Genomic DNA, 57671 nt, shown 5'->3' with positions numbered 1-57671 from the left:
TAAACATGCTTTGTTAAGATGTTTGCCTATGTTTTAACACATAATAGCGTGTATAAAAATTTAATCCAAAACCGACAACAGCACAGAGTGCTGCTGCAAAGAACACGGAAGGATATCCCCAGGCAAGGGCAACCAGTCCAAACACTGGGGCATATATGGCGTAAGCAATATCTTGGCATGCCGAAAAAACGCCCATGGCTGTGCCTCGAATCTGAGCTGGCGCCCCCTTAATCAGTTCAACACCCAGCGCAGGGTAAATCAGTGAACATCCTGCACCTGTAATCACCGCACCCAATAATGCCAATTCAACACGCGGCGCGATATAAATACAGAATAGACCAATGGCTTCAATTGCTAGAGAATACTTAACGAGTGTAAAACCTGAGATTTTGTCTGTTAAATGCCCACAGAAAACCCGAACCATTACAAAGGCCAAACCAAACATTGTTAATGCATAGCCAGCAAAGTTCCAGTGCTGCTGTTTAAAATACAGCGCAACGAAAGTTCCAATACAGGCAAATCCAACCCCTTGAAGCGCCAAAATCATTCCAAAGCGCCATACATAATGTATGACTTGCTTGAGTGGAGGATATTCTCCTTGATGCGGCTGGGTGGCTTGAATACCTCGGTCAATGAGTAAAGATAAAACAGGCAACACTATAATCAATAAAGCAACGCTATAAAAACCGAATGTTTCATACAGCCATAAGCCTAATGGTGCACCCGCAGCCAATGCACCAAACATCGCCATACCTGTAAATGACAATAATTTTCCTGCACGTGGCTGTCCAACTAAACCCAGTCCCCAAGTTAGATGCCCACTAATTAAAAGGCTTTCAGCATAGCCATGAATGAGGCGTCCGATGAGTAATAAACAATATTTAAATAAAAGAGAAACAGGTAAAAAGAACACCAGCAAATACATCAGACCCGCAAAAAAGAGTGCCACCATGCCTTGTAATGTTGCACGCTTGGCACTGACTCGGTCAGAGAGCCGTCCAGCATAAGGGCGGGTTAAAACTGTCGCAACGAATTGTGTACCTACCGCAATGCCAACCCAGAAATTATTGAGTTGTAAATGGTCATGTACATACAGTGGAATAACCGCAAGGGGTGCAGATATGGTGAGATAAGATAAAAATAGCGCGATCACCAGTGGATAGAGAGTATTGCTGTAGCGAACATCCAACGCAGTATTGGTTAAAGATGGTTTAGGCTGTGTCATACAGTTTCCTCAGAGAAATGGATACCGATCAGACACAAGCACCCATTCTCAGTCTAAATGATTGAGAAAGAATGCGTTGGCTAACGTAAACGCTTACGATGATCCGATTTTATGCCAAGAATATATGTTGATCAAATTATATTGTCAAAAATTCACGTCACATGCTGAAAATTAAAGATCAAAAATTACTGGATATCACCAATCATCATCACCGTATGGCCGAGTAAATAACCCGCAGTCACCAGCAGTGCAATCCAGATAAAAGCCCCAATCACGTTATAAATCGAAAAAACGGTATAATTCATCCCGCTTGATCCTGCTGCAAAAGGAGCAAAAGATCGTGCAAAGGGAACAAAACGTGCAATCAGAATGGTGATGGCACCATGACGACGAAAATAATCATGGGTTTTTAATAAATATTCATGTTTGATAAAGCGGGACTTTACTTCAAAAATACGAACACCCATGCGGCGCCCAATATGATAATTGACGATATAGCCTAGTGTTGCAGCAATAAACAGCAAAAAAATGATAAAACCCAGATTCATGATGGCAGTAGTCGAGCACAGCGCTCCCACCGCAAGCAAGAGACTATCACCAGGTAAAAAAAACATAAATATAAAAGCAGTTTCAGCAAAAATAATCAAAAATAAAATGGCATAGATCCAAAGTCCGTATTCTTGGATCAAAATAGGTAAGTAATGTTCAAAACCCACTAAAAAATTAAAAAATTCCATTAACGATCTACCTTCATCTCGTTTTTACCTCTTCGTTAATGCATAAACTAAAGATATGACTCACCAAGATAGACAACATCTTAACTAAAATGATGTCAAGGAATTAATAGCTTTCTGGTACTGCACTTAAAAATTCACGGCGCGCTTCTTTATCGGTTTTAAAGTCGCCAATGAACGATACAGTACGTGTAGTTGATTCTTGTTTGCCTACACCGCGCATCATCATGCACATATGTGCTGAATCAATCATGACTGCCACACCACGCGCTTTGGTTACTTCTTCAACTGCTTGTGCAATTTGCTGAGTCAGATTTTCCTGAATTTGCAAACGTCGCGCAAACATTTCTGTAATACGTGCAAACTTTGATAAGCCTAAAACTTGACCTTCTGGAAGATAAGCAATATGTACACGTCCATAAAATGGAAGTAAATGATGTTCACATAAAGAATAAAATTCAATATTTTTAACGAGAACCATTTCATGGTTGTCTGAAGGGAAGACTGCATTATTCGTCACTTCTTCCAGACTTTTTCCATAGCCAGAGGTTAAAAACGAAAATGCCTTGGCAGCGCGAATAGGCGTATCTTTTAGCCCCGGACGGTTTAAATCCTCGCCCACTGCGGTCAGGATATTTGCGTAAGATTGCTGCATTGACATAAGACGTTTGGACTTAACTCGATTAAATAAGGTCGGCATTGTACCAGAAACATTGTCTGATGTTCATAGGCTGTCGAGCTATATTTACAACCCTCTGGGCGAATTAAATAAAAACTGAATAATTTTCATCTTTAAAAAAGTGCTTTTGGCTATTTTTTGCAAGCTTTGTGGCTCGTTTTACAGTGTACTTTATGCTACATCTGTTAAGTATAAATTGAAGTCGCTGATCTTTATTGCTTATACATTAAAATTCAGGAGAGGAATTGCTAAGCTATATCCAATCTTAAATAATGATTATTCAAAGTCAAATAGATCAACAGGATAGCACTTTGATGGCACTAAATTTGCAAAAATACTCTTTAGTAGAGTTATGAAGTTAAGCTTAAGGATAGAACATGTCACAACGCCCAGTCACTTTCTTTTTCCGTGGGAAAACCCAGCAGGTAGCGGGTGTCGCGCCAGTGATGACGGTTTTGCAGTTTTTGCGTGAGCATGGTGGCCTAGATCAGGTTCGTCAAACAGGAACCAAAGAAGGATGTGCAGAAGGCGATTGCGGTGCATGTACAGTGGTGATCGGTGAGTTAGTCAATGATCAGCTACAGCTCCGCAGTGTTAATGCATGTATTCAATTTTTACCTACACTTGACGGTAAAGCACTTTTTACTGTTGAGGACTTAAAAACATTAACCTTGAGCTCTGAGTCTGTATTACACCCTGTACAGCAGGCGATGGTTGAACACCACGGTTCACAGTGTGGTTTTTGTACACCTGGTTTTATTATGTCGCTATGGTCGATGTATGAAAATGAATCACATGCACCCGATAAAGCCAAGGTCAGTGATTATTTGTCTGGTAATTTATGTCGCTGTACAGGTTATCGCCCGATTCTGGATGCTGCGCAAAAGGCTTTTGATTATCCAAAAGTCATGTTGGAGCGACAAAACATCATTGAGGCGCTCAAGCAGATTCAGGCTTTACCAAGCTTGCAACTTGAATATCAAGGACAACAGTTTTTTGCACCCAAAACCGTGCAGGAGTTTGCAGCTTTGCGTCAACAGTATCCACAAGCACGTATTGTTGCTGGCAGCACCGATGTAGGGCTTTGGGTGACCAAGCTTGGGCGTGATCTAGGCGACATGCTATATATTGGTCAAGTACAAGAATTAAAAAGCATCGATATTGACCAGAATATGCTACATATTGGTGCAAATGTAAGCTTAAGTGATGCGCTGTCTAAAATATCAGACATTTATCCAGATTTTGAAGAGTTACAACGCCGTTTCGCCTCGATGCCAATCAAAAACGCAGGCACGTTGGGTGGCAATATTGCCAATGGTTCTCCTATTGGGGATTCGATGCCAGCATTAATAACACTAGATACAATATTACGTTTACGCAGTGGTGAACAGCGTCGAGACATTGCATTGGCGGATTATTATCTGGATTATCAAAAGACTGCTTTACAGGCAGGCGAGTTTGTCGAAGCAATTCTGATTCCTATTCATTCATCCAAAACATTTAAATTTGCCACATATAAAATCTCAAAACGTTTTGAGCAAGATATTTCGGCGGTCTGTGCGGCCTTTAGTTGTGAGTTGGATGAAAATAAGGTCGTGCAATCTATCAACATTGCGTTTGGGGGAATGGCGGCAATTCCGAAACGTGCGGTACAGGCAGAAGCGGTGCTATTAGGGAAAGTGATGTCTGCCGAATTAATTCAGCATGCACAAGTGGCTTTAGCACAGGACTTTCAACCTTTAAGTGATGGTCGGGCAAGCAGTGCGTACCGTTTGCAAGTCGCACAAAACTGTTTGCAACGTTTTTATCTTGAAAAGATTGAAGATACACCGATGACCCGTGTTGATGATTTGATTGCTTTGGTGGAGGTGTAACATGAATCAGTCCGTAGAACATTTAAACATTCAAAAAAAATCGGCGAAAGCTGGGGACTCGATTCCACACGAAAGCGCACATCTACATGTGACGGGTCAAGCCACTTATATCGATGACTTACCAGAACTTGAAAATACACTGCATCTGGCAGTGGGTTTCTCGCAATGTGCAAAGGGTAAAATTGTCCAATTTGATTTAGATGCAGTGCGTCAGGCAGAAGGTGTTTATGCTGTTTATACTGCAGCAGATATAGCAGTCAAAAATAATTGGGGCCCAATTGTCAATGACGATCCAATTTTTGCTGATGGCGAAGTTGAGTTTTATGGTCAGGCACTGTTTGTGGTGGCAGCTAAAACCTATCAGCAGGCAAGACGTGCAGTACGACTGGCCAAAATCGAATATGAAGCAGAAACCCCCATTTTAAGTATTCAAGATGCGATTGAGCAGCAATCTTGGGTCTTGCCACCTGTCGATTTTAGTCATGGCGAAGTGGAACAAGCCTTTCAAACCGCATCGCATCAGTTAAGTGGTTCAATTGAGCTCGGCGGGCAAGAGCATTTTTATCTGGAAGGCCAGATTTCTTATGCGGTGCCACAAGAAGATCAGACACTGAAGGTTTATTGTTCAACCCAACATCCAACCGAGATGCAATTACTTATCTGCCATGCATTGGGCTACCACATGCATCAGGTCAGTGTTGAAGCACGTCGTATGGGCGGTGGATTTGGTGGGAAAGAATCGCAATCGGCACAATGGGCGTGTATTGCTTCGCTCGCCGCACAACTTTCGGGGCATCCATGTAAACTGCGTCTGGATCGTGATGATGATATGAGTTCGACGGGTAAGCGACATGGCTTTGCGTATGAATGGTCAGTTGCATTTGATGAATTGGGTGTATTACAGGGATTAAAAGTGCAATTGGCATCCAATTGTGGTTTTTCTGCAGATTTATCAGGCCCTGTCAATGAACGTGCTATTTGTCATATTGGTAATGCGTATTATCTAAATGCGGTTCAGTTGCGCAATTTACGCTGTAAGACCAATACCGTATCGAATACAGCGTATCGAGGATTTGGCGGCCCTCAAGGCATGTTTGTCATTGAGAATATTTTGGATGATATTGCCCGTTATTTAAAGTGTGATCCTGTTTTGGTGCGTCAGCGTAATTTTTTTGCAGAAAAGCCAGGCAATGGTCGTGATCATATGCATTATGGTGCTGAAGTTCGAGATAATGTTGCGCCCAAAATTGTAGACGAATTACTGGCGACAAGTCATTACCACGCACGTCGAGCCTCAATTGCGCAATTTAATCAGCACAATGCAATCATTAAACGTGGTATTGCTTTAACACCACTCATGTTTGGGATCTCTTTTAATGCTGTTCATTACAATCAGGCTGGTGCGCTGGTCTATGTGTATATGGATGGCACGGTCGCAATCACGCATGGTGGTACAGAGATGGGTCAAGGGCTTTATACCAAAGTTCGTCAGGTTGCCGCACATGAATTAGGACTACCGATTGATCGGGTACGTTTAATTGCCACCGATACCTCTCGTGTTCCGAATACTTCCGCCACAGCCGCTTCGAGTGGTGCAGATTTAAACGGGAAGGCGGTACAAAATGCGTGTATTAAGATTCGTGAACGTTTAGCCAAACTTGCGGCTGAAATTAGCCAAAGTGATGCAGACCAGATTCACTTTGAAAATAGTACGGTGACTACAAATAATGGACAATCATGGAGTTTTAATGATTTGGTCAATCGTGCCTATATGGCGCGGGTACAATTGTGGGATAGCGGTTTTTATAAGACCCCTGAAATTCACTATGATCAAGTCAACCATTTAGGTCGTCCATTTTTTTACTATGCATATGGCGCTGCGGTCAGTGAAGTTGCAATTGATACTTTGACGGGGGAAATGAAAGTCTTACGTACCGATATTCTTCATGATGTCGGACGTTCGATTAACCCTGCGATAGACATTGGGCAGATTGAAGGTGGGTTTATTCAAGGCATGGGATGGTTAACCACTGAAGAACTGTATTGGCAACCGCAAGGGCCGCATGCTGGGCGATTATTTACGCATGCACCATCGACCTATAAGATTCCGACCAGTGCCGATATTCCGCATGTCTTTAATGTCAAATTATTTGATAACCAGAATGCTGCTGATACCATTTATCGTTCCAAAGCTGTGGGTGAGCCGCCGTTTATGTTAGGGCTATCGGTATTCTCTGCGATTCGCCAAGCGGTTCAGGCGGCAATTCCTGAGGATGCACCGCTTGAGTTAAATGCACCTGCAACAGCAGAAGAAATCCTGCGCGCGATTGCGATTGGTCGTGGGCAGGCACTTGCAGATCAGCCACAGCCAAGATTACGCTAGTTGGAAAGGTAATCATGCATCAACATTTACAATGGTGGCAAGATCTAGTGCTTTGGCATTCAGATCAGTCATCCATGATTTTAGTGACTGTGGTTCGTGCTGATGGTTCAACGCCAAGAGAAGTCGGTGCAACGATGCTGTTACGTTTTGACCTACAGCAAAAGTGGCAACAGTCCGATACCATTGGCGGTGGGCATCTTGAGTTTCAAGCCATTGAGATTGCACAAGCCATGCTGATTGGGCGAGAGCAACGCACAGGTTTTGTCGAGCGTTTTAATTTAAGTGCACGACTGGGGCAATGTTGTGGTGGTGTGATGTGGCTGCTTTTTGAAAAAATACAGCCCATTGCTCAAAATACGATATCCGATGAATTTCAACTTACAGCGTGTTATCAAGCGTGGCAAACAGGGCAATCTGTTTTGCGCCATATTTCAATTGATGCGGCTTCTACGTGGCAGGTAGGAGCTCATTCAGCTGTAAGTATGGCCCTAGAATTTGATCAAACAGACACACATTGGCATTGGACACAACTGATCCAGCCTTATGCAATGTCTGTCATGATTTTTGGTGCAGGTCATGTCGGGGAAGCAATTGTGCGCTGTTTGCTGCCCATCGGGGTACAAATCACATGGGTGGATAACCGAGATGATATTTTTCCATTAGATTTAATGGATCAGGTACATTGTATTAGTACCGATGTACCCGAGGCAGAAATAACACATTTCGAGCGAACTGGTGCAATTCTAATTTTAACCCATGATCATCAACTGGATTTACAATTGTGCTTTGAAGCATTGAAGCCGACACAACAGCCATTTGCTTATGTGGGTATGATTGGCTCCAAAAGTAAACGTGCGATTTTTGAAAAAAGAATGCAGGCAAGGGGCTATGACCATAGACAATTGCAGCGACTGATTTGTCCAATTGGAATTGAGGGTATTCACTCCAAACAACCTGCAATTATTGCGGTTTCGGTGGTTGCTGAACTGCTTCAAATATTTGATAACAAAAAATGATTCAAGTGAATCATTTTTTTTGTTCATATTTTGGATTTTTTTCAGCACGTTTGAGTAACACTAAAACTGCACCAGTACCACCCTGATTTTCAGGTGCACTCACAAATGCCAGCACATCACGATGCTGACGTAACCAACCATTCACGTAAGTTTTTAAAATGGCTTCTGGGCCTTTGCCATGCACAATTTTAATCACATTTTGATTCTCAGTTTTTGCCATTTGAATGATTTGTAGTACTGCCGAGCGTGCTTGTTCTACCGTACAGCCATGTAAATCGACAGCTTCAAACCAGCGTAATTTACCTGCTTTTAAGTCTTCAAACACTTTGTGTTGTAGTGTCGCGATGCGGTAGCTTAAGCTTGCCTGACTGGCAACAGGATTTAAAATCGCTTGCGTATCTGAAATTTCGGTCATTTCAGTTTCGGCACTGCCTTCTGCCGCCGCACGCTTTGCCAGTATCTGAGCATCGACTTTTTTATTACGGCTTGGTCTAATATCGGCGATATTGCCATGATCAATTGGTTTTACACCTTGTAGTGCTTTACTCAATAGTTGGCTGTCATCTTCTGGTTCGGCTTGAGGGCCATTGTAAATGGGTTGTTTATTGGCAGTCTGTTTGTTGGCAGACTTTTCCTGACCGTTCGAGATTTGTTTTTTGAACTGTTTTAGCAAATCGTGTTGGGCTTTGGAGAGGGAGGTGTCGTGTTTGCTCATAATAGAATCATGGTGTAGCTTATGGCTGTATGTAAACATTATATTATGAAATACTAAATATATGAAAAACAAAGCACATAAAATGGATGATGCTGAAAAATTTTGCTTTAAATTAAAGCTTGAAGTTGGATTGCTTACTACTAAAGAGATTCAAGATTGGGCGAATGCAGAAGTATTAAAAAATAATCAAGATGAATTCACTTTAGACATTTGCTTTATGAAATCGGAAGAAGATGTTCGAGAATACTTTAATCAATTAAGCTATGTTGATTTGAATCTGAATAGGCAAAAAATTGCTGTAACTATTTTAAAAGACTATCTGTTAGAAAAGTATCCTCAGAATTTAAATACAGATATACGGCAGTATTTAAGTGATATTAACTTTATAACAAGGCACATTATTGATGATGAACTACTTTTATTACTAAATATTTATGAAGCTCAAATTGACTTGGCTTATACCAGAACTATACAGATGACTGTTAAGGAAGCATTCGATGTGTATTTATATTATTTAACTGAATGGTTAGAGAAGAAACAACAATAGCAAATGTTCAATTTGCTATTGCTTTAACAAAATTTGTTTAAACCAGCTTAGGCACACCAAATAATTCAGTAAATGCCTGATCTGGTCGAGGCTGCTTCATAAAACTTTCACCCACCAAGAATGAATGAATGTCATGTTCTTGCATTAATTGCACATCTTGAGGAGTTGCGATACCACTTTCAGTGACCAATAAACGTGATGGATCAAGCAGCTTCTTCAAACGCAAGCTGGTATTTAAATCGACATCAAAGGTTTTAAGATTACGATTATTTACACCCAATAAGCACTGTTCTGAAAGTTTGAGTGCGCGTTCTAATTCTTGTTCGTCATGCACTTCAACCAAAACGTCAAGATCATATTCAAATGCAGTTTTTGACATCTCTTCGAGTTGCTGATCAGACAAACAAGCGACAATCAATAAAATACAGTCTGCCTGTAAAGCACGTGCTTCGACAACATTGTATGGATCAATTAAAAAATCTTTACGTAGGGCAGGCAAAGAACAATGTTGCCGAGCAATGGCAATGTTTTCATCAGCACCTTGGAAAAAATCGACATCTGTTAATACAGAAAGACAAGCTGCACCTGCTTGCTCGTATTGTTGAGCAATTTCAGCAGGATTAAAATCAGCCCGAATCACACCTTTAGAAGGTGAGGCTTTTTTTATTTCGGCAATTACACCAGGGCGTTTGCTGCGTAATGATTGGGCAAAACCACGTACAGGGGGCGCTTCCTTTACCCATTGTTCCACATCTTTTAGGTTGCGCTGCTTTAAACGATCTGCCAGTTCTTCATGTTTACGATCAACGATTTTACCCAGAATAGTATTTTGAATCTGAATCATTTGGATAACCTCAGTTGTTTGCGTATTCTTTAAGCGCTTTAGTAAATTCAGACAAAATACTCATTTTTTCGAGTGCTTGTCCGCCGTAAATAATATCATGTGCCAACGCCACACCTTGTTTATAGCTGGTAGCTAAGCCTGATACATAAATACCCGCGCCTGCATTTAAGGCAATCATATTGGCTGCTTTTTCACCGATGTCCGATTTTTTGCGGCCCAAAGCATCTTTGATCAATTTTAGACTGGCATTGGAATCTTCGACAATTAAACCGCTTAACGTTTGAGACGGAATATTCACATCTTCTGGATTAAGCACCCATTCAGTCACTTCACCGTTTTTGAGTTCCGCAATATAAGTTTGCGAGGCAAGACTAATTTCATCCAAACCATCTTTGGAATGCACAACCATCACATGCTCAGCACCAAGTTGTTTCATGACTTCTGCAATTGGTCGACAAAGTTCATCTGAAAATACGCCAATCACAAAGCGCTTTACCCCAGCCGGATTCGTAAGCGGGCCAAGTAAATTAAAAATACTACGAATCCCGAGTTCACGACGAGGGCCCACTGCATATTTCATGGCTTTGTGATGGTTGGGAGCAAATAAGAAACCGACACCCATCTCGCGAATGCAACGTTCCGTCTGTTGCATATCCAGATCCAGATTAATCCCTGCCTGTTCAAGCAGATCTGATGATCCAGATTTGCTAGAAACGCCACGATTACCGTGCTTAGCAATGGTTGCACCTGCAGCAGCAATTACAAAGCTGGATGCCGTAGAGACGTTAAACAGGTTTTGACCATCGCCACCTGTCCCTACAATATCGACTAGATATTGAATATCACTGACATCGATTTTAATCGCCAGCTCACGCATAACCCGTGCGGCTGCGGTAATTTCATCGATACTTTCACCCTTCATGCGCAAACCCATCATTAACGCACCAATTTGTGCTTCAGTGGCTTCGCCTTGCATGATGCTACGCATCACATCTTCCATTTGCGCTTGGGTCAGATGAATATTTTTGGTGATATGGTTTAATGCTTGTTGAATATTCATTTATGCATAAATCTCTAAAAAATTCTTGAAGATTTGGTGTCCATGCTGGCTCAAAATCGATTCTGGATGAAACTGCACACCCTCTACAGGTAATGTCTTATGTTTAACGCCCATGATTTCTTCGATTGAACCATCATTTTGGTTGGTCCAGCAGGTCACTTCCAGACACTCAGGTAAACTTTCCTGTTCAATCACTAAGGAGTGATAACGTGTTGCTGAAAAAGGGGAAGGCAAATTGCTAAAAATCCCTTTATCCGTATGATACATATCCGATAAACGACCATGCATCACGGTTTTGGCTCGAATAATATTGCCCCCAAAAGCCTGTCCAATTGCCTGATGTCCTAAACAAACACCAAGTAATGGGATTCTGCCTGCAAAATGATGAATTGCAGGAATAGAAATTCCAGCTTCAGTTGGAGAACAAGGGCCGGGACCGACCACCAAATACTTCGGCTGCCATCGTTCAATGTCCTCAAGAGTGACTTGGTCATTGCGAACAACTTTAACGTCTTGATTTAACTCGCCAAAATACTGGACGATGTTATACGTAAAGGAGTCGTAATTGTCGATCATGAGAAGCATTTTAATTGCAACCTATTGAAAATTAGTTAGATATTTAATTAGCTTGCTTGGAATGTCCATTTGGCAATCCATTTTAAGATTTTAATTCAAAATAAAGCCGCTAATTAAGTGGATATATTATCACTATTTTTTATACATTTGACTATGAGTTCGGGCTAACTATCATGATAGCCCACTTATGAGGTTTAAATTTTTACTGAATAAACTATCGAATTTCAACAGGCGTAGCCACTCGACTAAATTCTTTTTTAAACCTGGCGTAGGGGTTATCCTGAATCGAATAACATACTTTTGCATGCTCGTAGGCATCTCGATACGCATAAAGCCGTCCTTCAACGCATAGTACTTTACTGCGTATAGAATACTGAATAATAGGCGGTTTTATTTTTTTATCTTGATGTTCATCGATATAACCCGAGATTGTATCACTGAGTGGAAATACCACACCTGATTGAGTATCAATAGCTACAAAACGCATATCTTGTGGTGTACCCACGTTCAACAAAATTTTGCTCGAGTCAAAATTATTTTTTCTAGAGGCAAGTGCTTGCCTGTATTTGGAAAGATTTTCTTTGGTACAGAAATTAAAATCGTCATAGTCGAATTGGCATTCTGCGATCATTTCATGGGTTGTTTCTGCAAAACTGATACTGCTGAATGAACATATCAAGGAGATATACAGTCGCTTGTTCATTACTATTTTACCTTTATACACGTGATACCAACGGTAATTCTAAATATGATTTAACTTTAAAAAGATCTCAATCTTAATTTGGGTCAGTATCAGGTCATGTCCATTATTAGATATATTAGATGGATAAATGAATATAACCATCATCAACTTTCACCCAAGTGAGTTGCGCTACGCCATAAAGTAGTGCAATACGTCCATTAAATATGAGTCATAAACGATAGTATTTCATCAATACGACTTATTTTTATGAAATCATGAACAGAGATTGTAGATAAGCTGCTGTTTTGGCGGTTTAAAAATAATCAAATAGTATTCGATTTAACGCTAAATACTGATCTCAAGCTTAATTCAGATGTGAAAATTTAAATTCAGAAATGCACTGCATTAATACAATTATAAAAATATGCACCAATATGATGCTTTTTGTGTGGGTGAGTAAGGGGCCGTATTAAAAATGATTGAATATGGTGCAATTCAAATTGCAAACAGTATAATGGTTTTCAGATACACTTCATTATTGGTCTAATCTACTTTAGATTTCAATCTATTAGGTGTGCTTGGTAAAGTTGGTACGAGATTTGCTTTATAACTGCCAACGACTAACACGCACTTCACAAGTGCAATAATACTTCATTGGAGCAAAATGAGCATGGCGAACAAGGTCCTTAAACTCATACAAGAAAGTGGCGCAAAATGGGTCGATTTTCGCTTTACGGATACAAAAGGGAAAGAGCAGCACGTCACTTACCCAGCTGATTCGATTGATGAAGATACATTTGAAGACGGTAAAATGTTTGACGGTTCTTCAATTGCGGGCTGGAAAGGTATCGAAGCATCTGACATGATTTTACGTCCAGATGCAGAAACTGGTTTTATCGACCCGTTCTTTGCTGAGCCAACAGTTGTTGTTACTTGTGACGTAATCGAGCCATCTACTGGCCAAGGTTATGAGCGTGACCCACGTTCGATTGCTCGTCGTGCAGAAGAGTATTTAAAATCTACAGGTATCGGTGATACTGCATTCTTTGGTCCAGAACCAGAATTCTTCGTTTTTGACGAAGTAAAATGGGAAATTGATATGTCTGGCGCGCGTCATACGTTGATCGCCGAAGAAGCTGCATGGTCTACAGGTAAAGATTACGAGTCTGGTAACTCTGGTCACCGTCCACGTGTTAAAGGCGGTTATTTCCCAGTTCCTCCAGTTGATTCTTCGCATGATATGCGTGCTGAGATGTGTAACAAAATCGAAGAAATCATGGGGCCTGGTCGTGTAGAAGTACACCACCACGAAGTTGCATCTTGCCAGTTAGAAATTGGTGTAAGCTTCAACACTATGGTTCGTAAAGCAGACGAAGTACAACAGTTTAAATATGCTGTTCACAACGTTGCGCATCAATATGCAAAAACTGCAACTTTTATGCCTAAACCAATGGTAGGTGATAACGGTTCTGGTATGCACGTTCACATGTCGATCTCTAAAGACGGCAAGAACCTGTTTGCTGGTGATGAATATGCAGGCCTTTCAGAAATGGCATTGTACTTCATTGGTGGTGTTATCAAGCACGCGCGTGCCTTGAATGCAATCACAAACCCATCTACAAACTCTTATAAGCGTTTGGTTCCACACTTCGAAGCACCAATCATGCTTGCTTACTCAGCGCGTAACCGTTCTGCTTCTATCCGTATTCCTTACGTTTCTAGCCCGAAAGGCAAGCGTATTGAAGCGCGTTTCCCAGATCCAATGATGAACCCGTACTTAGGTTTCGCTGCATTGTTGATGGCGGGTATTGATGGTATTCAAAACAAGATCCATCCAGGTGAAGCTGCCGACAAGAACTTGTACGATCTTCCTCCTGAAGAAGAAGCAAAAATCCCAACAGTTGCACACAGCCTAGATATGGCGCTTGAAGCTCTTCAAGCTGACCATGAATTCTTGTTAAAAGGCGGTGTGTTCACCAAAGAAATGCTTGATGCTTACATCGAACTTAAAACTGAAGAAGTACGCCGTTTAAATACGACGACTCACCCAGTTGAATTTGATATGTATTACAGCTTGTAATTTGCTGTAAATACAAAACCCACGATTTATCGTGGGTTTTTTTATGGCTAAAACAAATTTAAAACAAGAAACAATTAAACTTGAAGAAATTTAAGATAACTTCTTTTCAATATTATGATAGACCAATCCACCCCAAACAATCCCAGCAACAAAACAAAGGCTAATATACATGCCTATTAAAGTCGCAGGTGGAAGGGAGGAATCAAGAAAAATATAGCGATGGATGAGGGTGAGAAAGGTGAAACCGCTGCCCCAAAAAATACCACCATAGAGCAGAATGAATTTTGATTTATCGTTCATCATGTATAACCATATAGGTTTTAATCATTAAACGCCGAATATCATAACCGAAATTCTGGAGTTTGAGTATGTTTTATTAAAGATACATCAACAAAACAATTATTCATGTCAGATTTGAGTTCAGTCATCAATAATTTCGGTTACACTAAATCTTCTGAATAGATCGGATCCTTTATGCAGAAAATTCAATCAAATCAAATACAGGAACAAGATTTGACGCCTGAATTAAAAAAATGGTTGTATGCATCTGGATCATTGACTCAGCAATTGACTGATTTGGCGGATGGCTTATTTACAGTTGAACCGATTCAGGAAAAGTATCAGCGTATGAGTTTTATGGATAGCCGCTGGATGCGTATGCCAGCGTATCATGTGGCCTGGGTGAGAGAAAGTTTGTTATATGGGTGTGAGCAACAGCCATGGGTAAAAGCAAAGAGTATTTTCCCTGTTTTAAGTCTGCAAAAAAAGGCCCGTATCTTTAAACACATTGGTAAAAAACCCATTGGCCGATTTCTGTTTCAGCGCACGACTCCGTTGTGTGAACGGCGTGTGATACGTTTAGAAGAAGGCTGGACCAGACAAAGTTGTTATACGTGGCATGGGTGTAAATTTATCGTGCAGGAAACTTTTCTAGCTTCGTTTGAGCAATATATTCAACATCATTCTCACTCTATATAGGAATAGTTATGTCGACAGTGCAGCCGATATCATGGCGAGAGCGCCTGCAGGCTTATTATTATTTATGCCGATTTGATAAACCTATTGGAACGGAGCTGGTGTTTTGGCCGACGATGTGGGCACTCTGGATTGCAAGTGATGGATATCCAGACCTGAAAATGTTTGTCGTAATGACTTTGGGTGTACTGTTTATGCGGGCAGCAGGCTGTGCGATTAATGATTTTGCAGATCGTAAAGTAGATGGGCATGTTGCACGCACCAAACAGCGCCCGCTTGCAACAGGAATTATTCGTCCAATTGAAGCTATCTGGGTGTTTTTAGCATTGGTTGCTGCAAGTGCGGCTCTGTTGCTATTTTTGCCTATAGAGACATTTTATTGGTCATTTGGTGCATTGTTTTTGGCATTTATTTACCCTTTTATGAAACGTTATACCCACTTACCTCAGGTATTTTTGGGTGCGGCTTTTTCATGGGCTATTCCAATGGCATATACCGCTACAGGACAAGCACCTGATTTGACATGTTGGCTTTTATATTTTGGTAATCTTGCATGGACCGTGGCTTACGATACACAATATGCAATCACAGACCGTGAATATGATTTAAAAATAGGGGTTAAATCAACTGCCATATTATTTAACCGATTTGACATTCCAATTATTAGTACATTGCAGTTAAGCAGTCTGTTATTAATAGGAATGGCATTGTATATCGAAAATTTATTGTTTCCATGGGGAATAATTGGTTTGGTTGTGGTTGCAGTTGACTTTATTTATCAATGGACCAAAACAAAAAACCGAGATCCACAATTATGCTTCTGGGCATTTAGGCATAACCGTTGGGTTGGATTGATTATATTTTTAGCAATTCTTGCTGCATTTAGGTTTTAGATAAATTGAACGAACAATGCCTATTACAACGTAATAGGCATCTTTAATATGATTAAATTAAAATGATCGCTGTTAATCCACCAATAATTCGAGTCTACTCACTATCGATAAGCCAACTGACCAAACAAATAGACCATAATAATTAAAGTAAAAACTGTTGACGAAACTAAAGCAAATTCTAATGTTTTCATATCCCCACCCAATTTTATATTTTTATATTTTGAATACTTTTTATACATTAAATTTAAGTACAATTCAATCTTTCAAAACTTAGAAAAATTCACAATGACATGAAAAAAATTCACAATTAAAAAAGCTCTGACAACGCGTTACGGTAATCAGAGCCACATTTTATCCTTGAAATGCCTTACCAATTGAGGAGCAGCATTTGTTCTACAGTGAAAGCCACAGAAAAAAATTATGCTTTTAAATGATCCTCAAATTCTTCACCAAGCTGCACAGCAAGCGTATTGCCAGATAAATCACAGGTGACTAAACCATATTCTTTTTTAAAACTAAATGTGAACCCTTTACCATCAGCCAAATTTTTTACTGAATAGCCAAGTTTTTCTAACCAGATACGAAATGCAATCAAATTTTTTGCTTTAACGACTTTTTTCACTTGAGAATTCCTTCTAATGTAACGCCTATGCTTAAATTAATAAGGGTTATGCTTTATTTTTTAAAGGGGAAAACTGTGTATTTATTTTTCTTTTGAAATATTTTTTTAAATTTATGATGATAAAATAAACAAAAAGCCGTTATCCTTTTTTTATAAAATTTGAATAGTTAAAAACTATTATATTAAGTATTTGAAAAATATGATCTTTAAAATTTATCTAAACAACATCTTTTAGTTTAAGAAACAACTTAGTACATATTTTTTTTATAAAAATAGATGTAAATAAATATGTACTAAGCAAAATATTAAAAAACTAAAAATTAGAACTGGTCTTTTAATGTTCTAATTTTTGCAAACTCTTCTACACTTTCAGTTCGAAGAAACGGATTGGTTGCAAGTTCAAGTGCAATTGTGGATGGTAGGGTAATTTGGTGGCGTGATCTAAGCGATTGAACTTCCTTTAAGCGTTCCTTTAAGGCAAGATTGTCAGGTTCTACTGTAACCGCAAATTCTGCATTGGCTAAGGTATATTCGTGGGTGCAATATACTTTGGTGGTTGTAGGCAATGCGGCCAGACGATTTAATGAGTGATACATCTGTTCAAAACTGCCTTCAAACACACGGCCACATCCCATCGCAAATAATGTGTCTCCACAAAATAAACTGCCTGTTTCTTCAATAAAATAAACAACGTGTCCTAATGTATGACCAGGTGTTGCTAATACTTCAACATTTAGGTGATTAAACTTAAAGTGATTTTCATGTTGAAGAGGGTGAGTAATCAAGGGAATTTTAGACAGTTCTTCTCGTGGTCCATAAACAGGAATATGACTACCATCAATGAGATCAGGTACGCCACCGATATGATCTTTATGCCAATGCGTTAACCAGATTTGTGCAATTTTTACCTGATGTTTTTCACAATACTGTTGTACCAGTGAAGATTCAGTCGGATCAACGACTATAATTTCTTGAGTATGACTATCTTTTAAAATCCAGATATAGTTTTTAAGACTATTTTTGACATCAATATAATCAATCTGATAGCGCATCATTTTTTTCCTGAACTGATTAATAATCGCATATGGTATTTATTAAAGCATTTATTGTTTGTTCGGCACAAATTGGAATAAAAATAAATCATTTCTACAAAAGAAAGCCCTCAATATTGAGGGCTTTAAAATTCTAGCGGAGTTTGGAAAGCCAATTGCCCAGCATCTGAATAAACTGCACCAGTAGTAACAGGATAATCACGGTAAGAATAACAACACTGGTATCAAAGCGCTGATACCCATAAGAAATAGCAAGGTCGCCAATACCGCCTGCACCTACAGCACCAGCCATCGCAGTTGCACCAATGAGGCTAATAGTTGCGGTTGTCAGGTTAAGGATGAGCGAGCTTCGTGACTCGGGCAATATAAACTTAAAAATGATCTGAAAAGGTGAGGCACCCATAGCTTGTGCAGATTCAATAATGCCTTCATTGACTTCTAATAGCGAGGTTTCAATCAAACGCCCCATATATGGACCGATATAAATCGTTAATGGGACAATCGCAGCCCAAGTTCCAATAGAACTACCCACCAAAAATTTGGTTAATGGAATTACCGCAATCAATAGAATAATAAAGGGTAATGAGCGTAACGCATTTACAATGGGGTTGAGCAGATGATAAATAAAGCGATTCGGTAGAATTCCTGCGGGACGGGTCACCAATAAAACAATCCCTTGAATAAAACCCCAGATTCCACCAAACAGTAGAGAAAAGAACACCATGTGAAAGGTTTCTTGCAAGGCTGTAACAAACTGATCAATCGAAAGTGAACTGTTCCAGAAGGGTTGTGTCAATTCTGTGAGCCATTGAACAATCATGTCTCTCATACTTGTTCTCCACTTTGATTAACACTCACACCATGTCGCTCTAAAAATTCGATCGCTTGTTGAATGAGTGTGTCATCACCAAGGAGTTGTACAAACATTTGACCAATTACAGTGCCATCAATTTCGGTCATGTTGGCAAAAAGGATATTTAAACTGATATCAAACTGTTTGATCATGGACTGAATAACAGGCTCTTGAGCAGATTTGCCTAAAAACTGGAGTCGATAAATACTGTGATGATGCTGATGTTCTAATTTACTTAAAATATTAACAGGTAAATGTTGCTGTAATACGGTCTGGATAAAGGTTTTGGTGGTTGGGTGCTGTGGATTACTAAAGATTTCCACGGTTGGCCCAGTTTCAATTACATGCCCAGATTCCATCACGGCAACATGATCACAAATGGATTCAATCACATCCATTTCATGAGTGACCATCACAATCGTAATGCCTTGCTCTTTATTAATTTTTTTAAGCAATGCCAAAACAGATTTGGTCGTTTGTGGATCTAACGCAGATGTGGCTTCATCACAGAGTAAGATTTTGGGATGATTGGCGAGTGCGCGCGCAATACCGACACGCTGTTTCTGGCCACCAGAAAGTTCATCGGGAAAGGCATCTTTTTTATGTGTCAGATCGATGAAGTCGAGTAGTTCCATCAAACGTTTTTCACGTTCAATTTTGCTATAACCTAATAACTTAAGCGGCATTTCAATATTTGCAGCCACTGTCTTGGTTTGCAATAAATTGAAGTGCTGGAAGATCATGCCAATATTTGCACGTTCCTGACGTAATGACTGTGCATTGAGGGCTGTAAAGTCTTTTTGATTAATTATGATTTGCCCGTGGGTAGGGCGTTCGAGTAGATTAATCAAACGGATTAAGGTGCTTTTACCTGCACCACTATAGCCAATAATACCAAAGATGCTACCTGCTGGAATATCCAGATTAATCTGGTCCAGTGCATGAATGGTTTGGCCTTTCAGCTGATAGTGTTTTGAAATATTTTTAAATTGAATCATGTCGTCAGAAACTATACATAAAAGAAAAAACAGGCAAGTTGACCTTGCCTGTTTCATTTATAGCATTATATTACTATTTTGCTTCGGTAAGGTAGCTAATCGGTTTATTTACGTCGATTTTCGTACCACCAAATTTTTCATCAATGAACTTCTTCACCGCTTCTGTATGATAGAGTGAACCAAGTTTTTGCAATGTAGCATCGTTTTCACGACCTGCCGCAGTCACAAGTAAATTGACATACAGTTTGGTAGATTGATCTACTGGCTCATAGAAAACAGCATCTTTGAGTACATTGAGTCCACCTTCCATCGCAAGCGTGTTCCCCAATACAATGGCGTCAACATCGCTTTTTACGCGTACCGCAGTTGCCATTGGTATGGTTTTAAGCTGGATCTGCTTAGGATTCTCAACGACATCGTTGGTCGTCCCCTGAATTGGATTAAAATCTGCTTTTAATTTAATTAAGCCAGCAGTTTGTAACAATGACAATGCACGAGCTTCATTGGCTGCATCGTTTGGAATTGCAATAGTTGCTTTATTTGGAAATTGATCAATTTTTTTGTATTTATCAGAATAAACACCCATTGGTTCGATATAAGTGGTTGAAACAGCAGCCACTTTATCTTTACTTTCTGTGTTGTAAGCCACCATATAGTTATATGACTGGAATGCATTGACATCCACTTCTTTATTTGCAGTTGCCTTGTTCATGGCAACATAATCTGTAAAGTTTTTGACTTCAAGATCAATACCAGCCTGTTTGGTTTCAGGCAAGCTTGCAATATATTTCCATACATCGGTATCGGAACCTGTAGAAGCCAATACGATTTTGTGAGTCTGATCTGTGCTCGCTTTCGTGTCCTGTTCAGGCGCTTTTTTACTACAACCAGCAGCAAGCAACACACTTGTCGTTAAAACAACGCTCAATACTTTTTTCATCAGGTTAGATCCTAGTTACAGCGTTTAAATATCAGCCAAGTATCATACTGTTAATACATGATGATGTGTAATTTTAGACACATCCCAAATCAGCTTTCAACGCAATAAAGTAAGTTAGTCTTAAAAGTAGGCGAGTATAGAGTTTTTTGAATAGATGTCAAAACAATAAAAACAAAAAACAATATGAGTTTTTTCGAAATACTTTTTTAGAACCGGACTATGGATAAATAGTAATTTAAATGAAGAAACGCGCAAAGATGCGCGTTTCTTCATAATCAGAATGTGGTTAAGCTTGTTCGCGTGCAATCGCACGGTAACCAATATCGCTACGATATTGCATGCCTGTAAAGGTCACTTGTCCACATACTTCAAGCGCATTAATTTGAGCTTCAAGTACTGTATCCCCCAATGCTGTTACGCAAAGTACACGACCACCTGCGGTGATGATATGACCATCTTCTGTGGTTGCTGTGCCAGCATGAAAGATTTTGGTATCTTCAGGCGACTGTCCTAAACCAGAGATGACATCGCCTTTACGTACCGTTTCAGGATAGCCTTCTGCAGCCAATACGATTCCAATTGACTTGCGGGAATCCCACTCGGCTTCACTTGGAAGCTGACCTTCAAGGCCTGCTTGTACCAGATCAACCAAAGATGACTTCAAACGCATCATGATCGGTTGAGTTTCTGGATCACCGAAGCGACAGTTAAACTCAATCACACGCGGTTGACCGCTTTCATCAATCATAAGACCCGCATACAAAAAGCCTGTATAGACGTGACCATCTTGAGCCATGCCATCGACTGTAGGACGCATGATTTCATTCATCACGCGTTCAAATACGTCTGCTGTTACCACAGGAGCAGGGGAATATGCACCCATACCGCCCGTATTTGGACCTTGGTCAGCTTCAAAGATACGTTTATGATCTTGCGAAGTTGCCATTGGTAAGATGTTTTGACCGTCAATCATGCAAATAAAGCTGGCTTCTTCGCCTGCGAGAAACTCTTCGATCACGACACGTGAACCCGCATCACCAAATTTATTGCCAGCAAGCATGTCATCAATTGCAGCAAATGCTTCGTCATTAGACATCGCAACGATGACGCCTTTCCCTGCTGCAAGGCCATCTGCCTTAATTACAATAGGTGCACCATGTTGTTCTATATAAGCTTTCGCTGCATCAACTTCGGTGAATACATCATAAAATGCAGTTGGAATCTGATGTTTTTTTAGAAAATCTTTAGCAAATGCTTTTGAGCCTTCAAGTTGGGCAGCATATTGTGTTGGACCCCAGATTTTTAAATCCGCTTCACGGCATGCATTGACCACGCCATTTACAAGGGGAGCTTCTGGCCCCACAATAATCAATTCAATCTGATTCGATTGTGCAAATTCAATGATGGCTGGATTATCTAAAATATCGAGTTCAACATTCTTGCATTTGTCTTCAGTTGCAGTACCTGCATTGCCTGGCGCAACAAAAACCTGAGTCACTTGTGCATCTTGTGCGATTTTCCATGCAAGTGCATGTTCACGACCACCGCTACCGAGAACGAGAATATTCATTGGGTTCATACTCCATGAATCCAGAACCTAATCCTGACTTTTAGTTTATTTCTTTTGTACAAGACCCTCTCTATAAGAGAGGGTAATAAAACAAAACTAAAGCGCGGAAAGTTTCTTGTGCTTTAAGGATATTGATTAATGACGGAAATGACGCATTCCGGTGAATACCATGGCAATCCCATGTTCGTTCGCAGCAGCAATGACTTCATCATCACGCATAGAACCACCAGGTTGAATAATACACTTAATTCCTGCTTTCGCTGCATTATCAATTCCATCGCGGAACGGGAAAAATGCATCTGATGCCATAACTGCACCTTCAACCACTAAACCTGCATGTTCAGCTTTGATTGCTGCAATACGAGCAGAGTTAACACGACTCATTTGGCCGGCACCCACACCAATGGTTTGGCGATTTTTTGCATAAACAATGGCATTTGATTTCACATACTTAGCCACTTTCCATGCAAAGATCAGGTCGTCAATTTCTTGCTCTGTTGGTGCAAGTTCAGTGACAACTTTAAGGTCAGCTGCCTTGATCATACCAAGATCTTGATCTTGAACGAGCAGTCCACCATTGACACGTTTGTAGTCGAGTTGTGCTGCACGTTCATCAATTGCTGGAAGTTCACCACATACGAGTACGCGAACATTTTTCTTCGCACCAGTAACCTCAAGTACGCCATCAGCAATGCTAGGTGCAATAATAACTTCGACAAACTGACGATCAACAATGGCTTGTGCTGTTTCAACATCGAGTTCACGGTTGAATGCAATAATGCCACCAAAAGCAGATTCTGTATCTGTAGCATAAGCCAGGTCGTAAGCTGCTTTAATACCATCAAGAGAAACAGCAACACCACATGGGTTGGCATGTTTCACAATCACACACGCAGGTTTTGCAAATGATTTTACGCATTCAAGTGCTGCATCTGTATCTGCAATGTTGTTATAAGATAACTCTTTACCTTGAAGCTGTTTAGAGGTTGAAACAGATGCTTCAGATGCATTTGAATCAACATAGAAGGCAGCCGACTGATGCGGATTTTCACCGTAACGTAAGTCCTGAGCCTTGACCAGTTGCGTATTAAAAGTACGAGGGAACAAGTCCGCTTCACCTTCGGCTTTACCAACACGCGCACCTAAATAAGAAGCGATCATACCGTCGTATTGAGCAGTATGTTCAAATGCTTTTACTGCAAGATCAAAACGAGTTTCGTAACTTAAACCACCATTTTGCTCAAGCTCAGCGATAATGGTATCGTAATCACTTGCGTTAACGACGATGCCAACAGAGGCATGATTTTTTGCAGCAGCACGAACCATCGTCGGGCCACCAATGTCGATATTTTCAATGGCGTCTGCAAGTGAGCAATTCGGTTTTGCCACAGTTGCAGCAAAAGGATAGAGATTCACAACAACCAGATCAATCGGATCGATATTGTGTTCTTGCATAACAGCTTCATCAAGACCGCGGCGAGCTAGAATACCACCATGGATTTTAGGGTGAAGTGTTTTTACACGACCATCCATCATTTCAGGAAAGCCAGTATGTTCAGAAACTTCCACTACGGCAATATTATTGTCTTTGAGCAACTTGTAAGTGCCACCAGTAGATAAAATTTCTACCCCAAGTTTCGCAAGATTTTGAGCAAATTCTACAATTCCTGTTTTGTCGGAAACAGAAATCAAAGCACGTTTAATAGTCATGATTAAGTCAACGGTTTAGGTTCAACAGATTAAAACAAATAGGCATAAAAAATGCCCACGAGGACGTGAGCATTTTATCATTTATTCACTCATCAATCCGTGAGCTTTTAACTTTTTACGTAAAGTCCCACGATTGAGTCCTAAAATTTCAGCGGCGCGCGTCTGGTTACCACGCGTATATTCTAGAACAACAGATAAAAGAGGTTTCTCCATTTCTGCCAGCACCATGTCGTAAACTTGTGATGGTTGCTCACCTTGCAACTGTGCAAAGTAATGGCGAACTGCGCGATCCACATGGATGCGAAGAGCAACATCAGATTGTGCAGTAAAAATAGGAGATTTGCTATTCATGCGAGTTAATCCGAAAATCAAATACCGCTAGGGTAAAGCAGTATATAAAAGTGGTCTAAATAAATGAACCCTGTTTTAGATCCTAAAACAGTGGCTCTAAAACTTGGAAACAATTAGCTTGCCACAACTCCTCACATTTGTATGAAAAATAAGCGTAACAATAATTTAATATTTGTTACAGCTGCGATTTAAAAACAAAAAAGCCACGCTATGCGCTATCTCAGGATAAAGCACACATGACGAGAATAATTATTTAAATAAATCGCGAGGACGATGTAGGGCTAAGCTTTCGTGGCGCGTATCATACCATTGTCTAAACAAAAGTGAGCAAATTAACTGCATTTTTTTTTAATTTTTTGTATTTTTTTTTTAGATTTTAGTTGAATTAATTCTAAACGATACGGATCAAAGCCATTTATACCTTAATTAATTGGGAAATTAAATTTTAATTGTATTTACAATCGATTTTAATGATAAATGTAGACGGCGCGATTGCTACTGCATAATTTGAATAAGTGCTTTCGTTGAATGGTTTTGATTTTTCAGTGCGAATTTTATAGTGACTAATGGCGTTGTTTTGAAAATCATCATTGATGAGTAATTGAAAATTGAGTTTATTTGGTGCCAACTATAATTGTTTCTGATTTGAGCCCTATGCAACAATGAATATTGTTATACATCGCAGTATATGAGCTTACACACCACATCAAATACAGCTTTCAGGCTCTGGTGGCTCTGAATAAGTTGAGGATTAAACCAAAGTACCTGTAATAATAAGATAACAAACAGAAGTATGTTGATACCGCACCAGATCAGATAATATTTCCAGTTTGCTAATGATTTCTGACCAGAATTTGAGTTTTGAGCATAGTCTTGTTCATTTGAAAGTAAACAAACAGGAAGGCTTAATTCTTCTTTATTTTGGAAGTATTTTAAATTATTTAGATAAGTTAGCAGATCTAGATTTGAGTTTTCAATTTTTTGACTAAAAATTTTATGTACGTCGGAATGTAAATTAGGCTGTATAAGATTTATAGATGAAGTTGCAGTTTTAGCCGCTTTTTCAAAATAACAGGTATTTGCTGCTTGTAAGTGAGTGATTGCATTAAATGTTAAATCACATTTAGCGCAACATACCATGCCTTGAGACAGCGTGAGCTGTTTTTGCGAAACTTTATAGATCGTTTCGCATCGAGGGCAACGGGTATGCTTTTCACTCATTTACAAACTAGCCTTATTTAAGCCTGAGAATGACGCTTTCCTGAAATACGACACCAGTTTTCTTCACGTTTTTCAATATTTAAAATATCAAAATATTGTTGATAAACTTCTGAAACATCATCAACTTGTTCTTCAATGATGCCCGCCAGTGCAAACTCACCTTGAGGTTTAATTAATGTCGCAAATTCTGGTGCCAGCATCATGAGTGGGCTAGCAAGAATATTGGCAACAAGTACATCTGCTTGTGAACCGGAAGCCTTGAACTCTGTATTAAATTCTTCAGGTAAGCCGACATAAAGTCGTTCCAACACATTGTTTAATTCGGCATTTTGCTTAGTTGCCAGTACCGCTTGAGGGTCGATATCTGTCGCATATACTTTTTGGGCACCCAAAAGTAATGCTGCAACGGCTAAAATCCCAGAACCACAGCCATAATCAATGACGACTTTATCTTTTAAGTCTGTCTTGCCCAACCATTGCAAGCATAAAAAGGTGCTGGCATGATTTCCTGTTCCAAAAGCAAGCCCTGGATCAAGCTTGATATTGGTTGCATCTGCTTCAGGCGGCTCCAGCCATTCAGGAACAATCCAAAATTTTTCACCAATTTGAATCGGATCATAATAATCCATCCAAGCACGTTCCCAGACTTGGTCTTCCAATTGTTCATGGCGCATGGGAATATTTGGAAGTTGTGCTTGTAAAAAGGCTTTTAGTTTTTCAACATCAATTGGATCATTATCATCTTCTTGATAGATCCCAGTAACAATCACTTTATTCCAGAGAGGGGTCTCTCCAGGAAGGGGTTCAAGCAATGCCTGATCCTCGGCATCATCTAGAGTCACACTTACTGCACCTAGGGACATGAGTAAAGTTTCGGTAAAATCAACTTGATCTTGATCGACAGTAATGTGTATTTGTAACCACTTCACGGGAATACCTTAAATTTCATTTCAACATTGTCGGGTATTGTAGCTGATGATCAGCAAATAAAGGAGATATACCTAAAAGAAAACGGCTCAGAATAACTGAACCGTTTAATAACGCTATAAGATCTATCTATAAGATGGAAAATTATGGTGCAGGAAACTTAAATTGTAATTTACCATCAGCGTTTGGTTCGCAAGTACCGTTAAAGGTAACGCCTTTATAACCATAGCTAGTCCAGTCTCCTTGTTTTTTCTTGGCGCAGGCTTTGATTTGCATATTCGTCTCAGCTTTACTTGTATCAGCGGCATTCGCTACAGTCATTGCTGCAAAACTAAGTAAAGTGATTGATAACGTTTTAAGCATAATATTTTTCATCTCGGATACCTTCTTATATAAATTTGATTTTGAATAGGTTTGATTAAAGTGGTGGTACATTTTTTATTCTAAAATTGATTTAAAAAAAGTCTATGCGTTTCTATTTTAATCCTGAAACAAATTGTCAAATACTGTGTAGAACTATGAATTTTGTATCAATAATTTTGTAATAACATGCATGATAGTTGCATGAACTTTGCTATAATGTTCCGTCTTTTTTTTCTGGTGTTTTTTTGCCATGCACTATCCTAAAGTTTATGATGTTATCGTTATCGGTGGCGGTCACGCAGGTACGGAAGCGGCCTTGGCTGCTGCGCGTATGGGACGGCAGACTTTGCTCTTGACTCATAACATTGAGACTTTAGGGCAAATGAGCTGCAATCCTGCAATTGGTGGGATCGGTAAGTCGCATTTGGTGCGTGAAATTGATGCTTTGGGCGGTGCAATGGCACTTGCAGCCGACAAAGGTGGTATTCAGTTTCGTATTCTAAACTCTCGTAAAGGTGCTGCGGTACGTGCAACACGTGCACAAGCAGACCGTGTGCGTTATAAGGCAGCGATCCGACATACACTTGAGAATCAAGCCAATTTAGATATTTTTCAGCAAGCTGCCGATGATTTAATTGTAGAAGGCGATACCGTAAAAGGTGTGGTTACCCAGATGGGGATTCGCTTTGATACCAAAACAGTCGTTCTCACTACAGGTACTTTCTTGGGCGGTGTAATTCATATCGGTCTAGAGAAATCGAGTGGTGGTCGTGCAGGTGATCCACCTTCTATCGCGCTGTCACACCGTTTACGCGAATTAAATTTACCTGTAGGCCGTTTAAAGACTGGAACACCACCGCGTATTGATGCCCGTTCGGTCGATTTTTCTGTGATGACGCCTCAACCTGGGGATTTTCCATCTCCTGTGATGTCGTTTATGGGTGATGTTTCGATGCATCCAGAGCAGGTAAGTTGCTATATCACGCATACCAACGAAAAAACGCATGACATTATTCGTGGCGGATTGGATCGTTCACCTATGTATACTGGTGTGATTGAAGGGGTAGGACCACGTTATTGCCCATCTATTGAAGACAAGATTCATCGTTTTGCCGACAAAGATTCTCATCAGGTGTTTTTAGAGCCTGAAGGTTTGGATACACATGAGTTGTATCCAAACGGAATTTCAACATCATTACCTTTTGATGTGCAGTTTGAATTGGTTCGCTCTATTCGCGGTATGGAAAATGCGCATATTTTACGCCCAGGTTATGCCATCGAATATGATTATTTTAACCCTCAAGCTTTAAAATTTACCCTGGAAACCAAAGCAATTAATAACTTGTATTTTGCTGGGCAAATTAATGGCACCACAGGTTATGAAGAAGCGGGTGCTCAGGGATTACTTGCAGGTTTAAATGCTGCGCGTCGTGCATGGGATCAAGAGCAATGGACACCAAAACGTGATCAGGCTTACATGGGTGTATTGGTAGATGATCTGATTACTTTGGGAACCAAAGAACCATATCGTATGTTTACATCACGTGCCGAGTATCGTTTGATGCTACGTGAGGACAATGCGGATCAGCGTTTGACACCTGTGGGTCGTGAAATGGGATTGGTTGATGATGTACGCTGGGCAGCTTACTGTGAAAAGATGGAAGCCGTTGAAACTGAAACTGCACGTTTGGCCCATTTGTGGGCTGCACCAAATAATCCGATGGGCAAACAATTTGTCGAAATGACAGGTGCAGATTTGAGTAAAGAATGTAGCGCGATTGATCTGCTCAAACGTCCAAATATTAACTTTACTCAAATTGCAGAGTTGACTGGTTCACAAGTTTCTACACAAGTTGGTGACCAGATCGAGATTGCAGTGAAATATGAAGGTTATATCAACCGTCAGCATGAAGATGTCGCTCAATTAAAGCGTTTGGAAGAAACCAAAATTCCAGCCGATTTTGATTATGATATCGTTTCTGGATTATCTCGTGAAATCACACAAAAGTTGAAGACTGTTCGTCCCGAAACCTTAGCTCAGGCCCATCGTATTCCAGGCGTTACGCCTGCTGCTGTACAGTTGGTCATGATTACAATTCGAAAGAATGCACAAACTAAAAAAATTGCATAATTGATTCTGTATAGAAAGCCCAGTATTTACTGGGCTTTTTTAATGCAATGAAAATAAATATCTAAATTTTAAGTAAGAAGAAAAACAGAATTGCGTTGCATGATTTGTTATTTCTCAACACACCAAATAGTTCTTATAGTGTTCTTACCAAGTAATCAATTGAGGTGAACAATGACTAAAAAAGCAATTCGTTATAATAATGCTGAACTTGCATGCCAAAGCTTAATGTTGTGTTGAGTTCGCATTGGGTGGTCGATCTGATAAGAAAGGGGCTTTTAGATCGACCTATAAATTACAGAATAAAAACGACACACTGAAAAATAATACATATAAATGTTGAGAGAGCCATATGGCTCTCTTTTTTACTTAAGATCAATTTCTCTGACTGCATTGTGTACCTCGACAGGCTCAATATGCAAAATCTTTTTTCCAAAACTACGAAGCCACCAAACCAATTGTGATGTGAATGGAACATTAGCGGAAACTTCCACTATATTTTCATCAATTGGTATGATTTTCTGATCACGAGTAAGCTGAGTTTCGTAAAAACTTTGGGCTGTATTTTCAGTCATTATTAATTTTAACTGGATCATTTCAGTTGGCTTGGCGTAATCAAATCTAAAACCTAATGCACCAGAATCTATATATTCATCAATATCAAAATCGACAGGGTGCATTGCGCGCGAATTTAGTACATTTGCTGACTTAAAACGGTGCAAAGCGAAAGTTTGTACTTCATTTTTATCATGACGAGTACAGATCAAATAAATAATTGCGCCTTTTTGTACCAATGCCAAGGGATTAAGAATATAAATTTTCTCATCGGCTTGAATATTTCTTGGCGTATAGACACATTCAATTTGTTTATCTTGTAGTAAACCTTCATAAATTGCTTGTTGTGCATTCTTATCCACCGTAGGTGGTATTAAGGGCTGGCTGGCAGGAACAATACGCACTCGATTGATCCATTGCCTTACATTATTCTGGGTCGACAAACTGCGACGAGCCAGATCAAACCAAGGATTCATTTCATCGATCAAACTTGGTGGTAGCAAGTGCTTTAAATGCTGTTCTACCATCATAAATGTAACCGCTTGAGAGCTGGTCATGTGTGGTAGGCTTTGCAGAGGAGCATCCGCACGCCAGCGCCAACCTTGAGGTACAGTCTTGTTACTTTCAATAGGAAAACGCTGTGCGATCTGGTTCAAATCTCTTTGAATGGTTCGCAAGCTGATATCAATGCCTTCACGCTCTAAAATTTCCTGTAATTCACGTGTACCCATCCATTTTCCAGTGGATAGACGTGATAGTATATGCCATTGGCGATAGAGACTATTCGATGTTTCTTTTTCTTGTGAAGACATAATCAACTAAATCAAACAAATTATTTTACATACTTACACCTTAAAAAAACTCTTTTAGTTTGGCAAGAATGTAACAATGAATATTGCCTATATTTTTTAATACAGGAAATAATTTAAATCTAGGTTCTTTATTGAAATACAAAAATAGATTCGAACAAATGGCACTATATTTGCAATGTATAAAATGAGTAAACGAAAAAGGCGAGGTCTGTATGTTAGAAGAAGATAAAGACTTACATACAATAAGTGAGCACTATATGAAAGAAAAAACGACAAATGTTTTGTTATCCCAGCCTTCGTTTCTTGACCAGCTCAGTGTAAGCACAAATCTTTTTGAGCAACTTAAATCAAAGTTTTTCAATGAGATGCTGGATGATGTAACGTCAAACGGTGAAGCATCAAAAAAGATTGAACAATGGCTATCGACCCATACTTTAGAGGAACTTAAACAACTTAACTTAAATGCAAAACAACATTTTCTATATGAAGGCATTACATTTACGGTTTATGGTGATGATGAAGGAACCGAGCGAACTATTCCTTTCGATTTAATCCCGCGTGTCATTGAAAAAAAACAATGGGAGAAAATCTCAAGCGGATGTGAACAACGTGTTAAAGCACTCAACTTATTTTTAGATGATATTTATCATAATCAACTTATTCTCAAAGAAGGCATTGTTCCTCAGATACAAGTCATGACCCATGAGGCTTTTCAACCTCACATGCTGAATCATTCCCTCAAAGGTAAGGTATATTCACAAATTAGTGGGATTGATATTATTCGGGATGGCAAAGGTGAATTTTTTGTTTTGGAAGATAATTTAAGAACACCATCAGGTGTGTCTTACATGCTTGAAAGTCGAAAAATTAGCAAGAAACTCATGCCTGAACTCTGTGTTTCAAATAAGCTACATGATATTGAACAATATCCAACAGTACTCAGAGACATATTAGCGGAAAATGCATTTGTGGATAATCCGTTTATTGTAGTGTTGACCCCAGGACGATTTAACAGTGCCTATTATGAGCATGCTTTTTTAGCTCGTGAAATGGGTGTGCCTTTGGTGACGAGTCGTGATCTATTTGTAGAAAATGACAAGGTTTATGCCAAGACTGTTCGTGGTCGTCAGCGCGTTGATGTGATCTATCGCCGTGTTGATGATGCATTCTTAGACCCGTTAACGTTCCGTCCAGACAGTACACTCGGTGTGCCAGGATTAATGTCTGCTTATTTGCAAAATCAGGTCGTGATTGCAAATGCACCAGGTACAGGTGTCGCAGATGATAAATCCATTTACCCCTATGTAGATGATATGATTAAATATTATCTTAATGAAACGCCTATTCTAAAAAATGTACCCACTTACCAATGCCGTTTAGATGAGCATCTGGATTATGTAGTAAGTAATCTGGCAAATCTGGTGGTAAAAGAAGCGCAAGGCTCGGGTGGATATGGCATGTTGATTGGTCCTAAAGCCGAACAGCATGAAATTCATGAATTTAGAGAAAAAATTCTAGCACATCCACATTTATACATTGCCCAACCTACACTTGATCTATCTGTTGCACCAACACTTACTCAAGATGGTATTGCAGAGAGACATATCGATCTTCGTCCTTTCGTGCTGACATCGCCTTACCGTACAGAAATTGTACCTGGTGGTTTAACACGTGTGGCCATGAAAGAAGGTTCTTTAGTGGTCAATTCTTCACAGGGTGGTGGTATTAAAGATACGTGGGTTGTGGACGCACTACATTCCTAACTTAGGTATTAGAAAAAGGAAGGAACTTATGATTTTACTTAGTTCAAATGCAAATAATATTTTTTGGTTAGGTCGTTATTTGATGCGTATTCAGTACCTGTGTAATAAGGTGCCTTTTACGGATGATCAAAAAGCGATTGAATTTAGCCATGCATTTTGCCTGCCAGCTTATGATGCAGCAACTTTAAATGCTTTAGTACTTGATACTGAGCAACATTTTTCATTTGTAAATCAGTTTCGCGTTGCAAAAGACAATATTCAAGAGCTTCGCGCCGTTTTAAGTGCTAAAGCTTATGCTGAGTTGAACTTATTAATTAAGAACGCAAGCGCTCAGCCGAGTTATATTTGTGATGTGGTTTCTGAATGTACCGAGATTCTAGAATCAGAAGTAGAAGATGTTTTCTTATTCTTTAGTTTAGGTCAAAAAATTGAATTGCTAGATAGCACATTAAGATTTAAGCATCATCCAGAAAAATTACTGATTGAGATTGATTCAATCGTTCAACAGTTAAATGAATTGGGCTGGACGACATTGGATGATGCTTGGCAGACGCTTAAACAGTCACCTGATATAATCAATTTTTATCATTTTGCTGATCAATTACAGTTAATGTTCGAGGCATCTGCATGAAACTTATGGTGAATCATCAGACTCATTACCATTACAGTGAGGTTGCTCGTAATAGTATTCAATATATCAAGATGATTCCGCAAAGTTCACCTCATCAACTTGTTCACTACTGGGACATTAGTGTCCCAGGTGAGCGAATTATGAAGCGAGATGCTTTTGATAATTTATGGATTACTTCTTCACAACGTTTTGATTATCAAAATCTTACGATTATGGCTCAAGGTATTGTTGAATTGAATCTGCAAAACAGTGGCTGTCATGATTCAGTGGTACTGCCTCACGTATTTTTACAGCCTACACCTGCAACTTTATGTGATGCCGAGATGTTGAATTTTGCGCTGGAAATTGTAAAAACTAAAGATGTATCATCCTTAATAAATTTAAGTCAAAAGATATTAGAGAGAATAACTTATTCACCGTACTCGACTAATGTGCAAACGACGGCAATAGACGCATTTTATGCAGCTCAAGGCGTATGTCAGGATCATGCACACGTGATGATTGCCATGTGTCGAGCATTAAATTTACCCGCACGTTATGTATCTGGGTATTTATATGATTATAATTCACCTCATCTCGCGAGCCATGCATGGGCAGAAGTGTATGTAGACCATGAATGGCATTGTTTTGATGTCAGTAATCAGATTTTTGTACCAAAAACTCATATTTATGTTGCAATAGGGCGTGATTATTTTGATGTTGCTCCAATACGAGGGATTCGTGAAAATGGAGGAATTGAAGAAATGATATCAACGGTGCAAGTACTGGCTTGTTGAATGGAAGTGGAAGATATGACCTATTGTTGTGCTTTGCGATTGCAAGATGGTTTGGTATTTATCAGTGACACGCGTACAAACGCTGGTGTCGACCAAATCTCGGTATTTCGTAAACTATATACCTTTGGAAAAGAAGGCGATCGCTTTATCGCGATTCAAACGGCTGGAAATCTGGCTACGACACAAGCTGTGATTGGACATTTAAGAAATCAGCTTACCCTGCAAGAGCAGCCAAACTTGTATACTGTAAACACCATGTTTGAAGTTGCTCAGCTTGTCGGGCGTACCTTACGTAAAATCATTGAAGATGTCACTGAAGATACTCAGGAACAAAGTAATTATTATTGTAGCCTAATCGTAGGTGGACAAATTGGTGAAGCTGAAATGCAGCTTTATAATATTTATCCTCAAGGCAACTTTATTTGTGCAACCAAAGATACACCTTTCTTTCAAATTGGTGAAAGCAAGTATGGCAAGCCCATTTTGGACCGTGCACTGACCTATGAAATGCCACTCGATGAAGCGGTACGTTGTAGTTTAATTTCCTTTGATTCGACATTACGCTCTAATGTTTCAGTGGGATTACCTCTAGATACGCTGATTTATCGGGCTGATAGTTTGAAGATGCCAAGAGGCAAACGCATTACTCATGACGATGAATATTTTCAGCAAATTAGTAAGCAATGGTCTGAGACATTACGCCGAGGTTTACATGAAATTCCAAAACCAACTGAAGACTATCTGGAATAGAAATATTTAAAGCAAATAGTAGGCTAGACAATATAAGTTTAAAGCCGTAGCAAATCTTTTTGATACGGCTTTTTATGATGAATTATGAAATAACTTTACGTATAGGGCGGTTGCTCAGACGACAAAGCAATTCATAACCGATCGTCCCGTTCGCTGATGCCACTTCATCGACCAGTCTTGTGTGCCCCCATAGTTCAATTTCTGTATCAATCGCTATATCTCGATCAGTCACATCAATTGCAAGCATATCCATACTTACTCGGCCTACAATCGGGAATAATTGCTGCCCCAAAGCTACAAAATTCTGGGCTATAAACGCTCGTGGGTAACCATCTCCATAGCCGATTGAAACAATAGCAACAGTCATGTCCGTTTTAGCGGTATAAAGAGAGCCGTAACCGATATGTTCACCTGCCTTGATTGTATTTAGAGCCATGATATGAGCGGTAAAACGCATAACAGGTTTTAAATCAAGCTGATGAATATTTTGTTCTGCGAAAGGACTGGCGCCGTATAGCATAATTCCAGGTCTTACATAATCGAAATGTAATTCTGGCCAATTGAAGATTGCAGCAGAATTACAACATGAAATTTCTATTGGAGCACAAGCTGTTTTAATTGTTATTAATTGATCAATCTGGCGTTGATTCATAGGGTGATCAGGTACATCTGCATTGGCAAAATGCATGGTGAGTACACAGTGAAAACCTTGATGTTGCAATTGCTGTATGACTTCAATAATTTCATCAGGCTTAAACCCTAGACGATTCATTCCACTATTCAGCTTAATCCAGACTTTGAGTTTCTGAGTGATATATTGTGTTTTATATTCCAATAACCATTTAATTTGTTGAGCGTGATGTACGACACATTCAAGATTTTTTTCAATGACGATTGGCATTTCATCTTGACTGAATACGCCTTCAATTAATGTAATGGATTGAGTATATCCTTCATCACGAATTTCTAATGCTTCAGCAAGGCAGGCGACTCCAAAGGAATCTGTCGTTTCTAAGGCTGCTAAACAGTCTTTGATTCCATGTCCATAAGCATTGGCTTTGACCATACTTACAATTTTTGCATGTGGCGCAAGTTGTTTGACACGGTTTAAATTATATCGAAGCGCTTGGCGATCAATATAAACTGTTGCATGGCGCACCCTGATTACTCCTGTGTATAGTAATGTAATTTATTCTTCGTCATCATACTGACTGTAATATTCAGGTGAGAGGTTACTAAACCGAGTATATTGACCTTCAAAAGCTAGACGAACTGTGCCAATAGGACCATTACGCTGTTTACCAATAATAATTTCGGCTGTACCTGCTTCTTTAGATTCTTTGTTATAGACCTCATCACGATAAATGAACATGATCAAGTCAGCATCCTGTTCGATTGCACCAGATTCACGTAAATCGGACATTACTGGACGTTTATTGGGGCGATTTTCAAGACTTCGGTTAAGCTGAGAAAGCGCAATGACAGGACAGTCCATTTCTTTGGCTAATGCTTTTAAGCTTCGTGAGATTTCGCCAATTTCACCTACACGGTTATCGCCCATACCAGGAACTTTCATCAATTGTAGATAATCGATCATGATACAACCCAATTTTCCACCATGTTGCTTTGCAATACGTCTTGCACGAGCACGGAGTTCGGTAGGGGGTAAAGCAGAGGAGTCATCAATATATAAATGCTTCTCTTGAAGCTGGAGAATCGTACCTGTTACCTTTGACCATTCATCACCATCCAGCTTACCAGAGCGTAGGTGACCTTGATGAACCTTACCGTAAGATGAAATCAAACGCATGGCAATTGAATCTGCTGGCATTTCCATCGAGAATACCAGTGCAGGTAGATTACAGTTAAATAGCACGCTCTCGACCAGATTCATGGCAAAAGTCGTTTTACCCATGGATGGACGTGCTGCAACAATAATCATGTCACCAGATTGCATACCATAGGTTTTATTGTCGAGCTCTAAAAAGCCTGTGGTTAGACCTGTAATATTACCGTCAAGTTTAGACAATTCATCTAATTTGCTAATTACATCTGCTGTTACTGAGCTAATCGATTTAGGCCCTGCATCTTTCTTATTGTTATTATGCTGCTCGGCAAGTGAAAAAATACTGGTTTCGGCTAAATCTAAAATTTCACTGACTGGACGCCCTTTGGTGTCATAAGCATTTTGCAAAATATCGCTACTGACCTTAATCATGCTACGCAAGGTTGAAAATTCTTTAATCTTGCTTGCATATGTCTCAAGATTATAAAAACTTGATGGAGAGTCTGCCATGAGTTGCATCAAATACTCTTCACCACCAATTGCGTCTAGCAAATTTTGTTTAAGTAACCAATCATTTACCAGTACTGCATCATAAGGTGAGTTTTCTTGAGCTAATTCTTCAATAGCACGAAAAATATATTTGTGGCGTGTCGCATAAAAATCATTTTCTTTGAGCAAATCGTTCACTTGCTCGAATGATTCAGCAACAGTCATCAAAGCTGCAAGTACAGCCTGCTCTATTGCTAAGTTATGTGGCGGAGTACGAAATTCTTTTAACTGACCTGATTCAGCAGTTTTATTGGCTGAAACTTTTGAGTTATCCAAAAAATTGGCATTCGCCTGCGACATAAAGTAACCTGATCTTAAAATTGGAAAGAGTTTTGAAATAGCCGAACTATCTTAATGCAAAAAAGATAGAGAAGGGGGTTTTATTGAAAAAACAACTTATATTCAAAAATTAAATTGATAAATAAAAGATAAAAAAAGAGCATGCGAAAGCATGCTCTTTTTTATGCAGAGATATTACTCAGATACGATTGTAACGAGAACTTCTGCAACAACATCATGGTGCAATTGGATTGCGATGTTGAATTCACCAGTGTGACGAAGTGCACCATTTGGTAAACGAACTTCAGCACGGTCAACTGCAAGGCCAGCATTCGTTAATGCATCAGCGATGTCACGTGTACCAATAGAACCGAACAATTTACCTTCATCACCAGCTTTTGCAGTGATTACGATATTTACTTCGTTCAATTGATCAGCACGTGCTTGAGCAGAAGACAATACTTCAGATTCTTGTTTCTCAAGTTCAGCACGACGAGCTTCAAAAGCAGCAGTGTTTGCTTCAGTTGCAGCAACAGCTTTACCCTGAGGGATCAAGAAGTTACGGCCATAACCAGCTTTAACTGATACTTTATCACCAAGTTTACCTAGGTTTTTAATGCGTTGTAATAAGATAACGTCCACAGCTCACCTCACTTATGGTTGTCAGTGTACGGAATCAAAGCCAAGTAACGAGCTTGTTTAATCGCAAGCGCGAGTTGACGTTGATAACGAGCTTTAGTACCAGTGATACGGCTAGGAACGATCTTGCCGTTTTCAGTGATGTACTGTTTTAAAGTGTCGATATCTTTGTAGTCGATGTACGCAACATTCTCAGCTGTAAAGCGGCAGAACTTGCGACGACGGTAAAAACGTGCCATTGATGTTCTCCTTAAGCTTCAGCAGAATCTTGAATTTGTTGTGCTTCTTCACGTTGAGCTTTACGCGCACGTTTTTCTTCAGCACTTTTAGCAAGTAAAGATTCTTCAGTGATTGCGTGTTCACGACGGATGATGATGTTACGAATGATTGCATCGTTATAACGGAACAATTCTTCAAGTTCATCAAGAGTCGTTTGACCACATTCAACATTCATAAGAATGTAGTGTGCTTTATGAATCTTGTTAATTGGGTAAGCTAATTGACGACGGCCCCAATCTTCTAGACGGTGAATTTGACCATCAGCTTCTTTAATTTGTGAGATATAGCGTTCAACCATACCCACAACTTGATCGCTTTGATCTGGATGTACTAAAAGTACGATTTCGTAATGACGCATTGTCAGCTCCTTACGGTTTAGACAGCCCCTAACCAAAAGATGTTGTTAGAAGCAAGGAGTCATAACTCTAAAAGTTATGTCGCAAAATTGCGAAGCGTGAATTATAAGGAAAATTATTGGTTAAGACAAATAGTTTTTATGATTTTTAAGAATGAATCAAATAGATATCCTCTCTTATTAAAAGAGAGGAAGATTTGGAGCAGGGGATTGGTAGGTAAAACTAAAGCTTAGACTTAACAACGTAATTAGAATTACTGAAAAAAGAAATAAGCGTTTTGCCCAGAGTTGATCATTCTCTGCTTTAAATCCGATAATGGATAAATATAACCAATATGCGGTGAGCACATTGAATGTCAATAAAAAGAAAACATTAGTATATCCAAAGCAATAAAGTCCATTGAGTACAGCTGCAAACAACACAATGTAAATCAGACACTCAACTTTTGTGCGGTACACAGATCGGGCAACAGGAAGTATCGGAATACCCGCATTCTTATAATCATCAAAACGATAAATTGCAATTGCCCACGAATGTGGCATTTGCCATAAACCATACGCTAAAAAAATAAGTAGCGCAGCAACATCAAATTGATGAGTTACGGCTGTGTAGCCAATCACAGGTGGACTAGCTCCAGAAATACTACCAATAATGGTCTGATGAATAGAGGTACGTTTCGTCCAAAGACTATAAAAACCTACATAAACGACAAAGCCAATGATCGCAAATGAAAATGAATAAGGATTTACCCAAAACCATAGAATACCAAATCCAATGATGCCAAGAATAAAAGCAAAAATAAGAGCAGTACTCGGAGAGACGGTTTTTTTAACTAGGGCTCTGTTTTGTGTGCGCTCCATTTTTTGGTCAATGTCTTGATCAATCACATTATTGACCACACAACCTGAAGCAACAACAAATGTTGTACCTAGAAGGGTAAGAATGAGTAAGAGGAAATCTACATGGCCTTGGGCGGCTAAGAAGAAGCCGCCCAAAGTGGTAATGAAATTACCAAACAGAATTCCTGGTTTTGTCAGGAATAAATACTTTTTTAGCATGACAACCAGTTTAGATCATCATGTTGAAATGTAGATAATTCATAATCCATACAGAACCAACAAGCAAGATAGCAATACATAGAACTGTATAAATGAACGCGATTAGGTTCCAGCGCTGTTCAGAAGATGTATTCATATGTAAGAAGAATACAAGTTGTACAAGCACCTGAGCCACAGCAGTGATTCCGATCACAGTCATTAAAAGACCACGACCAAAGCCTCCAGCCATCACCATTCCAAAAGGAATGATAGTTAATACGACTGATAAAATGAAACCAATCGTATACTGCTTGAAGTTACCATGTGATGCGCCAGCAGAATTATGATCATGACTCATTAGAGAACTCCCATTAAGTATACGACGCTGAATACACAGATCCATACGATGTCAAGGAAGTGCCAGAACAAGCTTAGACAAGCTAGACGACGTGTGGTTGGTAAGGTTAGACCTTTAGTTTTGATTTGATATATCAAAACAAGCATCCAGACCAAACCAGAAGTTACGTGGATACCGTGTGTCCCAACCAAAGTAAAGAATGCAGATAAAAATGCACTCGTACCAGGTCCATGCCCTGAATGAACTAAATGATGGAATTCATAAAGTTCCATACCAATGAATGTTGCACCAAAAACAAATGTGATAAAAAGCCACATAATTACTTGGTTAACATTTTTCTTGTATGAAGCCAGAACTGCAAAACCGAAAGTCACAGAAGAGATCAAGAGCGCAAAAGTTTCTGTTAAAACAAAACCTAATGATTCACTGAACAAATCATGTGCAGTTGGAGTACCTGGTGGAACATGACTGCTTAATACAGCGAACGCGATGAAGAGTGTACCGAATAAAATCAAGTCACTCATCAAGTAAGTCCAGAAACCAAAGACTGTTAAATCGGTATCATCATGTTCATGATGACCATCGTGTCCGTGGTTGTCGTGATGAAGTACTTCAGCCATATCCTTAGTCCTTCTTCAAGTGTTTTTCAAGTAACGCATAGCGTTCATTTTCAATGCGCTCAACTTCTGCTGCTGGTACATAGTAATCCACTTCTTTTGTGAATGAACTACGGATCAAGCTTACAATTGAAGCAATGAAACAAACTGCAACGAGCCACCAGATATGCCAGATTAAAGCAAAGCCCATTGTTGTAATGAACATCGCAATTACAAAACCAGCAGCACGGTCAGTTGGCATATGAATATCTTCATATTTGGTATTACGTGCGTAGGCTATACCATTCTCTTTGTCTACCCAGAATGCATCTACACCGTTACCATTTGGAACATGTGCAAAGTTATAAAATGGAGCAGGAGAAGAAGTAGACCATTCTAAAGTACGGCTATCCCATGGGTCGCCAGTATGGTCCATATTTTGATGACGTTGTAAGAAGCCAACAATGATTTGCATTAAGAAACATGCAATACCAATTGCAACTAACACCGCACCAAAAAGTGCAATAGCCAAATACGGATCCCATTCAGGGTTGTCATATGTATTCAAACGACGTGTCATACCCATGAAACCGAGGATATACAATGGCATGAATGCAAAATAGAAACCAAAGAACCAGAACCAGAATGCTGCTTTACCCCAAGCTTCATTGAGCTTCCAACCAAACATTTTTGGCCAGTAGAAAATGATGCCCGCAAACATACCAAATACAACACCACCAATAATTACGTTATGGAAGTGAGCAATGAGGAATAATGAGTTATGAACCAAAAAGTCTGCTGGTGGTACAGCCATTAGTACGCCGGTTAAACCGCCAATACCAAACGTCACAAGGAAACCAAGTGTCCAGAGCATTGGTGTTTCGAACGAGATACGTCCTTTGTACATGGTAAATAACCAAGAGAAAATTTTCACCCCTGTAGGGATTGCAATAATCATGGTCATGATACCGAAGAACGCGTTAACGTTTGCACCTGCACCCATGGTAAAGAAGTGGTGTAACCACACAACGAATGCCAATACAGTAATTGCAATCGTTGCATATACCATTGATTTATAACCAAACAATGCTTTGCGAGAGAAGGTTGCAACAATCTCTGAATACAAACCAAATGCAGGTAATACCAAGATATATACTTCTGGGTGACCCCATGTCCAGATCAAGTTCACATACAGCATTGGACTACCACCAAGCTCATTTGTGAAGAAATGGAAACCAAAGTAACGGTCTAGCGTTAACATGGCAAGGGTGGCTGTTAAGACAGGGAATGATGCAATGATCAAAACCGCTGTACATAATGATGTCCATGTAAAAATTGGCATGTCCATCAACTTCATGCCTGGCGCACGCATTTTAATGATGGTCACAAAAAAGTTTACACCAGATAAAAGCGTACCAAGACCTGAGACTTGCAGTGCCCAGATATAGTAATCGACACCAACACCAGGAGAGTATTGAATACCAGAAAGAGGAGGGTATGCCATCCAGCCTGTAGCAGCAAACTCACCGAGTACGAGAGATGCCATCATCAAGCCAGCTGCACCAGCAAACAACCAGAAGCTTAAAGAGTTAAGTAGCGGGAATGCAACGTCACGTGCACCAATTTGAAGTGGTACAGAGATATTCATCATACCCACAACAAGACCCATTGCTACGAAGAAGATCATGATCACGCCATGCGCGGTGAAGATCTGGTCGTAATGGTCTGGATGTAAATAACCTTCACCGCCACCTTTAGCAAGGAACAGTTGAAGACGCATCATAATTGCATCGGCGAAACCACGCAAAAGCATGACGACAGATACAAGGATGTACATAATACCAATTTTTTTATGGTCTACTGTAATAAACCATTCTTTCCAGAGGTAACCCCATTTTTTGAAGTAGGTGATACCGCCTAGAACTGCAATTGCACCAATAGCCATTAAGACCATTGTCACTAGTACAATTGGCTCTTTAGGGATTGAGTCCCATCCGAGTTTACCTAATAACAACATGGCTTATTCCTCTACAGAAGCAGTTGCATGTGCATTAGCAGCATGAGCTTGTGAACCATGTTCAGCAGTAGCTGAATGATCAGCTCCGTGATAGTTGCTCATATATCTGTTAATGACAGTTTCAAACAATTTTGGTTCAACTGAAGAATAGTAAGTCACAGGATGTGGCTTATTCGGGAACGGTTTCATTGCTTCAGCTTTCGCTAAGGCTTCTGCATCACCTGCAGCTTGTGCACGATGTACAAGCGCTTCAATTTGATGCTTAGAACGATCACCGTCTTTAAGCGTTGCAAGTTCAGCTTGATCAAGTATACCTTTCTGAATTGCTTCAGGATTAACACCAGTACCTTTACCTGCTTTAACTGCATCTACCCATTGTGTAAATTCAGCTTCAGTCACACTATATGCTTTAAAATGCATTTGTGAGAAACCATAACCTGAATAGTTAGATGACATGCCACGGAAAACACCTGGCTGATCTGCCATTAAGTGTAAGTGAGTTTGCATGCCAGCCATCGCATAGATCTGACCGCCTAACTGTGGAATGAAAAAAGAGTTCATTGTAAAGTTAGAAGTGATCTTAAAGCTTAACGGGGTTTTTTCTGGGAAGCGTACTTCATTTACCGTTGCGATGTTTTGTTCAGGATAGACAAAAATCCATTTAAACTGTTCAGCAATAACCTGAATAGTTAAAGGTGCTTTATCTGATTCTAAAGGACGGTAAGGGTCGTACTTGTGGGAGCCCCACCAAGTTAACCAAGCTAGAATACCAATAATAATGACAGGGACACCCCAAACTACAATTTCAATTGCAGTAGAGTGCGCCCATGTAGGTTTATAGTCTGCATCTTTATTCGACGCGCGATATTTCCAACTAAACCATAATGCCATGATTACTGATGGAATGACCACCAATAACATAAGGTAGATCGCAGTCATCATCAAGTTACTTTGACCTTGACCTACTGGACCTTTTGAGTTTAGAAGTACCATATCACCACCACACCCAGTTAAGAGTGCAGCAATCGTAGATAAAGACAATACAGCTAAAATCGTTTGTCTCATTTTACAACCTCGGTGAAGAGTCCCATTCCCTCATAAAATTCGGGATAGCGATAAAAGTGTCGCATGATGGAGAAGAATCTTTTCTATTGAATATAGAAAGACAATATTTCTCAATCATGAGACACCGCTACGTTGTAGGGCATTATGCCTGATATCGACAAACTAAGCTATATATAAAGTGGCTTTAAATGGCTGTAATAAAACCTGATTTTTTTACTTGGAATTAAATAGGATTTATTTTTAATTTTATATTTTTCAGATATTTATAGTTAAAAAAGGAGTGAGTAATCACTCCCTTATTTATTTGGAAATATCAATCACTTTTGTTTTCGCTAATCTGTCATGTAAACTATTGTTTCCCTTGGAAAAAAACATAACAATATCAACGATAAAAACAATACCAATCAGAGGAAACAAGCTTACAAACTGAGAGAGGGCAACGAACAAAAAAGAGCGTATAAAAAAAGCTCTAAATTGACCGACCAACTTATGAGAAGTTGCATCCACAATTTGCAATTTAAAAATCTTTTTCCCGATAGATTGCCCACTTTTTGAAATCAGCATATTTTGCAGAAAAAGCAAACCAAGTGTGTAGGCTAACAATACAATAGGCACCCAAGATGGCATATTGTTTGACATGGCCTCAGCAATTTTAAGTTGCTCATCTACACCAAAGCTATTGGCTTGTTGTATTAAATCTTTTGGAAGGAAAATCAGCGTCACAAGAATTTGTGGCAATACAAATAAGAGAAGATCTACGAGTTTTGCAGAAATACGTTTACCTGTACTTGCTGGAGTTACTATATTTTTGCTATTGACCTGAATATGACTGATCACATCATTTTGTTGCGATACAGGCGAGATTGGGGGTGTTTGTGAGAAACTCTGAGGTTGATAAACAAGTTTACCTTGAGTTAATTCTCCTAAAGCTTTCCATTCACTCATGCCTTCATGCCAAGCTAAATCGGTTAATAAAACCTGTTGGCTTGCTAGCATTTGATTAAGTTGTTCTAAGGTATATGGTCCAGCTTGTTGATTATTGCGTGCCAGGTAAATTTGCATAAGTCTTCAATCTCAACATCTAATGATGAAAAAAGACCCACGTGTGGTGGGTCTTTTTCTTATAAAAGTCAGGCTTGCTTTGTTTTCTCTTCGGCAAGGAAGAACCAAGTATCTAACACCGAATCTGGATTAAGTGAAACAGATTCAATACCTTGCTCCATTAACCATTTTGCTAGATCTGGATGATCTGATGGGCCTTGGCCACAGATACCCACATATTTTCCAGCTTTACGGCAAGCATGAATCGCCATTGAAAGTAATGCTTTTACTGCTGGATCGCGTTCATCAAATAAATGAGATACGATACCAGAGTCACGATCTAAGCCTAAAGTTAACTGAGTTAAATCATTTGAACCGATTGAGAAACCATCGAAATGTTCAAGGAATTGCTCAGCCAATAGTGCGTTAGTTGGAAGTTCGCACATCATGATTACTTTTAAGCCATTTTCGCCACGTTTAAGGCCATTCAGAGCAAGTAATTCAATTACACGTTTCGCTTCTGCAACAGTACGTACGAATGGAATCATGATTTGAATATTGGTCAAGCCCATTTCATCACGTGCTTTTTTCAAGGCACGACATTCAAGCTCAAAACAGTCACGGAAGTTATCAGATACATAACGGCTTGCACCACGGAAGCCAAGCATTGGATTTTCTTCTTCAGGCTCATATAATTTTCCGCCAATCAGATTGGCATACTCATTTGATTTAAAGTCTGACATACGAACAATCACTGGCTTCTCAGCAAAAGCTGCCGCCAATGTTGAAATGCCTTCAACTAGCTTTTCAACATAAAAATCGATAGGAGAGGTATATCCAGCAGTACGGGCAAGAACAGCAGCACGAGTTTCACGTGGTAAGCTATCAATGTTTAACAATGCTTTAGGATGTACGCCAATCATGCGGTTGATAATGAACTCAAGACGTGCAAGACCAATACCTTCATTTGGAATTTGAGCAAAGTCAAATGCGCGGTCTGGATTACCGACATTCATCATGATCTTGAACGGAAGTTTAGGCATAGACTCAATAGAGTTGCGTTGTACTTCAAAATCAAGTGAACCTTCATAAATAAAGCCAGTATCACCTTCTGCACAAGAAACCGTCACTTCTTGTCCATCAGTTAACACTTCAGTTGCATTGCCGCAACCAACAATAGCAGGTACGCCAAGTTCACGCGCAATAATTGCAGCGTGGCAAGTACGACCACCGCGGTTGGTGACAATCGCTGCCGCACGTTTCATCACTGGTTCCCAATCTGGATCTGTCATATCTGAAACGAGAACATCACCGTCTTGGACTTTATCCATTTCCTTGATAGAACTCACAATACGAACTTTACCAGAACCGATACGTTGACCGATTGAGCGACCTTCACAAACGACTGTACCACGTTGCTTAAGTAGGTAACGCTCCATTGTGCCAACGTTTTGACGGCTTTTTACGGTTTCAGGACGTGCCTGAACGATATAAATTTGACCATCATCACCATCTTTTGCCCACTCGATGTCCATTGGGGCACCATAATGGTCTTCAATGATCATGGCTTGTTTAGCGAGTTCTTGTAATTCGTGATCATTGAGTGCAAATTGTTGACGGTCTTGTTTTTCTACATCAACTACAACAACTGACTTACCTGCTGAACCTTCTTCCCCATAAATCATTTTCTGATGTTTAGAGCCAAGATTGCGACGTAATACAGAGTGTTTACCATTTTTAAGTAATGGTTTTGATAAATAAAATTCATCAGGGTTGACAGCACCTTGTACCACCATTTCACCAAGACCATAAGATGCAGTAATAAACACAACATCACGGAAACCAGATTCGGTGTCGAGTGTAAACATTACGCCTGCAGCACCTGTTTCAGAGCGCACCATGCGTTGCACACCCGCTGAAAGCGCAACAACGTCATGTGCGAAACCTTGGTGAACACGATAAGCGATTGCACGGTCATTATACAATGATGCAAAAACTTCCTTAATCGCGATTAACACATTGTCAATTCCACGAATGTTGAGGAAGGTTTCTTGTTGACCTGCAAAAGAAGCATCAGGTAGATCTTCTGCAGTCGCAGATGAACGAACGGCAACCGCGATTTCAGGGTTGCCGTTAGAAAGTGCGTTAAAAGCTTCGCGTACTTCTTTTTCAAATTCTGGAGTAAGAGGAGTTTCGATAATCCATTGACGAATTTTTGCGCCTGATTCAGCCAATGCATTCACGTCTTCTACATTGAGTTTTGCAAGTTCTGCTTGAATTTTAGCGTTGAGTCCACTTTGATCGAGGAATTCACGATAAGCAGCTGCAGTTGTCGCAAAACCACCAGGTACAGATACACCAGCATTGGATAAATGGCTGATCATTTCACCCAAAGATGAGTTTTTCCCACCTACGAGTTCGACATCGTGCTTCCCTAATTTTTCTAGACCGATTACGCGCGCTTCCAAAGTTTTTACTCCACATTTCCAGTATTAATTACTATCTTGGCATGAAGACATGATTTAATTTGCTTAGATTTTTGATTTTTACTAAGCGACAGTCATGTAAGATCAGTTTACTATAAAGATTATATAGCACTTAGACAAATATTTAAGGAGAATTTTCATGTCTGAAGGAAAACTCATTAAGCGTAGCGTGTTCTTTATTTCGGATGGAACAGCTATTACAGCAGAAACCCTCGGACATTCGTTACTGGCTCAATTTCCAAACGTTGATTTTGATATTCACATTATGCCGTATATCACGACTGAAGAAGCAGCAATGAATATTGTAGAAGAGATTAACCAGTGCCAGTCACGTGATGGAACTTTGCCTTTAGTGTTTGATACTTTGGTAGATCCGAATGTTCGGGAAATCATTAATACGTCTAAAGCAGTCAATCTGGATGTATTCGAAGGTCTGATCAGTAAACTAGAACAGGTACTTGGAACACCGCCTACAACTTTAGTCGGACAAACTCATGCAGTGACCGACTCTGAATATTATAAGGCACGTATTGATGCGGTTCATTTTGCATTAGACAATGACGATGGTGCTTTAACACGCCACTATGATAAAGCTGATATTATTTTAATTGGCGTCTCTCGCTCTGGCAAAACACCTACGTCAATTTATCTCTCTTTGCAATTCGGGATTCGTGTAGCAAACTATCCTTTAACCGAAGAAGATTTAGACGATAACCGTTTACCGAAAGTTCTTAAAGAACATAAAAACAAATTGTTTGGTTTAATGATTGATGCGGAGCGTCTGGTTGCTATTCGAACTGAGCGTAAGGCCAACAGTCGTTATGCAAGCTATAGTCAGTGTCAGATGGAACTAAGGGCCGTTGAAGGTATTTTTATTTCTGAAGGTATTCCTTATTTAAATGTATCAGAAATGTCAATTGAGGAAATTTCCACACGTATTCTACAAATGACTGGATTGAAACGTCGCATTGGCTAAATGATTCAATTTATGGAGAAATATATTGCATCAATATTTCTCCAATTTAAGCAAGATCAATCAGATTATCTCTAAATAAATATAGTACTTGAAATATTATGACAATAAGTGTACAAACCAAATGTAAATTGCGTCACATTTTAGTTTTATAATTAACAAAAGCGTACATTTGGCTTATTTCTATTTTGTCTGTAAACAGGAGGGATGCGTATGAATCTGATGAATGCTCGTCATCTTGCTTACTACGATCTTGATTTAATGCCACATGCAACACAACTATCTAGACAGCCTCATCATACTCCTGTACTGGGTAGCCATAACGTGAATTTTCCAAGCTCAATTCCGCTTGCAGAACGCTCAGATAAAAATAGTGAAATAGATCGACTTACTGGACTACCTAATCAGTCAGGATTTAAGAAGCAACTTCATACCCTCATTGCATCTATTCATCAGAAAAAAAATTACAATTTTGGATTGATCCTATTTGATTTTGACTATTTTAATCAGATCAATACTAGTCATGGTCATATTGTGGGCGATCATATTTTACAAACAATTGCCTCAAGAATTAAAAAAGTATTACCACAAGAAGTGCTTTTATCGCGTTTGGGAAGTGACGAGTTTGCGATTTTGATTCCTAATGTGTCTTCAGATATAAGTTTAATGAAGATAGGATCACTAGTGCAGCAACAGGTTTCTTTACCTTTATATTATCGTGATCATATTATTGAAAGTAATATCAGTGCTGGAGGTGCAATTTATCCTCGTGATATTAATCAAGACGTTAATATTGTTGAAGCGGCAGATATTGCATTGTGTTATTTGAAACAATCTGGTCGTGGTGGATGTTCTATTTTTCGATCTGAAATGCTGGTTGAACAAAATATGATTGCCCAACAATTTAATCGTGCTAGACATATCTTACGTCATAATTTAGTGCGTCCCTTTTATCAGCCAAAATTTTATTTAGAAAGTGGCAAACTTGCAGGCTTTGAAGCATTACTGCGCTGGTATGATGAAGATAATCAAATACAATTGCCAAAATTGATTATAAATGCGTTTGAAGACTATAGTCTTGCGAGTCGTTTGAGCGAGAAGATGCAATTAAATATCTTTAAAGATATGGCAAGCTGGATCAATCAGGGTTTACAACTCGTTCCTGTATCCATCAATGCTGCGCCAGTTGAGTTTTTAAAGGACAACTATGCAGAATTATTATTAGAACGCTTAAATCAATTTGAGATTCCATATCATTTGATTGAAATTGAAATTACTGAACATTTGTTAGATGATCAAGGGAAGAACTTTATTTCCCGTGCACTGGCTAAATTGAAGCAAAATGGTATTCGAATCGCTCTGGATGATTTTGGTACTGGCCATTCATCCTTGACTCGCCTCGCAAATTTGCCTGTAGATTGCCTAAAAATAGACTGTGATTTTGTACAACGTATGGAACAGGAAAAGTTTATTTCAGCACTCGTGCAATCTGTTATTTTAATGAGTAATAATCTCGGCATTGATGTGGTTGCAGAAGGTATTGAAAGTCAGGAACAGCTTGAATTACTAAAACAACAGGGGTGTGAAGTAGGACAGGGTTTTTTGTTTAGTCAGGCTTTAGCACCTGAAAACGCTCGTGCATTGTTGTCATAAATCAAATTATATGAAAGCGCTTTTATAAATCTGAACAGACTCTATAAAAACGCTATCCTTCTTGTTTAGGTCAAATAATAATTAAAGTGCGTTCTTGATATCCATCAAATAACTAAAATTTTCTAAGCGTTTTTGAGTATCATAAATATCACAGGTAAAAATAAATTCATCAACCTTTACATGTTCAAGTAAATCTTCCAGGCCAGCTTTAACAGTCGCAGGTGAACCAACTTGCGCCATCGCATAAAAGTTATTCACTGAAAGTTTTTCAGATGCACTCCATATGTGTTCCATGGATTTTACGGGTGGTTTTAACTTTAGACTTTGCCCACGCATTAACCCCAGTACCCGTTGATAAGCGCTGGTCGCTAGAAAATGTGCTTCTTCATCTGTTGGTGCGACTACAGTGGGAACGCCAATCGATACATAAGGCTGCTCTAAATATTTAGAAGCTTGAAAATTTTCACGGTAAAGCTGTACTGCCTGGGACAGCATACGTGGCGCAAAATGTGAAGCAAATGAATAGGGAAGTCCAAGTTTGGCAGCCAGTTGTGCACTGAATAGACTCGAACCTAAGAGCCACACTGGCACATGTGTTCCATGACCTGGTGTTGCAACAATCTTTTGATGTGGCTCAGGATCATCAAAATATTTTAAGATTTCTAACACGTCCTGTGGAAATTGATCCTCTGTTTCTTGTCGACCTCGTCGTAGTGCTCGCATGGTCACCTGATCTGTTCCTGGTGCGCGACCTAAACCAAGTTCAATTCGATGAGGATAGAGCGTTGCTAATGTTCCAAATTGTTCTGCCACAACTAAAGGTGCATGATTTGGTAGCATGACTCCGCCAGAGCCTAAGCGTAGGTGCTGGGTATTTGCCGCAAGATATCCAAGTAAAACAGCCGTAGCGGAGCTCGCAATTCCATCCATATTATGATGTTCTGCCAGCCACAAGCGTCGATACCCCAGTTGTTCTGCATGTTTTGCAAGTTCTAAGGCATGATGTAAAGAAAATTGAATCGTTTGATCATCACGAACGGGCGCCAGTTCAAGAATTGAAAAGTGCGTATCTTTGAGCGTTGCCACAGACATATTGACTCTCATTTATATCGATGTTTTACGATATTATACGATAGTTTTATATCGAAAAAAAACGATAAATGCAGTGTCTTTGTAAATTTAAATGATGCTCAAAAATAAAAAAACAGCATTTGATTATGCTGTTTTTGATTTGATTAGCCTTAAGGATGACGATGATGGTGACGACGATGTTTTTTCCAGCCACGCCCTTCATTTGAAGAATAGCGGCGATCATCTGCTTTGTCTTTTGCAATTTTATTACCTAAGGCAGAACCACCTGCAGCACCAAGTGCAGCGCCAATATAACCACCATTGGTACCGCCCATGTTTCGGCCAACAGTATAACCACCCACGCCGCCTAAACCGCCACCAATTGCAGATTCTGTACGATCACGACGATTACTTGCAGCAGCAGCACCGCCTGCACCACCAATTGCCGAACCAATCATGGCACCTGTGTGACCACCCATTTGATTGCCTAATGCTGTACCTACAACACTTCCTAATGCAGAAGTTGCTGCTACACGCGTGGTATTATCTGCGTGAGCTGAAATTGCAACCATTGACGAACTGGCCAATACTGCACTCAATAACCAAGTGTGAATTTTCATGTTAAACTCCATGTCCTGCTCTTAGCATAACGCTTACAGAACGTTATCTATTTAATGAGATCAAATGTAACAAGACTTAAGCTAAAAAATGTGAAGAACAATCATCACATTATTGCGTTTTGGTGAGTAGATTGTGATATTTTGTTGTTTTAGCCCAAAATATGAAGGCTTGTTAGAGGTTGATATATTCGTGTCTGACTTAACTTAATTCTGATTTCGACAGAGATAAGCTCAAAACGCACCCCCCATTATGCGAATACAACACTCACTATGTGAATAAGCTATCTAATTTTTAATCTTCAATAAAAGATACCATCAATAGGCGAATCCAGATCAAGTATGTCTTTTGCTGGCTAGAATCTGTAAACTATGCGCAATTTTAGGCTTTAACCTGTACCTACATGACTGATTCATCATATTTGTTGTCATGAGTGAGAGCAGGAATTTATTTATTGAGATTTTTCTTCCTATGAAAGAATCGCTACGTTTACGATTAGATCAATTGTGTGACCGTCATGAAGAATTAACAGCATTGCTAGCAGATGCTGAAGTTATTTCAGACAATAAACGTTTTCGTAAATTATCACGTGAACATAGTGATTTAAATGAAATTGTTGACGTGTGGAGTAAATATCGTCAAGCGGAAGAAGACATTGAAACAGCCGAGTCGATGCTGAGTGATCCTGACTTTAAGGATATGGCTCAAGAAGAAATTAAAGAAAACCGTGCTTTGATTGAGCAGCTTGAAGGTGATCTGAACATTCTGATGATTCCTAAAGACCCCAATGACGCCAATGCGGCTTATCTGGAAGTTCGCGCAGGAACGGGGGGAGATGAAGCTGCTATTTTCTCAGGCGATTTATTTCGCATGTACAGTAAATATGCCGAGTCTCGGGGATGGCGCATTGAAGTACTTTCAGAAAATGAAGGTGAGCATGGCGGTTATAAGGAAGTGATTTGTCGCGTTGATGGCGATGGTGTATATGGTCGTTTAAAATTTGAAAGTGGTGCACATCGTGTCCAACGTGTTCCAGCCACCGAATCGCAAGGGCGTGTGCATACTTCGGCGTGTACTGTAGCAATTTTACCTGAGGTTGATGTCGATACGACTGTTGAAATTAATCCAGCCGATTTGCGTATTGATACTTATCGCGCCTCTGGTGCTGGTGGTCAGCACATTAACAAGACTGACTCGGCTGTTCGTATCACACACGTACCTACGGGTGTGGTAGTTGAATGTCAAGAAGAGCGTTCTCAGCATAAAAACAAGGCCAAGGCCATGGCTTTACTGGTGTCGCGTTTAGAAAATGCCAAACGTGCAGCACAGGAAACGGCGACTTCTGAAATGCGTCGTGACTTGGTGGGATCTGGTGACCGTTCGGAACGTATCCGTACATATAACTACCCACAAGGACGAATGACTGATCACCGTATTAATCTAACACTGTATAAGTTAGATGCAATTATGGAAGGTGATTTGACTGAACTGCTGGATAGTTTACACCGTGAATATCAGGCTGATCAGTTGGCTATGTTGGCACAAGAGAATGGTGGTTAATGAATATCGGACAAGCACTCAACTTACGTGGTGAATCTGACAGTTATGAACGTCAGGAAGCAATGTGGTTGCTTGAACATATTTTAGAGTTGAACAGTCTTGAGCTAAAAATGCGTCAGATGCAGATACTGACGCAGGAGCAGGAACAACAGTATTTAGATGGTCTGATGCGACTTTCTAAAGGCGAACCTCTGGCTTATATTACCGGTTCACAGCCATTCTGGAGTCTAGATTTAAATGTGACTCCTGATACGCTGGTGCCACGACCAGATACCGAAATTTTGATTGAAACCGTATTGTCGCTAGATTTACCTGAACATTGTTCGATGGTCGATTTAGGAACGGGTACAGGGGCAATTGCTTTATCATTAGCAAAAGAACGACCTTACTGGAAAATTCTGGCTACAGATATTTATTTCCCAACGCTGGAAGTAGCTCAGTCCAATGCGAAAAAGCATGCTTTGAATCAGGTTAAGTTTTTATGTAGTGCTTGGTTTGAAGCTATTCCATCGCAAAAATTTGACCTCATTGTGTCTAATCCGCCATATATAGATGCTAATGATGAACATATGCTAAATTTGGGCACTGAACCACGCCGAGCTTTGGTTGCAGACAAGCACGGATTGGCAGATCTTGAGCAGATTATTGGGCAGGCAGTGCTGTGGTTGAACACGCACGGCTGGATTGCAGTTGAACATGGTTATGATCAGGGGCAGGCTGTTTGTCAGTTATTGATGGATCATAATTTTGCTAAAGTACAAACATGCAAGGACTATGGCGGTAATGATCGCATTAGTTTAGGACAATGGTTAGCCGATACTTGATACTCGATAAACCCTGTATTGGCACTAAAAATTTATGTAACTAAAGATACCTATAAAATACGTTTGATTTTAAATAAAAATGTCTGTTTTATTGATCGTTCATTTCTTGCGTTATTTTAGGAATGTTAAATCTTAGGTCAAATGAATTTAGTGTGCGCCGCCAGGTGAGTATTTATGAGATTTAAAAAACTCTGATGTCATGTGCATCGGCGCATTCGGTGTTTTTAATATCCCCATCACGATTGTATATCATACTTTATACTGGGATGGATAAAGCGATGTAAATCGTTCATTTACTTTATAGTGCTATTAAAAGTCAGTATTTTCTAAGAACAGATCCAAATTTTTCAATTGATTTAAATGCTCAAAAACTGCAATTGATTTGAGGTTTTTTGAAATTGTATTGAAAAAGAAGAACTTTTACTCTGGTGCAAGAGCGAAATAAAAATCAATCAGGAAATATGTATGAAGATTCAGGGAAAACATTTTGTTATTACAGGTGGGGCATCAGGGTTAGGTGCTGCTGTTGCTGAGTATTTGATTAAACAGGGTGCAGAAATTAGCCTCATTGATATGAATATAGAAGCAGGCCATGCATTAGTTAAGCTATTAGGAGTAAAAGCGCAATTTTTTCAACTAGATGTCACCAGTGAAACTCAAGTCGAGCAGTTTTTTATTCAAATGCGAGATCAGGCGATTGAATTGCAAGGATTAATCAATTGTGCAGGTATAGGGCCCTCTGCAAAAGTTGTAGGAAAAGAAGGCCTACATGATTTGGCACTATTTAATAAAGTATTAAATATTAATGTTACTGGTTCTTTTAATATGCTGCGTTTTGCTGCCCAAGCCATGAGTACTAATAAACTAGATCCGCAAGAAGAAGACCGTGGCGTTATCATTAATACTGCTTCAGTTGCTGCTTTTGATGGTCAAATAGGTCAAGCGGCTTATGCTGCATCAAAAGGTGCAGTTGTTGCAATGACTTTACCAATTGCACGTGAGTTGGGACGCCATGCGATTCGAGTCATGACCATCGCACCAGGCATTATGGAAACACCAATGTTAAAAGCTATGCCACAAAATGTACAAGATGCGTTGGGACAAATGGTGCCTTATCCTTCACGTTTAGGAAAACCGCAGGAGTTTGCGGCATTGGTCGCACATATTATTGAAAACTCTTATTTAAATGGAGAAGTGATTCGATTGGATGGTGCAATTCGTATGGCACCAAAATAATGAAAAAGATGATATTTCGATATGCCAAATATTTTATGGGATTTGGCATATGCAGAAATGAATACATATTAGAATATTTTAAAATATGAAACCCAAAAATACTTGTGTCTAGCCATCGCGTTTTGACGTGCTTGATCGAGATAATAATAAATTTAATAGATTTTTTTATATATTGTAATGACTTGAAACTTAATCACGCATTTTAAGTATTGTGAGATCTGCTTAAAATGCGCGATGAGTTAAAAAGAATTGACTATTTTTTCACAATGCCTTTCCAGCTCCCTGCAATCAGCTTAGTAATTGCGATTAGGGTAAATGGTGCGGACAAACCTGGTGGGCTCGCCAGATAACGAGACTCCCATTCTGGATTAAATTTGGCTTTATATTCATATAAACCTTCAAAATTATAAAATTCTTCACCCAAGTCAAAAATGGTGGTTCCAATTTTATGCCAGAGAGGTGCCAAGGGGTGTCGTTCCAGACCAGAAAGTGGAGCCATACCTAGATTAAACCAGAGAAAACCTTGCTGTTTGCCCCAGAGCATAAGTTCTGCAAATATAAAATCCATGATTCCATTTGGTGATGCTGGATCGTAGCGCATCAAATCGATCGATAGCTCCTCATGAGTGGACGTTTCCCACAAATTTGCAAAGGCCATAATTTTCCCCTCTGGAGAAATTGCGACAGCAACGCGAGTACGTAACAGATAATCTTCTCGAAATGAGCCTAGCGAAAATTGTTTTTCATGAACATTCTTTTGTTTTAACCATTGCTCAGAAATGTCTTTAAGTCGAGACATTGACGCTTCTACCTGATCAAGCTCAAGTATCTTAAATTGATACTCTAACTTCAGTAATTTATTTCTGCCTCTACGTAAATTTTCTCTTTTTTTACCTTCAAGATTAAAATCGGATAAAGCTACGCGAGCTTCTTGCCCAAGTTTTAATAAAACCAATCCTAAGTCGAGATAAAGAGGCAAATTTTTCTCGCCAATTTGATAAAAAACAATTTTTGCTCCATAACGATCTGCTTTTTCTTTAAAATCCCAGAGTAACTGGGCAAAAGTGGCTTTGTTACCTACAGGATCACCCATCACAACCCAATATTTTTGCGTCATTGAATAAGAAATAAAGGCAGTTTCATCATCTGACCAAAAAATACTTTTATCTCCTAAAAGTGCCAGAAAACCTTGAGTTTCATGAGCATTTAAAAGCACTTTTTTGATTTGATCGAGTTCATTGGAATCAATCTGCGCTGGCTTTTTAGGTTTTGAAATTCCCATGAGTTGCCAGATCAGCACCATTAAGATCACAACACCAATGACGATAAGTGAACGTAAAAAACGTGAAACATCATTTTTATAGGAAAATTGCCACCATAAATCATTGGAATATTCCACATGTTTATAAGCAAAGAAACCAAACCAGATTGTACCTAGAATGACCAGAGCAATACTACTGAACCAGATTGGGTTATAAGACAATTTAAATAAAGAAGAACGTCTGTAAAAAAAACGATGAGAAATGAGTATTGCCATAAATATGCTTGTTAAAGCAAAAATCTGAAACCAATCACTGGCAGTTAAAATAGAGCTAAATATACCCAAGGCCAGTAAAATTAAAGCTCCATACCAAGCTGCATCTAATTTTAAGTGTATGCCACGCGCTAAAAATAAAAGTAATACACCAATAAATGAGCCGGCCAGATGCGAAAATTCAAGCAGAGGTAAGGGAATAAAATTGCGTAGCCAATGCGTTTTTTCAGGTAAGCTTGGCATAGAACCTGAAAACAGCATATAGGCACCAATAAAAAACAGAAACATCGAAAAGATTTGCGGTACTACCGATGGAATAATACGTGTTGCAAGTTTTTCTGCCTGAAGAAATTTACTCCGATATTGATAAAAATCTTTTAAAACTAGAATAATTCCAGTAAGTAATAAGGGTAAGAAGTAATAAATGACCCGATACAGGACTAACGCGATTGCGATGCTGGGTTGACTTGATGCAAAAGCATTACTTGATAGCCATAAAAAAGAACCTTCAAATACACCAATACCGCCTGGTACTTGAGATACAAGGCCTAAAAGCTGAGCCAGTACAAAAATCACAAGGAAGGTTTCAAAGCTCACTCCAGGAATATCTTTTAGCAAGACCCATAATACGGTAGAGGCCAATATCAGATCTGAACATGCCAGTAGTGTTTGTAATAAAGCGGTTTTAGGTGAGGGAATATCGATACTGATTGCTTTAATTTTAATAGGCTTTTGCACAAATAGAACAATTGCCCAGTAAGCAATTAAAAATCCTGCACATAGCAAGATAAGTACATAAAGAATAGGGGAATGAGGAATGTGATTGAGTACATTTGCTGGAGCAATAAAAATTGAACCCAAGCCAAGTGTCATGAGACCAATAAAAAATGTCAGGCTTAAAAAAGCCGAAATCTTTGCGATGTCCCAACCTTGAACGCCCATCTTTTGGTAAAAGCGATAACGAATTGAACCTCCAGATGCCCAGGCATGCCCTGTATTATTACTAATGGCAAAACTAACAAATGAAGTAAACAGAATATGTTTATATGCAATAGTCCGATATCCCAATGATCTTAAAGCCAAAACATCATAAAGGGAAAGGAGTAAATAGTTGACTAAGGTCAGACCACATGCCATTAGCGCGACTGACCACGGAATATTATTCCAGTGCTTCAGCAAGCCAGAAAATTCATGTGTTTCTAGCTCTTTATGTATGATCAATAAAGCGATGCAAAATAAAATTACAGGTGCATATTGAATTATTCTTTGAATAAAAGGTTGCTTAAGCATGAGAACAAGGTGCCAAAATTTAGAAATGTATTTATCCACCACAGTATATGCATTTTTTACAATATACCTATGTTAAAAGTGATGCTTTAAAGTCGCCAAACGTATTTTTCTTGGCTAGA

Annotated in this window: 53 protein-coding genes; 17 read left to right on the top strand and 36 right to left on the bottom strand. The window is 39.4% G+C overall.

Annotated elements, in window-relative coordinates; all coding sequences use genetic code 11:
* Nucleotides 1–13: 13 nt before the first annotated feature.
* From F952_RS13040 to folE, 3 genes are all read right to left on the bottom strand, one after another.
* Nucleotides 14–1225 carry an MFS transporter gene (locus F952_RS13040; protein ID WP_004928470.1) on the bottom strand — a complete coding sequence of 404 codons (1212 nt, stop codon included), beginning with the start codon at nucleotides 1223–1225 and terminating at the stop codon, nucleotides 14–16.
* Between the two features lie 185 nt (nucleotides 1226–1410).
* Nucleotides 1411–1962 carry a VTT domain-containing protein gene (locus F952_RS13035; protein ID WP_004928467.1) on the bottom strand — a complete coding sequence of 184 codons (552 nt, stop codon included), beginning with the start codon at nucleotides 1960–1962 and terminating at the stop codon, nucleotides 1411–1413.
* Nucleotides 1963–2065: 103 nt separating this feature from the next.
* Nucleotides 2066–2614 carry a GTP cyclohydrolase I FolE gene (gene folE, locus F952_RS13030; RefSeq protein WP_206541105.1) on the bottom strand — a complete coding sequence of 183 codons (549 nt, stop codon included), beginning with the start codon at nucleotides 2612–2614 and terminating at the stop codon, nucleotides 2066–2068.
* A 401-nt stretch (nucleotides 2615–3015) separates the two neighbouring features.
* On the opposite strand from folE, the gene xdhA reads away from it, so the two are divergent.
* From xdhA to xdhC, 3 genes are read left to right on the top strand one after another with little or no spacing between them, the layout of a single operon-like run.
* Nucleotides 3016–4512 carry a xanthine dehydrogenase small subunit gene (gene xdhA / locus F952_RS13025; protein ID WP_004928462.1) on the top strand — a complete coding sequence of 499 codons (1497 nt, stop codon included), beginning with the start codon at nucleotides 3016–3018 and terminating at the stop codon, nucleotides 4510–4512.
* A gap of 1 nt (nucleotide 4513) precedes the next feature.
* Nucleotides 4514–6895: a xanthine dehydrogenase molybdopterin binding subunit gene (gene xdhB, locus F952_RS13020; RefSeq protein WP_004928460.1), complete on the top strand. Its 2382-nt coding sequence runs from the start codon at nucleotides 4514–4516 to the stop codon at nucleotides 6893–6895.
* A 14-nt stretch (nucleotides 6896–6909) separates the two neighbouring features.
* A complete protein-coding gene (xdhC, locus tag F952_RS13015) occupies nucleotides 6910–7911 on the top strand; it encodes a xanthine dehydrogenase accessory protein XdhC (RefSeq protein WP_004928457.1) in 1002 nt (333 codons plus the stop codon).
* Between the two features lie 10 nt (nucleotides 7912–7921).
* Here the strand turns inward: xdhC and F952_RS13010 are convergent, their stop codons facing one another.
* A complete protein-coding gene (locus F952_RS13010) occupies nucleotides 7922–8626 on the bottom strand; it encodes a Smr/MutS family protein (protein WP_017385020.1) in 705 nt (234 codons plus the stop codon).
* A 61-nt stretch (nucleotides 8627–8687) separates the two neighbouring features.
* On the opposite strand from F952_RS13010, the gene F952_RS13005 reads away from it, so the two are divergent.
* Entirely contained in the window at nucleotides 8688–9173 is a 486-nt protein-coding gene (locus F952_RS13005) for a hypothetical protein (RefSeq protein ID WP_004928451.1), read from the top strand.
* A 37-nt stretch (nucleotides 9174–9210) separates the two neighbouring features.
* Here F952_RS13005 and trpC read toward each other — a convergent pair whose 3' ends face one another.
* The 4 genes from trpC to F952_RS12985 all read right to left on the bottom strand — a co-directional run bounded on the left by trpC (nucleotide 9211) and on the right by F952_RS12985 (nucleotide 12356).
* Nucleotides 9211–10017: an indole-3-glycerol phosphate synthase TrpC gene (gene trpC, locus F952_RS13000; protein ID WP_004928449.1), complete on the bottom strand. Its 807-nt coding sequence runs from the start codon at nucleotides 10015–10017 to the stop codon at nucleotides 9211–9213.
* Nucleotides 10018–10027: 10 nt separating this feature from the next.
* Nucleotides 10028–11077 (bottom strand): anthranilate phosphoribosyltransferase, encoded by a 1050-nt coding sequence (trpD, locus tag F952_RS12995; RefSeq protein WP_004928448.1) that lies wholly within the window; start codon nucleotides 11075–11077, stop codon nucleotides 10028–10030.
* The gene (locus F952_RS12990; RefSeq protein ID WP_004928445.1) at nucleotides 11078–11662 is read right to left on the bottom strand and encodes an anthranilate synthase component II; all 585 of its coding nucleotides are present in this window, start codon (nucleotides 11660–11662) and stop codon (nucleotides 11078–11080) included.
* A gap of 205 nt (nucleotides 11663–11867) precedes the next feature.
* The gene (locus tag F952_RS12985; protein ID WP_004928443.1) at nucleotides 11868–12356 is read right to left on the bottom strand and encodes a hypothetical protein; all 489 of its coding nucleotides are present in this window, start codon (nucleotides 12354–12356) and stop codon (nucleotides 11868–11870) included.
* Between the two features lie 643 nt (nucleotides 12357–12999).
* On the opposite strand from F952_RS12985, the gene glnA reads away from it, so the two are divergent.
* Nucleotides 13000–14415 carry a type I glutamate--ammonia ligase gene (gene glnA / locus F952_RS12980; RefSeq protein ID WP_011182525.1) on the top strand — a complete coding sequence of 472 codons (1416 nt, stop codon included), beginning with the start codon at nucleotides 13000–13002 and terminating at the stop codon, nucleotides 14413–14415.
* A gap of 90 nt (nucleotides 14416–14505) precedes the next feature.
* Here the strand turns inward: glnA and F952_RS12975 are convergent, their stop codons facing one another.
* Nucleotides 14506–14715 carry a hypothetical protein gene (locus F952_RS12975; protein WP_017385021.1) on the bottom strand — a complete coding sequence of 70 codons (210 nt, stop codon included), beginning with the start codon at nucleotides 14713–14715 and terminating at the stop codon, nucleotides 14506–14508.
* Between the two features lie 174 nt (nucleotides 14716–14889).
* Between F952_RS12975 and F952_RS12970 the strand changes: the two genes are divergently transcribed.
* The gene (locus F952_RS12970; RefSeq protein WP_004928440.1) at nucleotides 14890–15393 is read left to right on the top strand and encodes a chorismate--pyruvate lyase family protein; all 504 of its coding nucleotides are present in this window, start codon (nucleotides 14890–14892) and stop codon (nucleotides 15391–15393) included.
* A gap of 8 nt (nucleotides 15394–15401) precedes the next feature.
* Nucleotides 15402–16283: a 4-hydroxybenzoate octaprenyltransferase gene (gene ubiA, locus F952_RS12965; protein WP_004928437.1), complete on the top strand. Its 882-nt coding sequence runs from the start codon at nucleotides 15402–15404 to the stop codon at nucleotides 16281–16283.
* A gap of 418 nt (nucleotides 16284–16701) precedes the next feature.
* Here the strand turns inward: ubiA and F952_RS12960 are convergent, their stop codons facing one another.
* The 11 genes from F952_RS12960 to F952_RS12910 form a co-directional block, all read right to left on the bottom strand.
* Nucleotides 16702–16905 carry a hypothetical protein gene (locus F952_RS12960; protein WP_004928436.1) on the bottom strand — a complete coding sequence of 68 codons (204 nt, stop codon included), beginning with the start codon at nucleotides 16903–16905 and terminating at the stop codon, nucleotides 16702–16704.
* 320 nt (nucleotides 16906–17225) lie between these two features.
* Nucleotides 17226–17957 carry a hydroxyacylglutathione hydrolase gene (gloB, locus tag F952_RS12955; RefSeq protein WP_026056826.1) on the bottom strand — a complete coding sequence of 244 codons (732 nt, stop codon included), beginning with the start codon at nucleotides 17955–17957 and terminating at the stop codon, nucleotides 17226–17228.
* A gap of 133 nt (nucleotides 17958–18090) precedes the next feature.
* Entirely contained in the window at nucleotides 18091–18786 is a 696-nt protein-coding gene (locus F952_RS12950) for a methionine ABC transporter permease (RefSeq protein ID WP_004928433.1), read from the bottom strand.
* On the bottom strand, nucleotides 18783–19808 hold the full coding sequence (locus F952_RS12945; protein ID WP_004928428.1) for a methionine ABC transporter ATP-binding protein: 1026 nt from the start codon (nucleotides 19806–19808) through the stop codon (nucleotides 18783–18785). The genes F952_RS12950 and F952_RS12945 overlap by 4 nt, the downstream gene beginning before the upstream one ends.
* 73 nt (nucleotides 19809–19881) lie before the next feature.
* On the bottom strand, nucleotides 19882–20748 hold the full coding sequence (locus F952_RS12940; protein ID WP_004928426.1) for a MetQ/NlpA family ABC transporter substrate-binding protein: 867 nt from the start codon (nucleotides 20746–20748) through the stop codon (nucleotides 19882–19884).
* Nucleotides 20749–21034: 286 nt separating this feature from the next.
* Nucleotides 21035–22318, bottom strand: a complete 1284-nt coding sequence (gene purD / locus F952_RS12935) for a phosphoribosylamine--glycine ligase (RefSeq protein WP_004928424.1) — start codon at nucleotides 22316–22318, stop codon at nucleotides 21035–21037.
* Nucleotides 22319–22453: 135 nt separating this feature from the next.
* Nucleotides 22454–24028: a bifunctional phosphoribosylaminoimidazolecarboxamide formyltransferase/IMP cyclohydrolase gene (purH, locus tag F952_RS12930; protein WP_004928422.1), complete on the bottom strand. Its 1575-nt coding sequence runs from the start codon at nucleotides 24026–24028 to the stop codon at nucleotides 22454–22456.
* An 81-nt stretch (nucleotides 24029–24109) separates the two neighbouring features.
* Entirely contained in the window at nucleotides 24110–24379 is a 270-nt protein-coding gene (fis, locus tag F952_RS12925) for a DNA-binding transcriptional regulator Fis (RefSeq protein WP_001086304.1), read from the bottom strand.
* Nucleotides 24380–25051: 672 nt separating this feature from the next.
* Complete coding sequence (locus F952_RS12920; RefSeq protein ID WP_004928417.1) at nucleotides 25052–25600, bottom strand: MJ0042-type zinc finger domain-containing protein; 549 nt, start codon at nucleotides 25598–25600, stop codon at nucleotides 25052–25054.
* A gap of 17 nt (nucleotides 25601–25617) precedes the next feature.
* Nucleotides 25618–26529, bottom strand: a complete 912-nt coding sequence (prmA, locus tag F952_RS12915; protein WP_004928415.1) for a 50S ribosomal protein L11 methyltransferase — start codon at nucleotides 26527–26529, stop codon at nucleotides 25618–25620.
* A 142-nt stretch (nucleotides 26530–26671) separates the two neighbouring features.
* Nucleotides 26672–26902 carry a hypothetical protein gene (locus tag F952_RS12910; RefSeq protein ID WP_004928411.1) on the bottom strand — a complete coding sequence of 77 codons (231 nt, stop codon included), beginning with the start codon at nucleotides 26900–26902 and terminating at the stop codon, nucleotides 26672–26674.
* A gap of 238 nt (nucleotides 26903–27140) precedes the next feature.
* On the opposite strand from F952_RS12910, the gene mnmG reads away from it, so the two are divergent.
* The gene (gene mnmG / locus F952_RS12905; protein WP_004928408.1) at nucleotides 27141–29021 is read left to right on the top strand and encodes a tRNA uridine-5-carboxymethylaminomethyl(34) synthesis enzyme MnmG; all 1881 of its coding nucleotides are present in this window, start codon (nucleotides 27141–27143) and stop codon (nucleotides 29019–29021) included.
* Between the two features lie 362 nt (nucleotides 29022–29383).
* Here the strand turns inward: mnmG and F952_RS17005 are convergent, their stop codons facing one another.
* Nucleotides 29384–30385 carry a helix-turn-helix transcriptional regulator gene (locus F952_RS17005; RefSeq protein WP_004928405.1) on the bottom strand — a complete coding sequence of 334 codons (1002 nt, stop codon included), beginning with the start codon at nucleotides 30383–30385 and terminating at the stop codon, nucleotides 29384–29386.
* Nucleotides 30386–30597: 212 nt separating this feature from the next.
* On the opposite strand from F952_RS17005, the gene F952_RS12895 reads away from it, so the two are divergent.
* From F952_RS12895 to F952_RS12880, 4 genes are read left to right on the top strand one after another with little or no spacing between them, the layout of a single operon-like run.
* Nucleotides 30598–32148 (top strand): circularly permuted type 2 ATP-grasp protein, encoded by a 1551-nt coding sequence (locus tag F952_RS12895; RefSeq protein WP_004928402.1) that lies wholly within the window; start codon nucleotides 30598–30600, stop codon nucleotides 32146–32148.
* A 28-nt stretch (nucleotides 32149–32176) separates the two neighbouring features.
* A complete protein-coding gene (locus F952_RS12890; protein WP_004928399.1) occupies nucleotides 32177–32779 on the top strand; it encodes an alpha-E domain-containing protein in 603 nt (200 codons plus the stop codon).
* The gene (locus tag F952_RS12885) at nucleotides 32776–33555 is read left to right on the top strand and encodes a transglutaminase family protein (protein WP_004928391.1); all 780 of its coding nucleotides are present in this window, start codon (nucleotides 32776–32778) and stop codon (nucleotides 33553–33555) included. The genes F952_RS12890 and F952_RS12885 overlap by 4 nt, the downstream gene beginning before the upstream one ends.
* Before the next feature lie 15 nt (nucleotides 33556–33570).
* A complete protein-coding gene (locus F952_RS12880; protein WP_004928389.1) occupies nucleotides 33571–34305 on the top strand; it encodes a proteasome-type protease in 735 nt (244 codons plus the stop codon).
* 82 nt (nucleotides 34306–34387) lie between these two features.
* On the opposite strand, the gene alr is transcribed toward F952_RS12880, so the two are convergent.
* The 12 genes from alr to ppsA all read right to left on the bottom strand — a co-directional run bounded on the left by alr (nucleotide 34388) and on the right by ppsA (nucleotide 46775).
* Nucleotides 34388–35464 (bottom strand): alanine racemase, encoded by a 1077-nt coding sequence (gene alr, locus F952_RS12875; RefSeq protein WP_004928386.1) that lies wholly within the window; start codon nucleotides 35462–35464, stop codon nucleotides 34388–34390.
* Nucleotides 35465–35494: 30 nt separating this feature from the next.
* Nucleotides 35495–36940: a replicative DNA helicase gene (dnaB, locus tag F952_RS12870; RefSeq protein WP_004928381.1), complete on the bottom strand. Its 1446-nt coding sequence runs from the start codon at nucleotides 36938–36940 to the stop codon at nucleotides 35495–35497.
* 174 nt (nucleotides 36941–37114) lie between these two features.
* Nucleotides 37115–37561, bottom strand: coding sequence for a 50S ribosomal protein L9 (gene rplI / locus F952_RS12865; protein ID WP_004928378.1), 447 nt, complete (start codon nucleotides 37559–37561; stop codon nucleotides 37115–37117).
* 8 nt (nucleotides 37562–37569) lie between these two features.
* The gene (gene rpsR / locus F952_RS12860; protein WP_004928375.1) at nucleotides 37570–37797 is read right to left on the bottom strand and encodes a 30S ribosomal protein S18; all 228 of its coding nucleotides are present in this window, start codon (nucleotides 37795–37797) and stop codon (nucleotides 37570–37572) included.
* Nucleotides 37798–37808: 11 nt separating this feature from the next.
* Nucleotides 37809–38195 carry a 30S ribosomal protein S6 gene (rpsF, locus tag F952_RS12855; RefSeq protein ID WP_004928369.1) on the bottom strand — a complete coding sequence of 129 codons (387 nt, stop codon included), beginning with the start codon at nucleotides 38193–38195 and terminating at the stop codon, nucleotides 37809–37811.
* 177 nt (nucleotides 38196–38372) lie between these two features.
* Nucleotides 38373–39251, bottom strand: a complete 879-nt coding sequence (gene cyoE, locus F952_RS12850) for a heme o synthase (protein ID WP_004928367.1) — start codon at nucleotides 39249–39251, stop codon at nucleotides 38373–38375.
* A 10-nt stretch (nucleotides 39252–39261) separates the two neighbouring features.
* Nucleotides 39262–39588, bottom strand: a complete 327-nt coding sequence (locus F952_RS12845; RefSeq protein WP_004928361.1) for a cytochrome o ubiquinol oxidase subunit IV — start codon at nucleotides 39586–39588, stop codon at nucleotides 39262–39264.
* Nucleotides 39588–40208 carry a cytochrome o ubiquinol oxidase subunit III gene (cyoC, locus tag F952_RS12840; RefSeq protein WP_004928359.1) on the bottom strand — a complete coding sequence of 207 codons (621 nt, stop codon included), beginning with the start codon at nucleotides 40206–40208 and terminating at the stop codon, nucleotides 39588–39590. Before cyoC ends, F952_RS12845 begins: the two co-directional genes overlap by 1 nt.
* Nucleotides 40209–40212: 4 nt before the next feature.
* Nucleotides 40213–42201 carry a cytochrome o ubiquinol oxidase subunit I gene (gene cyoB / locus F952_RS12835; RefSeq protein ID WP_004928357.1) on the bottom strand — a complete coding sequence of 663 codons (1989 nt, stop codon included), beginning with the start codon at nucleotides 42199–42201 and terminating at the stop codon, nucleotides 40213–40215.
* Nucleotides 42202–42204: 3 nt separating this feature from the next.
* Nucleotides 42205–43266 carry a ubiquinol oxidase subunit II gene (gene cyoA, locus F952_RS12830; RefSeq protein ID WP_004928354.1) on the bottom strand — a complete coding sequence of 354 codons (1062 nt, stop codon included), beginning with the start codon at nucleotides 43264–43266 and terminating at the stop codon, nucleotides 42205–42207.
* A 300-nt stretch (nucleotides 43267–43566) separates the two neighbouring features.
* Nucleotides 43567–44328 (bottom strand): RDD family protein, encoded by a 762-nt coding sequence (locus F952_RS12825; protein ID WP_004928350.1) that lies wholly within the window; start codon nucleotides 44326–44328, stop codon nucleotides 43567–43569.
* A gap of 68 nt (nucleotides 44329–44396) precedes the next feature.
* Nucleotides 44397–46775 carry a phosphoenolpyruvate synthase gene (gene ppsA / locus F952_RS12820; protein ID WP_004928348.1) on the bottom strand — a complete coding sequence of 793 codons (2379 nt, stop codon included), beginning with the start codon at nucleotides 46773–46775 and terminating at the stop codon, nucleotides 44397–44399.
* A gap of 157 nt (nucleotides 46776–46932) precedes the next feature.
* On the opposite strand from ppsA, the gene ppsR reads away from it, so the two are divergent.
* Both ppsR and F952_RS12810 read left to right on the top strand, forming a co-directional pair.
* Nucleotides 46933–47769 (top strand): posphoenolpyruvate synthetase regulatory kinase/phosphorylase PpsR, encoded by an 837-nt coding sequence (gene ppsR, locus F952_RS12815; protein ID WP_004928345.1) that lies wholly within the window; start codon nucleotides 46933–46935, stop codon nucleotides 47767–47769.
* A 210-nt stretch (nucleotides 47770–47979) separates the two neighbouring features.
* Nucleotides 47980–49419 (top strand): putative bifunctional diguanylate cyclase/phosphodiesterase, encoded by a 1440-nt coding sequence (locus F952_RS12810; RefSeq protein ID WP_004928342.1) that lies wholly within the window; start codon nucleotides 47980–47982, stop codon nucleotides 49417–49419.
* Nucleotides 49420–49500: 81 nt separating this feature from the next.
* Here the strand turns inward: F952_RS12810 and F952_RS12805 are convergent, their stop codons facing one another.
* Together F952_RS12805 and F952_RS12800 are read right to left on the bottom strand one after the other, a co-directional pair.
* Complete coding sequence (locus tag F952_RS12805) at nucleotides 49501–50505, bottom strand: LLM class flavin-dependent oxidoreductase (RefSeq protein ID WP_026056828.1); 1005 nt, start codon at nucleotides 50503–50505, stop codon at nucleotides 49501–49503.
* Between the two features lie 155 nt (nucleotides 50506–50660).
* Nucleotides 50661–51110, bottom strand: a complete 450-nt coding sequence (locus F952_RS12800; protein ID WP_004928336.1) for a glycine zipper domain-containing protein — start codon at nucleotides 51108–51110, stop codon at nucleotides 50661–50663.
* A gap of 469 nt (nucleotides 51111–51579) precedes the next feature.
* On the opposite strand from F952_RS12800, the gene prfA reads away from it, so the two are divergent.
* The 3 genes from prfA to F952_RS12785 all read left to right on the top strand — a co-directional run bounded on the left by prfA (nucleotide 51580) and on the right by F952_RS12785 (nucleotide 54728).
* Nucleotides 51580–52668, top strand: coding sequence for a peptide chain release factor 1 (gene prfA, locus F952_RS12795; protein ID WP_004928334.1), 1089 nt, complete (start codon nucleotides 51580–51582; stop codon nucleotides 52666–52668).
* Nucleotides 52668–53492, top strand: coding sequence for a peptide chain release factor N(5)-glutamine methyltransferase (gene prmC / locus F952_RS12790; protein WP_004928330.1), 825 nt, complete (start codon nucleotides 52668–52670; stop codon nucleotides 53490–53492). The genes prfA and prmC overlap by 1 nt, the downstream gene beginning before the upstream one ends.
* Nucleotides 53493–53957: 465 nt before the next feature.
* A complete protein-coding gene (locus F952_RS12785) occupies nucleotides 53958–54728 on the top strand; it encodes a 3-hydroxyacyl-CoA dehydrogenase (RefSeq protein ID WP_004928327.1) in 771 nt (256 codons plus the stop codon).
* A gap of 253 nt (nucleotides 54729–54981) precedes the next feature.
* Here F952_RS12785 and mprF read toward each other — a convergent pair whose 3' ends face one another.
* The gene (gene mprF / locus F952_RS12780) at nucleotides 54982–57552 is read right to left on the bottom strand and encodes a bifunctional lysylphosphatidylglycerol flippase/synthetase MprF (RefSeq protein ID WP_004928324.1); all 2571 of its coding nucleotides are present in this window, start codon (nucleotides 57550–57552) and stop codon (nucleotides 54982–54984) included.
* Nucleotides 57553–57671: the final 119 nt, after the last annotated feature.

The organism is Acinetobacter baylyi DSM 14961 = CIP 107474 (assembly GCF_000368685.1).
Lineage (GTDB): Bacteria > Pseudomonadota > Gammaproteobacteria > Pseudomonadales > Moraxellaceae > Acinetobacter > Acinetobacter baylyi.
The sequence above is the reverse complement of the archived record's forward strand: the minus strand, read 5'-3'. Positions and strand labels throughout refer to the sequence as shown.

Coding starts and splice junctions, on each gene's coding strand:
- F952_RS13040 (WP_004928470.1), bottom strand. CDS start 1,225: ATGACACAGCCTAAACCATCTTTAACCAATACTGCGTTGGATGTTCGC.
- F952_RS13035 (WP_004928467.1), bottom strand. CDS start 1,962: ATGGAATTTTTTAATTTTTTAGTGGGTTTTGAACATTACTTACCTATT.
- folE (WP_206541105.1), bottom strand. CDS start 2,614: ATGCAGCAATCTTACGCAAATATCCTGACCGCAGTGGGCGAGGATTTA.
- xdhA (WP_004928462.1), top strand. CDS start 3,016: ATGTCACAACGCCCAGTCACTTTCTTTTTCCGTGGGAAAACCCAGCAG.
- xdhB (WP_004928460.1), top strand. CDS start 4,514: ATGAATCAGTCCGTAGAACATTTAAACATTCAAAAAAAATCGGCGAAA.
- xdhC (WP_004928457.1), top strand. CDS start 6,910: ATGCATCAACATTTACAATGGTGGCAAGATCTAGTGCTTTGGCATTCA.
- F952_RS13010 (WP_017385020.1), bottom strand. CDS start 8,626: ATGAGCAAACACGACACCTCCCTCTCCAAAGCCCAACACGATTTGCTA.
- F952_RS13005 (WP_004928451.1), top strand. CDS start 8,688: ATGAAAAACAAAGCACATAAAATGGATGATGCTGAAAAATTTTGCTTT.
- trpC (WP_004928449.1), bottom strand. CDS start 10,017: ATGATTCAGATTCAAAATACTATTCTGGGTAAAATCGTTGATCGTAAA.
- trpD (WP_004928448.1), bottom strand. CDS start 11,077: ATGAATATTCAACAAGCATTAAACCATATCACCAAAAATATTCATCTG.
- F952_RS12990 (WP_004928445.1), bottom strand. CDS start 11,662: ATGCTTCTCATGATCGACAATTACGACTCCTTTACGTATAACATCGTC.
- F952_RS12985 (WP_004928443.1), bottom strand. CDS start 12,356: ATGAACAAGCGACTGTATATCTCCTTGATATGTTCATTCAGCAGTATC.
- glnA (WP_011182525.1), top strand. CDS start 13,000: ATGAGCATGGCGAACAAGGTCCTTAAACTCATACAAGAAAGTGGCGCA.
- F952_RS12975 (WP_017385021.1), bottom strand. CDS start 14,715: ATGAACGATAAATCAAAATTCATTCTGCTCTATGGTGGTATTTTTTGG.
- F952_RS12970 (WP_004928440.1), top strand. CDS start 14,890: ATGCAGAAAATTCAATCAAATCAAATACAGGAACAAGATTTGACGCCT.
- ubiA (WP_004928437.1), top strand. CDS start 15,402: ATGTCGACAGTGCAGCCGATATCATGGCGAGAGCGCCTGCAGGCTTAT.
- gloB (WP_026056826.1), bottom strand. CDS start 17,957: ATGCGCTATCAGATTGATTATATTGATGTCAAAAATAGTCTTAAAAAC.
- F952_RS12950 (WP_004928433.1), bottom strand. CDS start 18,786: ATGAGAGACATGATTGTTCAATGGCTCACAGAATTGACACAACCCTTC.
- F952_RS12945 (WP_004928428.1), bottom strand. CDS start 19,808: ATGATTCAATTTAAAAATATTTCAAAACACTATCAGCTGAAAGGCCAA.
- F952_RS12940 (WP_004928426.1), bottom strand. CDS start 20,748: ATGAAAAAAGTATTGAGCGTTGTTTTAACGACAAGTGTGTTGCTTGCT.
- purD (WP_004928424.1), bottom strand. CDS start 22,318: ATGAATATTCTCGTTCTCGGTAGCGGTGGTCGTGAACATGCACTTGCA.
- purH (WP_004928422.1), bottom strand. CDS start 24,028: ATGACTATTAAACGTGCTTTGATTTCTGTTTCCGACAAAACAGGAATT.
- fis (WP_001086304.1), bottom strand. CDS start 24,379: ATGAATAGCAAATCTCCTATTTTTACTGCACAATCTGATGTTGCTCTT.
- F952_RS12920 (WP_004928417.1), bottom strand. CDS start 25,600: ATGAGTGAAAAGCATACCCGTTGCCCTCGATGCGAAACGATCTATAAA.
- F952_RS12910 (WP_004928411.1), bottom strand. CDS start 26,902: ATGAAAAATATTATGCTTAAAACGTTATCAATCACTTTACTTAGTTTT.
- mnmG (WP_004928408.1), top strand. CDS start 27,141: ATGCACTATCCTAAAGTTTATGATGTTATCGTTATCGGTGGCGGTCAC.
- F952_RS17005 (WP_004928405.1), bottom strand. CDS start 30,385: ATGTCTTCACAAGAAAAAGAAACATCGAATAGTCTCTATCGCCAATGG.
- F952_RS12895 (WP_004928402.1), top strand. CDS start 30,598: ATGTTAGAAGAAGATAAAGACTTACATACAATAAGTGAGCACTATATG.
- F952_RS12890 (WP_004928399.1), top strand. CDS start 32,177: ATGATTTTACTTAGTTCAAATGCAAATAATATTTTTTGGTTAGGTCGT.
- F952_RS12885 (WP_004928391.1), top strand. CDS start 32,776: ATGAAACTTATGGTGAATCATCAGACTCATTACCATTACAGTGAGGTT.
- F952_RS12880 (WP_004928389.1), top strand. CDS start 33,571: ATGACCTATTGTTGTGCTTTGCGATTGCAAGATGGTTTGGTATTTATC.
- dnaB (WP_004928381.1), bottom strand. CDS start 36,940: ATGTCGCAGGCGAATGCCAATTTTTTGGATAACTCAAAAGTTTCAGCC.
- rpsR (WP_004928375.1), bottom strand. CDS start 37,797: ATGGCACGTTTTTACCGTCGTCGCAAGTTCTGCCGCTTTACAGCTGAG.
- rpsF (WP_004928369.1), bottom strand. CDS start 38,195: ATGCGTCATTACGAAATCGTACTTTTAGTACATCCAGATCAAAGCGAT.
- cyoE (WP_004928367.1), bottom strand. CDS start 39,251: ATGCTAAAAAAGTATTTATTCCTGACAAAACCAGGAATTCTGTTTGGT.
- F952_RS12845 (WP_004928361.1), bottom strand. CDS start 39,588: ATGAGTCATGATCATAATTCTGCTGGCGCATCACATGGTAACTTCAAG.
- cyoC (WP_004928359.1), bottom strand. CDS start 40,208: ATGGCTGAAGTACTTCATCACGACAACCACGGACACGATGGTCATCAT.
- cyoB (WP_004928357.1), bottom strand. CDS start 42,201: ATGTTGTTATTAGGTAAACTCGGATGGGACTCAATCCCTAAAGAGCCA.
- cyoA (WP_004928354.1), bottom strand. CDS start 43,266: ATGAGACAAACGATTTTAGCTGTATTGTCTTTATCTACGATTGCTGCA.
- F952_RS12825 (WP_004928350.1), bottom strand. CDS start 44,328: ATGCAAATTTACCTGGCACGCAATAATCAACAAGCTGGACCATATACC.
- ppsR (WP_004928345.1), top strand. CDS start 46,933: ATGTCTGAAGGAAAACTCATTAAGCGTAGCGTGTTCTTTATTTCGGAT.
- F952_RS12810 (WP_004928342.1), top strand. CDS start 47,980: ATGAATCTGATGAATGCTCGTCATCTTGCTTACTACGATCTTGATTTA.
- F952_RS12800 (WP_004928336.1), bottom strand. CDS start 51,110: ATGAAAATTCACACTTGGTTATTGAGTGCAGTATTGGCCAGTTCGTCA.
- prfA (WP_004928334.1), top strand. CDS start 51,580: ATGAAAGAATCGCTACGTTTACGATTAGATCAATTGTGTGACCGTCAT.
- prmC (WP_004928330.1), top strand. CDS start 52,668: ATGAATATCGGACAAGCACTCAACTTACGTGGTGAATCTGACAGTTAT.
- F952_RS12785 (WP_004928327.1), top strand. CDS start 53,958: ATGAAGATTCAGGGAAAACATTTTGTTATTACAGGTGGGGCATCAGGG.
- mprF (WP_004928324.1), bottom strand. CDS start 57,552: ATGCTTAAGCAACCTTTTATTCAAAGAATAATTCAATATGCACCTGTA.